At 70.0% G+C, this 55,609-nt stretch carries 47 protein-coding genes, 2 tRNA genes and 1 riboswitch (1 of these 50 only partly in view); of the genes, 30 read left to right on the plus strand and 19 right to left on the minus strand.

Features of this window, described 5'->3' with window-relative positions:
- The 3 genes from ACIA8L_RS27890 to ACIA8L_RS27900 all read left to right on the plus strand — a co-directional run.
- Positions 1-980, plus strand: partial view of an FAD-dependent monooxygenase gene (locus tag ACIA8L_RS27890; RefSeq protein ID WP_395909411.1) — the 3' portion only. Its footprint begins 238 nt before the window's first position; the window shows 980 of its 1,218 coding nt (coding positions 239-1,218); its start codon lies beyond the left edge, outside the window; the stop codon is at positions 978-980.
- A 59-nt stretch (positions 981-1,039) separates the two neighbouring features.
- Positions 1,040-2,611 (plus strand): diguanylate cyclase domain-containing protein, encoded by a 1,572-nt coding sequence (locus ACIA8L_RS27895; RefSeq protein ID WP_395909413.1) that lies wholly within the window; start codon positions 1,040-1,042, stop codon positions 2,609-2,611.
- 48 nt (positions 2,612-2,659) lie between these two features.
- Positions 2,660-2,812, plus strand: a riboswitch (cyclic di-AMP (ydaO/yuaA leader).
- 234 nt (positions 2,813-3,046) lie between these two features.
- Positions 3,047-3,721 carry a hypothetical protein gene (locus ACIA8L_RS27900; RefSeq protein WP_395909414.1) on the plus strand — a complete coding sequence of 225 codons (675 nt, stop codon included), beginning with the start codon at positions 3,047-3,049 and terminating at the stop codon, positions 3,719-3,721.
- Here the strand turns inward: ACIA8L_RS27900 and ACIA8L_RS27905 are convergent.
- From ACIA8L_RS27905 to ACIA8L_RS27920, 4 genes are all read right to left on the minus strand, one after another.
- The gene (locus ACIA8L_RS27905; RefSeq protein WP_395909415.1) at positions 3,714-4,526 is read right to left on the minus strand and encodes a hypothetical protein; all 813 of its coding nucleotides are present in this window, start codon (positions 4,524-4,526) and stop codon (positions 3,714-3,716) included. The two genes, ACIA8L_RS27900 and ACIA8L_RS27905, sit on opposite strands and share 8 nt — an antisense overlap.
- On the minus strand, positions 4,523-5,140 hold the full coding sequence (locus ACIA8L_RS27910) for a SigE family RNA polymerase sigma factor (protein ID WP_395909416.1): 618 nt from the start codon (positions 5,138-5,140) through the stop codon (positions 4,523-4,525). Before ACIA8L_RS27910 ends, ACIA8L_RS27905 begins: the two co-directional genes overlap by 4 nt.
- Before the next feature lie 323 nt (positions 5,141-5,463).
- Complete coding sequence (locus ACIA8L_RS27915; RefSeq protein ID WP_395909418.1) at positions 5,464-6,726, minus strand: polyprenyl synthetase family protein; 1,263 nt, start codon at positions 6,724-6,726, stop codon at positions 5,464-5,466.
- Between the two features lie 520 nt (positions 6,727-7,246).
- The gene (locus ACIA8L_RS27920) at positions 7,247-7,972 is read right to left on the minus strand and encodes a vancomycin high temperature exclusion protein (RefSeq protein WP_395909420.1); all 726 of its coding nucleotides are present in this window, start codon (positions 7,970-7,972) and stop codon (positions 7,247-7,249) included.
- Positions 7,973-8,072: 100 nt separating this feature from the next.
- On the opposite strand from ACIA8L_RS27920, the gene dnaG reads away from it, so the two are divergent.
- A complete protein-coding gene (dnaG, locus tag ACIA8L_RS27925; RefSeq protein WP_395909421.1) occupies positions 8,073-9,941 on the plus strand; it encodes a DNA primase in 1,869 nt (622 codons plus the stop codon).
- Positions 9,942-9,945: 4 nt separating this feature from the next.
- Complete coding sequence (locus ACIA8L_RS27930) at positions 9,946-10,485, plus strand: hypothetical protein (RefSeq protein WP_395909423.1); 540 nt, start codon at positions 9,946-9,948, stop codon at positions 10,483-10,485.
- Here the strand turns inward: ACIA8L_RS27930 and mptB are convergent.
- Positions 10,462-11,823 (minus strand): polyprenol phosphomannose-dependent alpha 1,6 mannosyltransferase MptB, encoded by a 1,362-nt coding sequence (mptB, locus tag ACIA8L_RS27935; RefSeq protein ID WP_395909425.1) that lies wholly within the window; start codon positions 11,821-11,823, stop codon positions 10,462-10,464. The two genes, ACIA8L_RS27930 and mptB, sit on opposite strands and share 24 nt — an antisense overlap.
- A 44-nt stretch (positions 11,824-11,867) precedes the next feature.
- On the opposite strand from mptB, the gene ACIA8L_RS27940 reads away from it, so the two are divergent.
- From ACIA8L_RS27940 to ACIA8L_RS27950, 3 genes are read left to right on the plus strand one after another with little or no spacing between them, the layout of a single operon-like run.
- On the plus strand, positions 11,868-12,797 hold the full coding sequence (locus tag ACIA8L_RS27940) for an ABC transporter ATP-binding protein (RefSeq protein ID WP_395909426.1): 930 nt from the start codon (positions 11,868-11,870) through the stop codon (positions 12,795-12,797).
- Positions 12,797-13,558, plus strand: a complete 762-nt coding sequence (locus tag ACIA8L_RS27945) for an ABC transporter permease (RefSeq protein ID WP_395909427.1) — start codon at positions 12,797-12,799, stop codon at positions 13,556-13,558. Before ACIA8L_RS27940 ends, ACIA8L_RS27945 begins: the two co-directional genes overlap by 1 nt.
- 3 nt (positions 13,559-13,561) lie before the next feature.
- Positions 13,562-14,371, plus strand: a complete 810-nt coding sequence (locus ACIA8L_RS27950) for an ABC transporter permease (protein ID WP_395909428.1) — start codon at positions 13,562-13,564, stop codon at positions 14,369-14,371.
- Positions 14,372-14,734: 363 nt separating this feature from the next.
- Here ACIA8L_RS27950 and ACIA8L_RS27955 read toward each other — a convergent pair whose 3' ends face one another.
- The gene (locus ACIA8L_RS27955) at positions 14,735-15,253 is read right to left on the minus strand and encodes a Uma2 family endonuclease (RefSeq protein ID WP_395909430.1); all 519 of its coding nucleotides are present in this window, start codon (positions 15,251-15,253) and stop codon (positions 14,735-14,737) included.
- Between the two features lie 599 nt (positions 15,254-15,852).
- On the opposite strand from ACIA8L_RS27955, the gene ACIA8L_RS27960 reads away from it, so the two are divergent.
- The 8 genes from ACIA8L_RS27960 (at position 15,853) to ACIA8L_RS27995 (ending at position 25,821) form a co-directional block, all read left to right on the plus strand.
- Positions 15,853-17,043: an ROK family transcriptional regulator gene (locus ACIA8L_RS27960; protein WP_395909431.1), complete on the plus strand. Its 1,191-nt coding sequence runs from the start codon at positions 15,853-15,855 to the stop codon at positions 17,041-17,043.
- Complete coding sequence (locus tag ACIA8L_RS27965) at positions 17,040-18,578, plus strand: sugar ABC transporter ATP-binding protein (protein WP_395909432.1); 1,539 nt, start codon at positions 17,040-17,042, stop codon at positions 18,576-18,578. The genes ACIA8L_RS27960 and ACIA8L_RS27965 overlap by 4 nt, the downstream gene beginning before the upstream one ends.
- The gene (locus ACIA8L_RS27970) at positions 18,575-19,618 is read left to right on the plus strand and encodes an ABC transporter permease (RefSeq protein WP_395909433.1); all 1,044 of its coding nucleotides are present in this window, start codon (positions 18,575-18,577) and stop codon (positions 19,616-19,618) included. The genes ACIA8L_RS27965 and ACIA8L_RS27970 overlap by 4 nt, the downstream gene beginning before the upstream one ends.
- An 82-nt stretch (positions 19,619-19,700) precedes the next feature.
- Positions 19,701-20,741, plus strand: a complete 1,041-nt coding sequence (locus ACIA8L_RS27975) for a substrate-binding domain-containing protein (protein WP_395909434.1) — start codon at positions 19,701-19,703, stop codon at positions 20,739-20,741.
- Between the two features lie 179 nt (positions 20,742-20,920).
- Entirely contained in the window at positions 20,921-22,057 is a 1,137-nt protein-coding gene (locus tag ACIA8L_RS27980) for a Gfo/Idh/MocA family protein (protein ID WP_395909720.1), read from the plus strand.
- A complete protein-coding gene (xylA, locus tag ACIA8L_RS27985) occupies positions 22,054-23,235 on the plus strand; it encodes a xylose isomerase (RefSeq protein ID WP_395909436.1) in 1,182 nt (393 codons plus the stop codon). The genes ACIA8L_RS27980 and xylA overlap by 4 nt, the downstream gene beginning before the upstream one ends.
- A gap of 197 nt (positions 23,236-23,432) precedes the next feature.
- Positions 23,433-24,569, plus strand: a complete 1,137-nt coding sequence (locus tag ACIA8L_RS27990; protein WP_395909438.1) for a ThuA domain-containing protein — start codon at positions 23,433-23,435, stop codon at positions 24,567-24,569.
- A 244-nt stretch (positions 24,570-24,813) separates the two neighbouring features.
- Entirely contained in the window at positions 24,814-25,821 is a 1,008-nt protein-coding gene (locus tag ACIA8L_RS27995) for a sugar phosphate isomerase/epimerase family protein (RefSeq protein ID WP_395909440.1), read from the plus strand.
- A gap of 77 nt (positions 25,822-25,898) precedes the next feature.
- Here ACIA8L_RS27995 and ACIA8L_RS28000 read toward each other — a convergent pair whose 3' ends face one another.
- Positions 25,899-26,225 carry a hypothetical protein gene (locus tag ACIA8L_RS28000; protein ID WP_395909441.1) on the minus strand — a complete coding sequence of 109 codons (327 nt, stop codon included), beginning with the start codon at positions 26,223-26,225 and terminating at the stop codon, positions 25,899-25,901.
- A gap of 221 nt (positions 26,226-26,446) precedes the next feature.
- On the opposite strand from ACIA8L_RS28000, the gene ACIA8L_RS28005 reads away from it, so the two are divergent.
- Together ACIA8L_RS28005 and ACIA8L_RS28010 are read left to right on the plus strand one after the other, a co-directional pair.
- A tRNA-Asn gene (locus ACIA8L_RS28005) sits at positions 26,447-26,519 on the plus strand.
- A gap of 91 nt (positions 26,520-26,610) precedes the next feature.
- A tRNA-Ile gene (locus ACIA8L_RS28010) sits at positions 26,611-26,684 on the plus strand.
- Positions 26,685-27,146: 462 nt separating this feature from the next.
- Here the strand turns inward: ACIA8L_RS28010 and ACIA8L_RS28015 are convergent.
- A complete protein-coding gene (locus tag ACIA8L_RS28015; protein WP_395909442.1) occupies positions 27,147-28,118 on the minus strand; it encodes a hypothetical protein in 972 nt (323 codons plus the stop codon).
- Here ACIA8L_RS28015 and ACIA8L_RS28020 point away from each other — a divergent pair.
- Positions 28,105-28,656: a hypothetical protein gene (locus ACIA8L_RS28020; RefSeq protein ID WP_395909443.1), complete on the plus strand. Its 552-nt coding sequence runs from the start codon at positions 28,105-28,107 to the stop codon at positions 28,654-28,656. The genes ACIA8L_RS28015 and ACIA8L_RS28020 overlap by 14 nt on opposite strands.
- 453 nt (positions 28,657-29,109) lie before the next feature.
- The gene (locus ACIA8L_RS28025) at positions 29,110-29,772 is read left to right on the plus strand and encodes a hypothetical protein (protein ID WP_395909444.1); all 663 of its coding nucleotides are present in this window, start codon (positions 29,110-29,112) and stop codon (positions 29,770-29,772) included.
- A 606-nt stretch (positions 29,773-30,378) separates the two neighbouring features.
- Here the strand turns inward: ACIA8L_RS28025 and ACIA8L_RS28030 are convergent.
- The gene (locus ACIA8L_RS28030; RefSeq protein ID WP_395909445.1) at positions 30,379-30,939 is read right to left on the minus strand and encodes a hypothetical protein; all 561 of its coding nucleotides are present in this window, start codon (positions 30,937-30,939) and stop codon (positions 30,379-30,381) included.
- 283 nt (positions 30,940-31,222) lie between these two features.
- Between ACIA8L_RS28030 and ACIA8L_RS28035 the strand changes: the two genes are divergently transcribed.
- Together ACIA8L_RS28035 and ACIA8L_RS28040 are read left to right on the plus strand one after the other, a co-directional pair.
- Positions 31,223-31,777 (plus strand): Uma2 family endonuclease, encoded by a 555-nt coding sequence (locus ACIA8L_RS28035; RefSeq protein ID WP_395909447.1) that lies wholly within the window; start codon positions 31,223-31,225, stop codon positions 31,775-31,777.
- A gap of 296 nt (positions 31,778-32,073) precedes the next feature.
- The gene (locus ACIA8L_RS28040; protein WP_395909448.1) at positions 32,074-32,397 is read left to right on the plus strand and encodes a hypothetical protein; all 324 of its coding nucleotides are present in this window, start codon (positions 32,074-32,076) and stop codon (positions 32,395-32,397) included.
- 2 nt (positions 32,398-32,399) lie between these two features.
- Here the strand turns inward: ACIA8L_RS28040 and ACIA8L_RS28045 are convergent, their stop codons facing one another.
- Entirely contained in the window at positions 32,400-33,092 is a 693-nt protein-coding gene (locus ACIA8L_RS28045) for a DUF4386 domain-containing protein (RefSeq protein ID WP_395909449.1), read from the minus strand.
- Between the two features lie 98 nt (positions 33,093-33,190).
- On the opposite strand from ACIA8L_RS28045, the gene ACIA8L_RS28050 reads away from it, so the two are divergent.
- Complete coding sequence (locus ACIA8L_RS28050; RefSeq protein ID WP_395909450.1) at positions 33,191-33,844, plus strand: TetR family transcriptional regulator; 654 nt, start codon at positions 33,191-33,193, stop codon at positions 33,842-33,844.
- 127 nt (positions 33,845-33,971) lie between these two features.
- Here ACIA8L_RS28050 and ACIA8L_RS28055 read toward each other — a convergent pair whose 3' ends face one another.
- The 4 genes from ACIA8L_RS28055 to ACIA8L_RS28070 form a co-directional block, all read right to left on the minus strand.
- Complete coding sequence (locus ACIA8L_RS28055; RefSeq protein WP_395909452.1) at positions 33,972-35,921, minus strand: hypothetical protein; 1,950 nt, start codon at positions 35,919-35,921, stop codon at positions 33,972-33,974.
- A 117-nt stretch (positions 35,922-36,038) separates the two neighbouring features.
- A complete protein-coding gene (locus ACIA8L_RS28060; protein WP_395909454.1) occupies positions 36,039-36,989 on the minus strand; it encodes an alpha/beta hydrolase in 951 nt (316 codons plus the stop codon).
- Positions 36,990-37,034: 45 nt separating this feature from the next.
- Positions 37,035-37,880, minus strand: a complete 846-nt coding sequence (locus tag ACIA8L_RS28065) for a helix-turn-helix domain-containing protein (protein WP_395909455.1) — start codon at positions 37,878-37,880, stop codon at positions 37,035-37,037.
- A gap of 9 nt (positions 37,881-37,889) precedes the next feature.
- Positions 37,890-40,694, minus strand: coding sequence for an AfsR/SARP family transcriptional regulator (locus ACIA8L_RS28070; protein ID WP_395909456.1), 2,805 nt, complete (start codon positions 40,692-40,694; stop codon positions 37,890-37,892).
- A gap of 246 nt (positions 40,695-40,940) precedes the next feature.
- Between ACIA8L_RS28070 and ACIA8L_RS28075 the strand changes: the two genes are divergently transcribed.
- Entirely contained in the window at positions 40,941-42,065 is a 1,125-nt protein-coding gene (locus ACIA8L_RS28075) for a hypothetical protein (RefSeq protein WP_395909458.1), read from the plus strand.
- Here the strand turns inward: ACIA8L_RS28075 and ACIA8L_RS28080 are convergent.
- From ACIA8L_RS28080 to ACIA8L_RS28090, 3 genes are all read right to left on the minus strand, one after another.
- Positions 42,048-44,141: an ATP-binding protein gene (locus tag ACIA8L_RS28080; protein WP_395909459.1), complete on the minus strand. Its 2,094-nt coding sequence runs from the start codon at positions 44,139-44,141 to the stop codon at positions 42,048-42,050. The genes ACIA8L_RS28075 and ACIA8L_RS28080 overlap by 18 nt on opposite strands.
- 2 nt (positions 44,142-44,143) lie before the next feature.
- Entirely contained in the window at positions 44,144-44,641 is a 498-nt protein-coding gene (locus ACIA8L_RS28085) for a hypothetical protein (protein WP_395909461.1), read from the minus strand.
- An 83-nt stretch (positions 44,642-44,724) separates the two neighbouring features.
- Positions 44,725-46,290, minus strand: coding sequence for an ADP-ribosyltransferase domain-containing protein (locus ACIA8L_RS28090; protein WP_395909462.1), 1,566 nt, complete (start codon positions 46,288-46,290; stop codon positions 44,725-44,727).
- 81 nt (positions 46,291-46,371) lie between these two features.
- Between ACIA8L_RS28090 and ACIA8L_RS28095 the strand changes: the two genes are divergently transcribed.
- Entirely contained in the window at positions 46,372-47,025 is a 654-nt protein-coding gene (locus ACIA8L_RS28095) for a macro domain-containing protein (RefSeq protein WP_395909463.1), read from the plus strand.
- A gap of 25 nt (positions 47,026-47,050) precedes the next feature.
- On the opposite strand, the gene ACIA8L_RS28100 is transcribed toward ACIA8L_RS28095, so the two are convergent.
- Positions 47,051-47,311, minus strand: coding sequence for a three-helix bundle dimerization domain-containing protein (locus ACIA8L_RS28100; protein ID WP_395909464.1), 261 nt, complete (start codon positions 47,309-47,311; stop codon positions 47,051-47,053).
- A gap of 106 nt (positions 47,312-47,417) precedes the next feature.
- Between ACIA8L_RS28100 and ACIA8L_RS28105 the strand changes: the two genes are divergently transcribed.
- From ACIA8L_RS28105 to ACIA8L_RS28120, 4 genes are all read left to right on the plus strand, one after another.
- Positions 47,418-47,777, plus strand: coding sequence for a PadR family transcriptional regulator (locus tag ACIA8L_RS28105; protein WP_395909465.1), 360 nt, complete (start codon positions 47,418-47,420; stop codon positions 47,775-47,777).
- A complete protein-coding gene (locus ACIA8L_RS28110) occupies positions 47,774-48,730 on the plus strand; it encodes a permease prefix domain 1-containing protein (protein ID WP_395909466.1) in 957 nt (318 codons plus the stop codon). The genes ACIA8L_RS28105 and ACIA8L_RS28110 overlap by 4 nt, the downstream gene beginning before the upstream one ends.
- Positions 48,731-48,848: 118 nt before the next feature.
- Positions 48,849-49,916, plus strand: coding sequence for an NAD(P)-dependent alcohol dehydrogenase (locus tag ACIA8L_RS28115; RefSeq protein ID WP_395909467.1), 1,068 nt, complete (start codon positions 48,849-48,851; stop codon positions 49,914-49,916).
- A gap of 494 nt (positions 49,917-50,410) precedes the next feature.
- The gene (locus ACIA8L_RS28120; protein WP_395909468.1) at positions 50,411-52,090 is read left to right on the plus strand and encodes a cellulose binding domain-containing protein; all 1,680 of its coding nucleotides are present in this window, start codon (positions 50,411-50,413) and stop codon (positions 52,088-52,090) included.
- A gap of 510 nt (positions 52,091-52,600) precedes the next feature.
- Here the strand turns inward: ACIA8L_RS28120 and ACIA8L_RS28125 are convergent.
- Positions 52,601-54,403, minus strand: a complete 1,803-nt coding sequence (locus ACIA8L_RS28125; protein WP_395909469.1) for a hypothetical protein — start codon at positions 54,401-54,403, stop codon at positions 52,601-52,603.
- A 177-nt stretch (positions 54,404-54,580) separates the two neighbouring features.
- On the opposite strand from ACIA8L_RS28125, the gene ACIA8L_RS28130 reads away from it, so the two are divergent.
- On the plus strand, positions 54,581-55,048 hold the full coding sequence (locus ACIA8L_RS28130) for an iron chaperone (protein WP_395909470.1): 468 nt from the start codon (positions 54,581-54,583) through the stop codon (positions 55,046-55,048).
- The last annotated feature ends 561 nt before the right edge of the window (positions 55,049-55,609 follow it).

Below are 55,609 nucleotides of genomic sequence, written 5' to 3' on the forward strand. Positions count from 1 at the left end.
AACGCATCGCCACGCTTCCGCGCGGCTTCGGCGTCCTGGACCCCTCGGATATCGAGATCATGAAGGGCGATTTTTCGGGGGTACTGCATGAGGCCGTGCCACCGGGCGTTGAGTGGATCTTCGGGGACACTGTGGCGGCGCTGGACCAGCGCGGCGAGCGGGTCGTGGTGCGGCTGGAGCGCGGCGGGGTGCGCGAGTTCGACTACGTCGCCGGCTGCGACGGCATCCACTCCCGCGTCCGCGCGCTGGCGTTCCCCGGCGAGCACCTCCATCATCTGGGCAGCAACACCGCCGTGTTCACGGCCCCGAACGAGTTCGGCGTGGAGCGGTGGCAGCTGATCCACACGATGCCGGGCCGGGTGATCAGCGTGAAGACGGACCGCGACTGTCAGGCGACACAGGCCTCGTCGGTACCGGCGCAGTCGGCCGGCGGCGGGTCTCGCGATGTGAAGGTGACGCTCCTGTATGGCGGGGGCATGCCGCCCCGCGACCGCGCCGAGCGGGTGCGGTCGGTCGAGGCCGCGTTCGCCGGGGCCGGGTGGGCCGGGCCGCGGCTGCTGGAGCGGTTGCGGGCCGCCCCCGATCTGTACGTCGCCCCGAACGCGCAGGTCCGCCTGCCGGGCTGGACCGCGGGGCGGGTCGCGCTGGTGGGTGACGCCGGCTACGCGCCGTCGTCGCTGACCGGGCAGGGAACGGGGATGGCCCTGGTCGGTGCGTACCTGCTCGCTCGGCACATCGTGGCCGGGGACGACTTGAGGGAGTACGACCGGGAATTGCACGAATTTGTGGAGGTCAATCAGCGGGCCGCGCTCGGTGCCGCCCGCGGCTTCGCGCCCAAAAGTGAACTCGCCGCCCGGATGATGAGCCTGAGCATCCGGTTGCTGCCGTACATGCCGGGCCGCAACCTCATGTTCGCGGCCATGACCAGCCAGGCCCGCAAGGCCGCGAATGCGTTGATCTTGCCATCGGCGATCTCGTGATCGGTATAGGGTTTACTTCTCATCCGGTTTGATGCGTCGATGTATGGGTGCAAGGTCAGATGGCGCGGAAGCATGAACGGGACGCGGCGATGGCCGCGATCCGCTCCGTGTATCGCATCACCGGCCGCATCAACACCGGCAGCACCGTTGCCGAGACGCTCCAGCTGATCGTGGACGCCGTGGTCGACGGGACCGGGTTCGGCGCCGCGGTGGTCAACTACCTGCACCGCGACGAAGGGTGCTACGAGGTGGTCACCGCCGCCGGGCCGGAGGAGGTCGCCGCCGCGCTGCTCGGCACCCGATACCCGGCCGCCGAGTTCGACGCCTACGTCGGGCGGTCGGAGGCGTGGGGGCAGCTGTGGTATCTCCCGGCCGAGCGGCACAGCTTCCACCTCCCCACCTGGGTGCCGGACGAGGTCCCGGCCGACGACGGGGTCGCCCCCGAGGAGCGGTGGGACCCGCTGGACTCCCTCTTCGCCCCGCTGCGCGCGCCCGGCGGCGAGCTCGTTGGCATCCTCGCGGTCGACCTGCCCGACGACGGGCGCCGGCCCGGGCCGCTGCAGCGCGAGCTGCTGGAGATGCTCGCCGCCCAGGCCGGCATCGCGATCGACAACGCCAACCTGGTCGAGGAGCTGCGGCGGGAGCGCCGGCACCTCGCGGCCAGCGAAGAGGCGTTCCGGCTGGCCTTCACCGGGGCCGGCACCGGCATGTGCACGCTCAGCCTCGACGGCTCCGGCCTGACCCGGATGACCCGCGTCAACCCCGCCCTCTGTGAGCTGCTCGGCCGGTCCGAGTCCGACCTGCTGCGGCTGCAGATCGCCGACCTGCTGCACCCCGACGACCTCGACCGGGCCCGGTTCGCGTTCGCGGCCGCGACGACCGGCAAGGGCACCCCGGTGCGCGACTACGAGATCCGCTGCGTGCGCGGCGACGGGGCGGAAATCTGGGTCGCGGCCACCCTGTCGCTGGTGGCCGGGCCGCCGCCGTTCGGCATCCTCCAGGTCCAGGACATCACCGGGCGTAAGGCCACCGAGGCCGACCTGGTCCGCCGGGCCTCCCGGGACCCGCTCACCGGCCTGGCCAACCGCGACGCGCTGGCCGCACCGCTGGCCGCCGCGATCCGCCGCGCCCAGGCCGCCCAGGGCGACAGCGTGCTGCTCTTCTGTGACCTCGACGACTTCAAGATGGTCAACGACACGCTCGGCCACGACGCCGGGGACGTCGTGCTCATCGAAGTGGCCAAACGGCTGTGCGGCCTGGTCCGTCCGGGCGACACGGTGGCCCGGCTGGGCGGCGATGAGTTCGTCCTGCTTGTCGCGGCGTCGTCGGTGACGTTGGGTGTGGCCTCGGTCGCGCCGCTGATCGACCGGATCGAGCACGCGGTCGCGGCGCCGATCGTGCACGACGGGCGCGTCCTGCGGGTCCGGGTCAGCGTCGGGGCAGCCGTGATCGATGCCACGGTCCACGACTCCGGTGCCGCGCTGCGGGTCGCCGATCGAGCGATGTACCAGGTGAAAGGCCACCGCCACAACCACCGGGTGACCGAACGGGTGACAGCGTACGGTGAGCGAACCGGTGCTGGGGGTGGTATCCCGTTGCTGCGGTTGGCCGAGGCCGAAACCGCTGGGTAGTGTCGGGTGGTCTGCTCCGGGCGACGCACTCCGATCCGCGGGGGCACCGGGCAGGCGCCGTCGAGTCGCGCCGCACACTTCGGCGTCGCGAGCCGGGGACCCATCGCAGTCCTTGGGGTGTATCCGTGACCGAGTCACGGTAGGGCGAATCCTCCCGTCCGAACCCGTCAGCTAACCCGGTAGGCGGCACCGGAAGGAGAACCGCATCGTGCTCTACGACGACTGTCGCCGTCACGCTCCCGGACGGGTGAGCGCCAGGACCTGATTCCTGGCCGTCCGCTCACCGCCGACCGCCGCTCGCTCCGCGCGATCCCTTACGCACCACGGGATCGTGCCGATGGCGGGCGCCCGCTCTCGTCCCGGAGACCTTTCTTGCCTCTCTTGACCCCGCTGCCGCGGCAGTTTCAGCCCCGGCACCGCCGTCCCGTGCAACCCGTGAGAACCGCGGCCGTGTCCGCCGTCGTCCTGTCCGCCACGCTGCTCGCCTCCGGCTCCGCCGGCAGCACCACCGCCACCGCGACCGCGGCCTCGGCGGCCGGCGCGCCGCCTTCGGTGACCGACTCGCTGCCGATGTACGAGCCGAAACACGCCGCCTACGACGTCGAAGCGAACGACGTCTTCGGCCTGGCCGTGCTGTCCATCGCGCCGGTCGAGGTCGCCGCGGCCCCGATCCTGCCGCGCCCCGTCGCCGGCCTCGACCAGACCCAGATGAACAACGCGGCCGCGATCGTCAAGCAGGGCCGGGCCCAGGGCATCCCCGAGAAGGGCCTGGTCGTCGCGGTCGCCACGGCTATGCAGGAGAGCGACCTGTACAACGTCGCCAGCCCGGCCGTGCCGTCCTCGCTCAAGCTCCCGCACGACGGCGTCTCGGCCGACCACGACTCGGTCGGGCTGTTTCAGCAGCGGGCCAGCCAGGGCTGGGGGAGCGTGCCCGAGCTCATGGACCCGGCGCACTCGGCGATGCTGTTCTACAGCGCCCTGTCCGAGGTCTCCGGCTGGCAGGGCATGAGCGTGACCGGCGCGGCCCAGGCGGTGCAGCGCTCGGCCTATCCCGGTGCCTACCAGAAGCACGCCGACCGGGCCGAGGCCGTCGTGGCCGCGCTCACCTGACCGGGTCGATGGTCCAGTCCTTCGGGTCGTCGAGCAGGTGGACGGTTCCCGGTGCTCGGCCGCCCGGGACGAGTGGGACGCGCAGCCCGGGGTCGTCGGCTGTCCCGGGCACATACGCGTGGTCGTTGAGCACCAGCACCCAGACGGTTCGCTGCTGGGCGGCGTCGTAGCTGTACTCGACGCCGACCAGCGCCAGGCCGGGCGTGACACCGGTGATGTAACCGGGCAGCGGGACGGGACGCTGGGCGTCGGTGTCGAGCTGCTCGGCGATGTGCTGCCAGAGGTTCTGGTTCGCGGCGGCGTCGCCGGGTGCTTTGCCGGCGATCGTGGCGTATGCGTCGGGGGCCCATGGCCATTGCTTCTCGTTGTGGCCCTGTGGAGGGAAGTCGGGTGCGTACAGGGAGATCGTGAAGTCGGTTGTTCCGTCCTGGCTGCGGTACCGCTGCGACTGCCGGGCCGCCCACAGCTGCGGATACGGGTCGGGCTGGACGCCTTCCGGCAGCCAGCCGGCCCTGAACCGCAGCACGAGCACCGGGTCGAACCCGCGCTCTTGCCCTTGCTCGGGCGCTTGCTGTCGGTGGGTTACGGCCGGCGTCGGTGGGTCCGCCGCGGAGACGTCCGGCTGTGCGCCCGGTTGGGCCAGCGCGAGCCCACCGGCCAGGACCAGCGCGGCCGCTAGTGCTTGCTGCGCGAACCTTCGCTGTCGCCGCCGCCGCCCGACGCTCACAACCGCACTCAGGTCGACGAGCGACTCCGGCGGCTCGTCGTCGGCCCGCATGAGACTGCGCAGGCTGTCCTCGTTCATCGCGACCTCGCAGTGGTCTCGTGTTTCGTGACGGTCTCGTGTTTCGTGACGGTCTCGTCTTTCGGAACGGTCTCGTCTTTCGTGACGGTCTCGTCTTTCGTGACGGTCTCGTCTTTCGGAACGGTCTCGTCGTCTTTGAGGAGCCGCCGCATCGCTGCGAGGGCGACCGAGGTCTGGCTCTTCACGGTCCCGGGCGCGCACCGCAACACCTGCGCGGTCTGCTCGACCGACATGTCATAAAAGAACCGCAGCACCAGTACCGCCCGCTGCCGCTCCGGCAACCGCGCGAGCGCCGCCTGCAGGTCAATCCCGGCGGCGACATTCGTCAGCGCCCGGTCCTCAACCCCCCGCTCCGGCACCTGATCGACCAGCCGCACCCGCCCCGACCAGGCGAGCCGCCGCTCGTCGACGAATCGATGCACGAGCACCGCCCGCACGTACGCATCGACGTTCCCGGCCCGCCGGACCCGCTTCCACCGCACGTACACATCGGTGAGCGCCCGCTGCACGATGTCGTCCCCGCGACTCCAGTCCCCGCACAGGAGAAACGCCGCCCGCCGCAGTCCCGGCAGCCGAGCCCGGACAAACTCGTGAAACTCGTCGTCCCCCGCCATGCCGCAGCCCTCCCCGCATCACCCCTTAGGCGTGCCGGGACCCCCATCCGGTTCGGGCCGTCGACGACTGCTTTGTCCCTTGCCGCAGCGCTTGCGGAGGTTGCGGTGGCGGCTCTGCTCGGCGCGCGGTGACGCGCGGCGGCTCGGGCTCCATTGCGGGGCGCGGGGTGGCGGAGGCACGGCGGGGCGGGTGCGGAGGTGCGGCGCGGCGGGTGGCGGTGGCGGGTGGCGGCTCGGGCTCCATCGCGGGGCGCGGGGTGGCGGAGGCGCGGCGGGGCGGGGCGGGTGCGGCGCGGCGGGTGGCGGTGCGGTGGCGGTGGCGGTTATCGGGGGGTGGCGGTGGCGCGGCGGGCGAGGGCGACGAGTTCGGCGACGGCGGCGGGGGAGGGGGAGGCCAGGTCGAGGGCCAGGAGGGCCTGGGAGAGCAGCTCGTCGGCCTGGCGGCGGCACCAGTCGAGGGCGCCGGACTGTTCGATGGTCTTGGCGGCGCGTTCGACGTCGGTGTCGCTGAGGCGGCCGTGGCCTGCGAACAGGGCGGTCAGCTCGTCGGCGCCGGCGGCTACCGCGGCGGCCACGGGGAGGGAGCGGCGACGGCGGCGGAGGTCGGCGCGGCCGCCTTCGCCCCAGATGCCGATGAGGTCCTCGGTGAACTGGACGGCCAGGCCCAGCCGGACCCCGAACAGCCGGAGGCGCTCCACCTGGGCCGGGTCGCCGCCGCCCGCGACCGCGCCGAGCGCGCAGGCGCAGCCGAACAGCGCGCCGGTCCGCTGCTCGACCATGGCCAGGCAGTCGCGGAGCAGGTCGGTGCGTTCCTCGCCGGCGGTACTTCCCCGGCGCAGTGCGAGCGAGGCGTGCTGGCCGTGCAGCAACTCTTGCACCGTGTCGCCCAGGATGCGCAGCATGGCCCGGTCCGGCCCGGCCTGTCCGGACCGCTGCCGCAAACCCGCGGCCCCACCCTTTGCGCGGCTGGGCAACATGCCGAACGCGTCGTCGGCCGTGGCTCGCCGCCCGGCTCGCGGTGTGCTGGAGCCGAGCGCGTCCGGGGTCGGTGCGCCGAGAGCGGTCGGCGTGGCCCTCGAGTCGCGGCTCGCGGATGCGTCCTCGTCCCCGGCGGCGGCTGAAGACAGCCCGGCGGTCTCGATGCCGGTGCCTGTGCGGGGGGTGGGGTGGGTGTGGGTGGGGTCGCCGGTGGCGATCACGTCGTACGCGAGGGCCAGCAGTGCCTCCCCGCCCAGCGACGCCGGCTCCGGCCCGACGACGCTCCAGGCGGTGCCGTCGGCGTGCTCCTCGACCAGGTCGCGGCGGATGGCTGACCAGTGGTGCATCAGCTCGACCGCGACCGCACCCGGCACGGCGTCGTGGGGGTCGCCTCCGACGGCGTCGGCACAGACCAGGGTCAGGGCGCTGCGGAGGGAGGCGGCGGGGACGTCGTCGCCGAGGTGCCAGCCGAGTTGCAGCTCGGCGACCGCGCGGGACGGCTCCGGCAGGCGGCCGATCGCGGTGCGCAGGGGCGGGTCGACCAGACGACCGGCCCAGCGCAGGACGTCATCCGTGGTCCGCAGCACGATGACCACAGCGGTTGCCACCACCCATCGTCATGTTCGCGGAATCAAGAGACGTGGTCCGAGATCGGGCCCGGCCGATCGCCGCGGCCCCGTGAACCTGGTCAAGTATGCCGGTGCGGCCGGGCGCGCATGCCGGAAACCGCAATGGACGGGCCGTGTGGCGAAGGCGTCAGTCGCCCGACCGGGGCGAGTCTCGCCAAAATCGGCGTGTCGCCCCCAGATTCTGCTCACGGTCACCTGCCCTCGGCGCTGCTTTTGAAGACGCCGAAGTCGGCCCGACGGTCAAAGCCGGATGCGGGAACAGGCCGGCGCGCGGGATCGAGCCAGCGCGCGCGGGATGACGTCGTCGCTGCGGGTCGTGTCCCGGAGAGAGCCGACGCCGGACCGAGCGGGCGCTGGACCGAGCGGGCGCTGGACCGAGCCGGCGTGCGAGTCGAGCCGGCGTGCCAGTCGGGCCAGTGTGCGGGTCGAGCCGGTGCGCGAGCGTGGGCCGGTGTGTCGGAGCGAGTCGGTGCGCGGCAGCGCGGCCGGGGCACGTCCACTATGGAGTGTGCGCGGCCACTGCCTGCTGGAGGGACGGGTCGGGTGGGGACTGGGCCGCGGGGGCGCGGTCGCTCGTGGCGTCCCACGCGGCTTTCCAGGCGGCGGCTACGTCTCTGAGCTGGTTCTTCCAGATTGTCACCGTGCGGCAGCCTTCGCAGCCGGATGGGACGCCCCAGGCGTCGACGTTCACACCGCGGCAGAGGGTGACGGCCCGATACAGGTGGAGGTCCTGGCTCACCAGCAACGCACGGCTCACGCCGTAGACGTCGTGGGCGCGCTTGCAGGTGTCGTACGTGTCGAGGCCATATGGGTCCATGACGACCCTGGACGGCTCCACGCCCTTGCGGGCCAGGTAGTCGCTCATGACTCGGACCTCGTTGCCGGAGCCGCCCTGCGCGTCGCCGGAGATGAGGAGAGCCTTCACTTTGCCGGTGGTCACCAGGGCCGCGGCCGTGTCCAGGCGGTTGCGCAGGAACGTCTTGGGTTCCTGGCCGCCGGGGGCGACCTCGGCGCCGAAGACGATCGCCACATCCGCCGCCGGGGCCTCGGCGACCGAGACCAGGCGGCCGGACGACACGGCTCGGACCCACACCGTCGGGGCGAGGACGATGGCGACGATCACAATGGTGGCGAGGAGCAGGCGGAGCAGGGTCCGGCGGCGACGGTACCAAGGAAGGGCCTTCGGGGGTTTTGGCTCTTCTCGCACGGCCGGTGGTGTGGACATGTCGCGAGGATCGCACGGCCCGGCAATGCTCGATGCCCCGCCGGGTCGTAGATTGTCGTAGCGCCGTGGTCCGGTTCGGGTGGGTCGGAGATGCGGCAGGATGTGTGGGGAGGTGTCGGTGGCCGGCAAGATCAAGGACGAGGACATCGCCCTGGTCCGGGAACGCACGTCGATCGAGGACGTGATCTCCGAGCACGTCACGCTGCGTTCGGCGGGCGGTGGCAACCTCAAGGGGCTGTGCCCGTTCCACGACGAGAAGACGGCCTCCTTCAACGTTTCTCCCGCCCGGAATGTCTACTTCTGCCACGGCTGCGGTGCCGGTGGTGACGCCATCAAGTTTCTGATGGACCACGATCACCTCACGTTCGTGGAGTCGGTCGAGCGGCTGGCGTCGAAGGCGGGGCTGCAGCTGCGCTACGTCGAGGCCGGCAGCGCCCCGGTGCGGCCCAGTGGCCAGAAGCACCGGCTGGTCGCCGCGCACGCCGAGGCGGCCCGGTTCTATCAGGAGCAGCTGGGGTCGCCGGGCGCGCGCAAGGCCCGCGAGTTTCTGGCCCAGCGCGGGTTCAGCAAGGAGGCGGCCGAGCGCTACGGGTGCGGGTTTGCCCCCGAGGGCTGGGACAACCTGGCGAAGCACCTGCGGCAGAAGGGCTTCTCGGCGGCCGAGCTCACCACCGCCGGCCTGTGCCGCGAGGGGCGCAGCGGCGGCCTGATCGACCGGTTTCGGCGACGGCTGCTGTGGCCGATCAAGGACATCTCGGGCGAAGTGATCGGCTTCGGCGCGCGCAAGCTCTTCGACGACGATGACGGGCCGAAGTACCTGAACACACCCGAGACACCGCTGTACAAGAAGTCGCACGTGCTGTATGGCATCGATCAGGCGAAACGCGAGATCGCGAAGCAGAGCCGGGTCGTGATCGTGGAGGGCTACACCGACGTCATGGCCTGTCACCTGGCCGGCGTCCCGGTGGCGGTGGCGACCTGCGGGACGTCGTTCGGCGGCGACCACATCTCGGTCCTGCGCCGGCTGCTGATGGACGCGGACGGCTATGGCGGCGAGATCATCTTCACGTTCGACGGTGACGCGGCCGGGCAGAAGGCGGCGCTGCGCGCGTTTGAGGACGATCAGCGTTTCGTCGCCCAGACGTTCATCGCGGTCGGCCCCGACGGCATGGACCCGTGTGAGCTGCGCCTGGCCAAGGGCGACGCCGCGGTGCGGGACCTGGTGGCCGACCGGCAGCCGCTGCTCGACTTCGCGCTGCGCTCGGTGATCCAGCGCTTCAACCTCGACACCGCCGAGGGCCGGGTCGGCGCGCTGAAGGCCACCGCGCCGCTCGTCGCCAAGATCAAGGACCGGACGCTGCGGCCTGAATATGCCCGCAAGCTCTCCGGCGACCTGGGCATGGAGCTGGAGCTGGTGCAGCGCACCGTCGCCTCGGCGGCCAAGGGGGTCGTCGATCCGATGCCGGTGCCGGCCCAGCGCCGCGTCCTGTCGCCGGACAGCGCGGAGGCCCTGGTCGAGCGGGAGGCGCTCAAGCTGGCCCTGCAGCTGCCGACCCTGGCCGGGCCGATGTTCGACGCGATCGGGCCGGAGATGTACACGCATCCGACCTACACCTCGCTGCGCACCGCGGTGCTCGAGGCCGGCGGCGCGTCGAGCGCGGCCGGCGGCGCGGTCTGGATCGAGCAGGTGCGCGAGGCCTGCCTGGACCTGACGGCCGGGGCGATGGTGGCCGAGCTGGCCGTCGAGCCGCTGCGCCTGGACGGGGACCCGGACCCGCGCTATGTCGAGGTGACGATCAACCGGTTGCAGCTCATGGCGTTGAACCGGACGATCGCCGAGCTGAAGTCGAAGCTGCAGCGGATCAACCCGGTGAGCAGCGCCGACGAGCATCTGCGGCTGTTCAGTGAGCTGGTGTCGCTGGAGGGCCACGCGCGGGCCCTGCGCGACCGTGGCGCGAGTCGGTGGTGACGTGATGGGACTGTTCAAGCGACGGCGGCTGCCGGCGGACCGGCGGCCGAAGCTGGCCCCGGACGAGCGGGTCGTGGCCTGGGCCGGCGCGACCGGCGACAACATCGTGGTCGCGACCAACCACGGCCTGTGGCTGCCGGGCGCCGACGAGCGGCTCGGGTGGCACGAGATCCACAAGGCGACGTGGTCGGGGCGGCAGCTGGCGATCATCGCGGCCCGGGAGGTGCCGGTCGTCGACGACGCGTATGCGGTGATGGAGGACCTCCCGCCGCTCATCGTCACGCTGCTCGATCCGGACCGGGTGCCCGAGCAGGTGCGGGTCCGGGTGAACAAGTCGATCGCGCACACTTCACATCACCCTCTCGAGGAGATCACTGGTTCGCGGGGCGGGGTCCGGGTCGTCGGCCGGCGGGTGCCCGGGGTGAACGGGTTGCGGTGGACGGTCCGGTATGACGAGGGTGTCGACCCGACGGTTTCGGGCGTGGTCGAGCACACCCGTGAGCTGGTCGACTGGGCGAAGTCAGGCGTCGGTACGGGTTCGTAGCTTCATTTCCGCCCGCCTCTTGCTGACGAGGCGGACGGCGACGGTTGTCACCAGCGCGACGTCCAGGAACGCGCCGGGGACCTTGGTTTTCGTGGCGAGGCCGAGACTGTCGGGCAGGGTCAGGAACGGCAGTGCTACCACTGCCACGTGGACGCCGGTGCGCAGCCGGCCGGTCAATGGGGTGCATGCGAGGACGGCGATGCCGGCCAGCGCATACCAGGCGTAGAACACCGGGCCCAGGACTGCTGTGGCGAGCATGGCCATGCCGGCCGCGGTCAGCACCGGGTTGATGATGTCGTCGGACTCGTGACGAGCAGGCCAGACCTTGCGCAGGGCCCGGATCCAGAGCCACAGCAGCAGGACTGCCAGTGCGGCAAAGCCTACGCCACGGGCGACGGCGACCGCGGTGCCGAATGCGCTGGGTAGTCCGAACAGTCGCAGAACGTAACCGGCAGCCATGCCGACGCCGCTGGGGATCGACAGCCACTGCACCAGCTGGGCGGTGGAGCCCAGCGCGCCGAGGAAGCCGAGACCGAGGCCGGTAGCCGCCGCGAGCAGGGCATACACCGCGGCGGCCGCGGCGGCGAACAGGAACGGCTCGCGGCGGCGGCGCAGCAGGAGCAGTACCAGAAAAGGGCCTGCCACAAGGGCTGTGACCTTGACTGCGGCGGCCAGTCCGATCGCTGCGCCGGCGCTTGTCGGTTTTTTGTGTACTGCGAATGCGAACGCGGCGATCACGAAGCCCGCGACGAGGATGTCGTTGTGCACGCCGGAGACGACATGGATGAGGACCAGCGGGCTCAGGGCCAGGGCCGCGTTGCGGTCGGTGAGGCGGTGCGCGGCGGCCACACAGAGGATAAGACCGAGGACGGCGGCCACGCGGAACAGGCCGACGGCGACGATGAGATGGCCGTGCGCGAGCCAGGCGATGCCGCCGGAGAGGGCGAACCAGAGCGGGCCGTAGGGCGTCGGTGTGTCGCGCCACAGTGGCGGCACGGACGAGAGCCAGGTGCAGGGCAGGTCGGCCGGGCCGTGTTCGTAGAGGTTCAGGCCGGCGTCGAAGAGCTGACCCTGGCAGGCGTACGCGTAGACGTCGAGCGCGCCCATGGGTGGCGCGATGAGCAGCGGCAGGCACCACAGCACTGCGGTGACGAGGAGTCCCTCGCGCTCATTCCGCAGCTGCCACCAGGCGTAACCTAAGGCAGACAGCGCCACGAACCACACGCAGACGCCGGTCACCCAGGCGGCATCGTGATGGTATGGCTTGCCGGCCAGGAAGCCGCTGACGGCCAGTAGCGTCGAGGCGGCCAGCCCGAGCCAGCGCGGGTTGAGGCGCATCGGGGCATCCTAAAACTGTCGTACCCCTCGGCTATGGTCGGGGCGTGACTGACAACGGGGCATTGATCGCAGCGACTGCGCTGGTCAAACGATTCGGTGAATTCACGGCCGTCGATGGCATTGACATCCGGGTGGCGCCCGGGGAGGCGTTCGGGTTCCTGGGGCCCAATGGGGCGGGCAAGTCCTCCACCATGCGCATGATCGGCTGCGTCTCCCGCCCGACCAGCGGGACCCTGCGCATCCTCGGCCTCGACGCGGCCCGCGACGGGCCGGCGATCCGGGCCCGGCTCGGCGTGTGCCCGCAGCTGGACACGCTCGACCCCGAGCTCACGGTGCTGGAAAACCTGGTGATCTACGCGCGCTACTTCGGCATCCCCCGCCGGGTGGCCCGTGAGCGCGCCCGCGAGCTGCTCGACTTCGTGCAGCTCGCCGACCGCGCCGACTCCAAGGTCGAGCCGCTGTCCGGCGGCATGAAGCGCCGCCTGACGATCGCCCGGGCCCTGGTCAACGAGCCCGACCTGGTGCTGCTCGACGAGCCGACGACCGGGCTCGACCCGCAGGCCCGGCACCTGGTGTGGGAGCGGCTGTTCCGGCTCAAACAGCGGGGCGTGACGCTGGTGCTGACCACGCACTACATGGATGAGGCCGAGCAGCTGTGCGACCGGCTCGTGGTGATGGACGGCGGCCGGATCGTGGCCGAGGGCTCGCCGCGCGAGCTCATCGAGCGGCACTCGACCCGCGAGGTGGTGGAGGTCCGCTTCGGCACCGATGACGTCGACATGGCCGGCAAGCTCGACGGGATCGGGGAGCGGGTGGAGGCGCTGCCGGACCGCGTGCTCGTCTATACCCAGGACGGCGACGACGCCCTCGCCGAGATCGCGGCCCGGGGCCTGGCGCCGTCGAGCACGCTGGTCCGACGGGGATCGCTGGAGGACGTGTTCCTGCAGCTGACCGGCCGGACGCTGGTGGAGTGATGGGCACGTTCGCGGCGCTCGAATACCACCTCGTGTCCTATCGGCGCACGTGGCGGTCCTCGGTGTTCAGCTCGTTCGCCCTCCCCGCCCTGTTCCTGGTCGCGATGGGGGTGACCGTCGGCGGCTACGTCGACGCGCGGCCGTCCGGGCTGGGCGCGCCCTACCTCGACTGGATCGGGCCGGGCCTGCTCGCCTCCACGGCCCTGCAGGTCGCGGTGGGCGACTCGACCTGGCCGGTGTTCTCGATGTTCAACTGGATACGCACCTACCACGCCATGCGCGTGACCCCGCTGAGCTCGGCCGCGATCCTGCGGGGGCACTTGCTGTTCCTCGGCCTGCGCGTCGCCCTGGCCACGTTCGCGTTCCTGCTGATGCTGCTGCCGTTCGGGGCGTTGCACTCGTGGTGGGCGCTGGCCACGTTCGCGCCGGCGATCCTGACCGGCCTGGCCTTCGCGGCACCGACGTTCGCGTTCGCCTCGGTGGTGCCGAGCGACGGCTACTTCGCGGTGCTGTTCCGGCTGCTGGTCGTGCCGATGTCGCTGTTCGCCGGGGTGTTCTTCCCGGTCGAGGGGCTGCCGGCGGCGGCCCGGGTGCTCGCCTATGCCTCCCCGCTGTGGCACGGCGTCGAGCTCTGCCGGGCGGCGACGCTTGGCACGGCGACAGCCTGGGGCGTGTGGGCGCACGTGGCGGTGCTGCTGGCGTATTTCGCGGTCGGCTACGTGCTGGCGGTGCGCGGTTTCACCCGACGGCTGGAGGACTGAGCCATGGTGACGACGACTCTCGCGTATCGGCGCATGGGGCGGGAGGCGCAGGGCACGCTGTCGGTGACGGCGCGCAACCTGGCGGCGGCCCGGCACGCGGCCTACTGGATGGTGCTGCTGTCGGGCTTCGCCGAGCCGCTGCTCTACCTGTTCTCGATCGGCGTCGGCGTCGGCAAGCTCATCGGCGACATCCCGGTCGCCGACGGCCGCCTGGTCAGCTACGCCCAGTTCGTGGCCCCGGCGACCCTGGCCGCCTCGGCTATGACCGGCGCCCTGGCCGAGACCATCATGAACTTCTACGGCAAATTGAAGTTCATGAAGCTCTACGACGCCACCCTGGCCACGCCGGTGACGCCGTTGCAGCTGGCCGGCGGCGAGTTGCTCTGGGCGATGCTGCGCGGCAGCTTCTACTCGGCCGCCTTCCTGGCCGTCATGGTCGCCCTGGACCTCACGACGCTCGGCTGGGCCCTGGCCGCGTTCCCGGCCGCGATGCTGGTGGGGTTCGCTTTCGGGGGACTGGGGATGGCTTTGTCGACGCTGCTGCGGTCGTGGCAGGACTTCGACTATGTGAACGTGGGGCAGTTCGCGCTGTTCCTGTTCAGCGGGACGTTCGCGCCGCCGGGGGACTATCCGCTCGTGGCTCGCGTGCTCATCGAGCTGACGCCGCTCTATCACGGGGTCGAGCTGGTGCGCGGGCTGTGCCTCGGGCTGCTGGGGTGGCCGCTGGTCTGGCATGCGGGATACCTGGCGGCGCTGGCGGCTGGGGGGCTGTGGCTGGCCAGCCGGCGGTTGGGGAGGCTGCTGCTGCACTGAGCCTCGCCAACTCCAGGCCACCTCTGTGGAGATGGCCCGTGCCACCTCTGTGAGGACGGCCGCCGTAGCGCTGGGCACGATGCAGCGCGACCTTTCGTTCCTGTCGCCGTAGGCGCCCAGCCCACGGGCCGGGCCACAGAATGGCGACCCCGACGGGCCCGCCGGCGACGCACGGATCGCGGCCGCTGATCGGGTGACCAGGCTACGGTCGTGCCCGCGCACTCGGGTGTTGCCATCGGCCGAGGTCGCGTTGTGCGGTGCCGGGCCCGCCGCGGCCGTGCGGTCGGGGGACGCCGGACGCGGGACGCGGGAAACGGAAAACGGGACGCGGGAAGCAGGAGGCGGAAGCAGGTGGTCGCCGGGCTAGTTCAGGACGGGCACGTCGCCGGAGAGTAGGGCATTCAGGGGGACCTTGCCGTACTCGACGTAGCGGCCGGCTTCGAGGCGGAACTGGATCACGACCTCGTCGGGCTCGACTCGCCAGAACAGGGGGATGCCGGCCTCCGCGTATTCGATCGGCTTGAGCCAGTGGTCCAGGCGCTCCGAACCCTTGGAGACGACTTCCACGGCCAGGGCAACTACGGTTCGGTCCAGCCACACCGTCTCGGCCGCGACGGGTCTGTTGGTGACGACCACGTCGGGGACTCTGCCGTTGCGGTTGTCGTCCGCGGTCCGTACGCCGCATGTCGCATTCACGCTGCCGACGTGGGTGTCGCGTAGCCACGTGGCCATGAGAAGACTGATCTCCTGGTGGCGCCACGGACTGGGCGCCATGACGATGAGATTGCCTTCGCTCAGCTCGAAGCGGTGGTCGCTGTCGGCTTCGGCCAGGCGAGTGACGTCTTCAAGGGTGTACGGCCCGGCGGGTAAGTTCCACAGCACCCCACCAGGTTAGGGCCACATCGTTCTACCGGGCAGGCCGGCGCCGTATGACGGGCTGGGCCGACGAGCGCAGCTGCAGGCGATGCCGCCGTGTATCGCCGGAATGACATGGACCGTGATGGATTGCCCCGGCCCGAGGATGCGAGGAGGCCGATAGCTCTGGGTCGGGCAGTCGTCGCACATGGTGGTGCCGGTGTCGGTCAAACCTCGCGCGTGGTGCTGCGCCCGAGCGGTGGACGGGCCGCCCTTCGTGGCTGGAAAGTCGTCATCATGCGATAACTCGGCGTGGTTGTGACTGGCCACCGCTATTGGGCCCGGACCTGCTGGCGGAGATCGGGAGGGGGTGTGGGTGGAGGCGAAGCCTCCCCCTCGCGCTTTTCGGGAAGTGCAGCCAAACTTCCGTTGGAATCAGCAAAAGTTTGGTAACGGGCGGCAGAAGGTCTAGACGGGGTGGCTTACAGGGGCCTAGAGTCCCTTCGCAACACGGGTGTAACGCGGGCCACACAGGTCGGCAACCCGGGGGCTTCTGGCGGTGTGGTGGTCTTGCCGCATGTCGCGGTGCGCCCAGGCAACTGCGACCCGACGAGGGGGTGCCTTCAATGAACACGGTCAGCGCCATCGACAATCCGGTTCAGTCGCGCCTGCTCCGGTTGTTGCGGGACACCGGGGCGCTGTCGCGGGCCGAGCTCGCGGACCGGCTCGAAGTGCCGCGGCCGCGGCTGCTGGCCGACCTCGACTCGCTCGTCGCGACCGGGCTCATCCGCGAAGCGGGGCCCGCGGCCAGCCGGGGCGGGCGGCGTTCGACGCTGGTGGAGCTGAACCCGGGGCTGCGGTTCGCCGCGGTCGACCTGGGGGCCAGCTCGATCGACGTCGAGATCACCGACGGGCGGCTCGAGCCCCTCGCCGCGTATGGGGAGCCGGCCGACATCCGGTCCGGGCCCAAAGTCATCCTGCAGCGGGTCAACGAGATCCTGCACAAGTTCCGCGTCGACGGCGCCTATGACCGGCTGCACGCGATCGGGATCGGGGTGCCGGGGCCGGTCAGTTTTCGCGACGGGGTGCCGGTGTCGCCGCCCATCATGCCGGGGTGGGACCGGTTCCCGGTGCGTGAGGTGCTGGGGCGGGAGCACAACTGCCCGGTGGTCGTCGACAACGACGTCAACATCATGAGCATCGGCGAGCGTTACGGCGGGGTCGCGCACTCGGTCGACAACCTGCTGTTCCTGAAGGTCGGCACCGGGATCGGGTGCGGCATCTACCTCAACGGTGAGGTGTACCGCGGCACCGACGGCTGCGCCGGGGACATCGGGCACATCCAGGTCGACTCGCACGGGCCGGTGTGCTCGTGCGGCAACGTCGGCTGCCTGGAGGCGCTGTTCGGCGGGGGTGCGCTGGCCCGGGACGCCACGGCGGCCGCGCGCAGCGGTGCGTCGCCGGCGCTCGCGGACCGGCTCTCCGCCAACGGGTCCGTGACCGCCAAGGATGTCGCCGACGGGGCGGCCGAGGGGGACGTGACCTGCATCCGGCTGATCCGCGACGGCGGGCGGCGGGTCGGCGGGACGCTCGCCGGGCTGGTCAGCTTCATCAACCCGTCGATGATCGTGATCGGCGGCGGGCTGGCCGGGCTCGGGCACATCCTGCTGGCCGAGATTCGCAGCGTGGTGTACCGGCGCTCGCTGCCCCTGGCGACCGGCAATCTGCCGGTCGTCCTGTCCGAGCTCGGCCCCCGCGCCGGCGTCGTCGGCGCCGCGGTGCTGGCCAGCGAACTCGCATATGGGCGGCCATCATGACGGACGACATCGTCCTGCGACTGACCGATGTGGTGAAGACCTTTCCGGGGGTACGCGCACTCGACGGCGTGCAGCTGGAAGTCAAGGAAGGCGAGGTGCACTGCCTGCTCGGGCAGAACGGCGCCGGCAAGTCGACGCTGATCAAGGTCCTGGCGGGGGCGCACACCCCGGACTCGGGCGAGATTCTGTGGCACGGTGAGCCGGTCGGCTTCGGCAGCCCGCAGGCGGCCATGAAGGCCGGGATCGCCACCATCTACCAGGAGCTCGACCTGGTCGACGGGCTCAGCGTCGCCGAGAACATGTACCTCGGCCACGAGCCCAGCAGCGGCGGGTTCGTCGCCCGCCGGGCCATGCGCAAGGGCGCCGCCGCGATCCTGGCCCGCCTCGGGCACCCGGAGATCCCGGTCGCCCGCGAGGTCGGCAAGCTGCCCGCGGCCGCGAAGCAGATCGTGAGCATGGGCCGGGCGCTGTCCCGGGAGGCGCGGCTGCTCATCATGGACGAGCCGAGCGCCGTGCTGGCCCACGACGAGGTGCAGAACCTCTTCCGGATCGTGCGCGGGCTCACCGCACAGGGCATCGCGGTCATCTACATCTCGCACCGCCTCGACGAGATCCGCGAGATCGGCGACCGGGTGACGGTGCTCAAGGACGGTCGCACGACGGCCGCCAACCTGGACGCCAAGACGACGCCCAACCGCGAGCTGGTGTCGCGGATGACCGGGCGCACCATCGAATACGTCTTCCCGCCGCGCCCGCCGTCGAAGACCGGCAGCCCCGTGATCCTGGACGTGCAGAATTTGACGCTGCCGGGCCGGTTCGCGGACGTCTCGTTGCGGGTCCACAGTGGAGAGATCGTCGGCATCACCGGGCTCGTCGGCTCGGGCCGCTCCGAGGTGCTCGAGTCCATTTACGGTGCTCGTCGGCCTTCCGGCGGTACCATCGAAATGCTTGGAAAGAAGCTTCGCCGGGGCAGTGTCAACGCGGCGGTGCGGGCCGGCATCGGGATGGCGCCCGAGGAGCGCAAGAGTCAGGCGCTGCTGCTCGGCGAGCCGATCTATCGCAACGTGACCCTGGCCGGCTTCACGCGCTTCGCCCGCGGTGGCTTCACCGACGCCGGGCGGGAACGCGCGGCCGCCGAGGAGATCACCCGCGGCCTGGACCTGCGCCCGGCCGACGTCCGCCGCCCGGTGCGCACGCTGTCCGGCGGCAACCAGCAGAAGGTCGTCGTCGGGCGCTGGCTGCTCGGCGGGACGAAGCTGCTGCTGCTCGACGAGCCGACCCGCGGTGTCGACGTGGGCGCCCGGGCCGAGCTTTACCAGGTCATCCGCAAACTCGCCGACGAGGGTGTCGGCGTGCTGCTCGTGTCGAGCGAGGTGCCCGAGGTCCTCGGCCTGGCCGACCGCGTGCTGGTCATGCGCGAGGGTCGGGTCGTGCGGGAGGCACCCGCCGGCGAACTCGACGAAGACACCGTTCTCGACCTGGTCATGGCCGGGTCGCTGCTGGAGGGCATCACCCCCGAAGGGACCGCCGTATGAGCACCGCCACGGAACCGGTGGACGTTCACGATCCGCCCCGCGCGGCCGCCCCGGGCTTCTGGCACCGGGAGGGCGCCGACAACACCAAGCGCAACCTGGCCCTGATCGGCGTGCTGCTCCTGCTGCTGGTCATCGGCGCGATCACGAAGCCGGAGATCTTCCTCGACGGCGAGCGGCTGTGGAGCAACGAGCTGACGGTACTGACACAGGCCTCCAGCATCGGCGTCCTCACGATCGGCATGACGTTCGTGATGATCAGCGGCGGCATCGACCTCTCGGTCGGCGCACTGCTGGCCCTGGCCAGCGTCTGGTGCACGACGGTGGCGACACAGAGCTACGGCGCGTTCAGCATGATCTTCGCGGCGCTGGCCGTCGGCGCGGGCGCGGGCCTGATCAACGGCGGGCTCATCGCCTACGGCCGGCTGGTGCCCTTCATCGCGACCCTGGCCATGATGCTGTCGGCCCGGGGCCTGGCGCAGAGCATCTCCGGCTCGCAGACCCAGATCAACCATGACGCCTTCATCAACGGGTTTGCGACGACAAAGCTTGCGGGGGTACCGGTAGTCGCCATCATTTTCCTCGTCGTCGTCGCGCTCGGCTGGGTCCTGCTCAACCGCACCACGTTCGGCCGGCGCACGGTCGCCATCGGCGGCAACGCTGAGGCCGCCCGCCTGGCCGGCATCAACGTGCGGCTCCACACCGTGCTGCTCTACGTCCTGTCCGGGCTCTGCTGCGGCATCGCCGCGCTGATCGTGGTCTCGCAGACGACCTCCGGCAGCAACACGCACGGCGACCTCTACGAGCTCGACGCGATCGCCGCCGCCATCATCGGCGGCACGGCACTGACCGGCGGCCGCGGCACCATCGTCGGCTCGCTGCTCGGCGTGCTCATCTTCACGCAGATCACCAACCTGTTCGTCATCAACAACCTGCAGCTCGACCTGCAGCGGATCATCAAGGGCGGCATCATCGTCGTCGCCGTGCTGATCCAGGCGTTCCCGGTCATCTCGATCTGGCGCCGAAGAAAAGTCACTTCCTGACGCTTCCTACAGCAGCTGTCGCCCACGCCGGGGCGACAGCGTGGATCCGCACACCCAAAAACACCCCAAATTGGAGGTCGCGATGAGCGACATGTCCCGCCGCCGACTGATGTTCGGCGGGGCCGCCCTCGGCGCCGGCGCGCTGCTGGCCGCCTGCACGTCGAACGACACGAAGGACAGCGCACCGCAGACCAACACCAAGGAGAACGCCGCCAGCGAGGCCCCCGGCAAGGCGGTCACCATCGGCTTCTCCGCCCCGGCCGCCGACCACGGCTGGATCGGCGCCATCACCAACAACGCCAAGGCGCAGGCGGCGAAGTTCTCCGACGTGACGCTCAAGGTCGTCGACGCCGGCAAGGACGCACCGGCCCAGATCGCGGCCCTGGAGACCCTGATCGCCAGCAAGCCGGACGCGATCGTGCTGCTCCCGCAGGACGGCGCCCAGCTCACCGCGGTCGGCAAGAAGGCCATGGACGCCGGCATCATCGTCATCAACCTCGACCGCGAGTTCTCCGACTCGGCCGCGTCGTTCAGCCTCATCAAGGGCGACAACTACGGCATGGGCGTGGCCGCCGGGCACTACGTCGGCGAGAAGCTCAAGGGCAAGACCGACGCCGTCATCGGTGAGATCCCCGGCATCGACGAGCTGCAGCTGACCAAGGACCGCTCGAAGGGCTTCGCCGACACGCTCAAGACCTACGGGCTGAGCGTCAAGCACCGCGTCGCGGCCGGCTTCACGGTCCAGACCGGTCAGTCCGCCGCGGCCAACCTGCTGCAGGCCGCGCCGAAGCTCGACGCGCTGTGGAACCACGACGACGACCAGGGCGTCGGCGTCCTCGCGGCCATCCAGCAGGCCGGCCGCAAGGAGTTCTTCATGGTCGGCGGGGCCGGTTCGCGCGACGCCATGGACCACATCAAGAGCGGCGACACGGTGCTGACCGCGACCGTGACGTACCCGCCGTCGATGGCCTCGTCGGCGATCATCCTGGCCCGGCTGGCCGCGCAGGGCAAGGGCATGGGCGACCTGGTCGAGCTGCAGGTGCCGAAGCTGATCGTGCTGCAGTCCGAGACGATCACGAAGGACAACGTCGACAAGTACCTGCCCCTCGGCTTCAAGTCCTGACCCACTGTGCTCAGCGACCGGCGACAGGCCTAGATCACCTTCACCGCCACCCAGCGCCGAACGCCGCGGCCTGCCGCGGCGCCTTCGCCGGCGGGCGAATGTTCAAGCGGCGCGCCTGTTGCCGGGCGCTCCCACCACGAAAGGAACCGCCAGTGTCCAGTCAGGAGCTGCGCGTCGGCATGGTCGGATACGCGTTCATGGGCGCCGCGCATTCCCAGGCGTGGCGCACCGTGAACCGGGTCTTCGACCTGCCGGCGCGGGCCAGCATGGTCGCCGTCTGCGGTCGCGACGAGGCCAAGGTGGCCGAGGCCGCGGCCCGGCTCGGCTGGGCCGAGGCGGTCACCGACTGGCGCGAGCTGATCGCCCGGGACGACATCGACGTCATCGACGTGTGTACCCCGGGCGACAGCCACGCCGAGATCGCGATCGCCGCGCTCGAGGCGGGCAAGCACGTGCTCTGCGAGAAGCCGCTCGCCAACACCGTCGAGGAGGCCCGGGCGATGGTCGCCGCGGCGGTCAAGGCCCGGACCGTGGGCGTGCGGTCGGCGTGCGGGTTCAACTACCGCCGCGTGCCGGCCGTCTCGCTGATGCGCAACCTGATCGCGGCCGGACGGATCGGCGCGATCCGCCACGTCCGCGCCGTCTACCTGCAGGACTGGATCGTCGACCCCAACTTCCCGCTGGTGTGGCGGCTACAGAAGGACAAGGCCGGCTCGGGTGCGCTCGGCGACATCGGAGCGCACATCATCGACCTGACCCAGTTCGTCACCGGCCAGCGCATCACCGGCGTGTCCGGGCTGACTGAAACGTTTATCAAGGAGCGTCCCCTGGTCGAAGCGTCGGCCGGGCTTTCCGCTTCGGCCGGGTCGGCCACGGGTGAGGTCACTGTCGACGACGCCGCGCTGTTCATCGCGCGGCTCGACGGGGGAGCGGTGGCCACATACGAGGCGACGCGCTTCGCCACCGGACGCAAGAACGGGCTGCGGGTCGAGGTCAACGGGGAGTACGGCAGCATCGCCTTTGATCTGGAGCGGCTGAACGAGCTGGAGTTCTACGACGCCACCCAGCCGGCGGCCGAGCAGGGCTGGAGCCGCATCCTGGTGACCGAGGGCGACCACCCGTACATGGGGGCGTGGTGGCCGCCGGGGCACATCATCGGCTACGAGCACAGCTTCACCCACGAAATGCGCGACTTCATCGAGGCGGTCGCGACGGGGGCCGATCCGACGCCGTCGTTCGAGGACGCGCTGCAGGTGCAGCTGGTGCTCGACGCGGTGGCCAGGTCGGACGCCTCTTGGGTGAGTGTGGCCCCATGAGCCACGACCCGTTCGTTCCGACTCCGGCCGACCGGTTCTCGTTCGGGCTGTGGACCGTGGGCTGGCAGGCCCAGGACGTCTTCGGCTCGGCGTCACGCGCGGCGCTCGACCCGGTCGAGACCGTGCACCGGCTGGCCGAGCTGGGGGCGTACGGCGTCAGCTTCCACGACGACGACCTGATCCCGTTCGGCAGCGACGAGGCCGCGCGGGACAAGGTCGTCGCCCGGTTCCGCGAGGCTCTGGACGACACCGGACTGGTCGTGTCAATGGCGACGACGAACCTGTTCGGGCATCCGGTCTTCAAGGACGGGGCATTTACCGCCAACGATCGGGCGGTGCGGCGGTACGCGTTGCAGAAAGTGTTGCGGAATATCGACCTCGCGGCTGAGCTGGGTGCTCCGACCTATGTGTTGTGGGGTGGCCGCGAGGGGGCCGAGTCCGGGGCCGGCAAGCAGATGCGAGCCGCCCTGGACCGGTACCGCGAGGCCATCAACGCCATCTGTGCCTATATCCGGCAGCAGGGGTACGACATCCGCCTGGCCATTGAACCCAAGCCCAACGAGCCGCGCGGTGACATTCTGCTGCCCACGATCGGGCATGCGCTCGCGCTCATCTCGACCCTCGACGAGCCGTCGCGGGTCGGGCTCAATCCCGAGGTCGGCCACGAGGAGATGGCCGGGCTGAACTTCGCGCACGGCATCGCGCAGGCGCTGTGGCACGGGAAGCTGTTCCACATCGACCTGAACGGTCAGCACGGGCCGCGCTTCGACCAGGACCTGCGCTTCGGCGCCGGCAATCTGCGCGGCGCGTTCTGGACGGTCGACACGCTGGAGAACAGCTCCGGCTATCCGACCGCCTACGCCGGGCCGCGCCATTTCGACTACAAACCGCCGCGCACGGAAGATGCCGAAGGCGTCTGGGGTACCGCGGCCGCCTGCATGCGCAATTACCTGATCCTGCGGGAGAAGGTCCGCGCGTTCCGCGACGACCCCGAGGTGTCCGCCGCCCTGGCGACCGCGCGGGTCGATGAGCTTTCGGTGCCGACGCTGCTGCCGGGGGAGACCCTGGAACAGCTGCGGGCCGAGCAGATCGACATCGAGGCGGTCGCCGCGCGTGGCATGGCGTTCGAGCGCCTCGACCAACTGGCCATGGAGCACCTTCTGGGGATTCGTGGCTGATTGACTTTCTGACGCCTCTCTTTGCGAGGGCCGGTCCGCGGTTGCGCCCCGCGGGCCGGGGTAATCGAGGCGTCGGAATGGCAGGACCGGGATCCCGGCCGGACGTCAGCCAGACGTCCGGCCCGGGAACCCTTTCGCAGTGCATGACAGCGCGGCGGCGCGCGCAGACCGTAACGAGTTGATCGTGAGGAACTGTCATGACCATCCGCTCGTGGCTCGCCGCCGCTACGGCAGGCCTGATCGTCGCCGGGACGCTCGTCGCCGCACCCGCCAGTGCCGCCGACGCTCCCTACAAAGTGCTGGTCTTCTCCAAGACGGCCGGTTTCCGCCACTCGTCCATCCCCAACGGCATTGCCGCCGTGCAGGCCCTGGGCGCCGCCAACAACTTCACCGTGACCTCCACCGAGGACGCCGCTGTGTTCACGGCCGCGGGTCTGTCGCAGTACCAAACCGTCGTTTTCATGTCGACGACCGGCGATGTGCTCAACGACGCGCAGCAGACGGCGTTCGAGGCGTACATCCGTGGGGGCGGCGGTTATGTCGGCGTGCACGCGGCCGCCGACACGGAGTACTCGTGGCCGTTCTACGGCACGCTGGTCGGGGCCTGGTTCTCGTCGCACCCGGCCATTCAAGCGGCGACGGTGAACGTCGAGGACCGCACACATCCGGCCACCGCGCACCTCGGGGCGACGTGGACGCGGACCGATGAGTGGTACAACTATCAGACGAATCCGCGCAGCTCAGCGCATGTGCTCGCGTCGCTGAACGAGTCGACCTACTCGGGCGGCACGATGAACGGCGACCACCCGATCACGTGGTGCAAGACGATCGACTCCGGACGCTCCTTCTACACCGGCTTCGGGCACACCGAGGAGAGCTACACCGACCCGGCCTTCCGGTCCCTGCTTCTCGGCGCCATCCGCTACACGGCCCGCCGAGTGGACGGGAACTGTTCGGTGGCCGCGGCGATGCAAGGTGAGTCGTTCGTCTCCACCGGCGGCGTGCAGATCGCGACGCATGCTCCCGCGGTCGGCGGCCGCACCGCCGGCTACATCGACAACGGCGACTGGGCTTCGTACACCGCCGATCTGACCTCGGTGCGCGGCGTCACCGTCCGCATCTCCTCGGCCGGCGCCGGGGGCACGATCGAGTTCCGGAGCGGGTCGACCACCGGCCGGCTGCTCGGGTCGGTCGCCGTCCCCAACACCGGGGGCTGGGAGACGTTCCGGACCGTCACCGCTTCGCTGGCGAGCGGGACGGGCCCGCTGTTCCTGGTGTTCCGGGGCAACGGCGGCTCGCTGTTCGACGTCGACGAGTTCACGCTGACCCGCTGAGCTCGTCGTCCTGAGCGGGGGAGGGGCCGCGACGCCGACCGGCTCCTCCCTCGGGACCCGCCCGCCCGGACGCTCCTGCGCGGCACCCCTGCCCGGCGACGCCGACGCTGGTCAGACCCGGTGCGGCGTTGTCTGGGCGGGCGGGGTACCTCTAGGATTGGGGTGTGGGGGCGCAACCCACTCGATTCTCGTTCCGTTCACAGGTTTCCCTCGCGCCTGGACCCTTCATCCGGAGGACAGCAGCATGGCGCGTCCAATCACGCTCTTCACCGGCCAGTGGGCCGACCTCCCGTTCGAGGAAGTCTGCCGGCTCGCGTCCGAATGGGGCTACGACGGCCTCGAGATCGCCTGCTGGGGCGACCACTTCGAGGTCGACAAGGCCCTCGCCGACGAGTCCTATGTGGACCGCAAGCGGGAGACGCTCGCGAAGTACAACCTGAACGTCTGGGCCATCTCCAACCACCTCGTCGGGCAGGCCGTCTGCGACCACCCCATCGACCAGCGGCACCAGGGCATCCTGCCGGCCCGGATCTGGGGCGGCGGCGCGCCCGAGGGCGTCCGGCAGCGCGCCGCCGACGAGATCAAGGACACCGCGCGGGCCGCCCGCAAGCTCGGCGTCGACGTGGTCATCGGCTTCACGGGATCGTCCATCTGGCACACATTGGCCATGTTCCCGCCGGTACCCCCAGAAATGATTGAAGCCGGCTATCAGGACTTCGCGGACCGCTGGAACCCGATCCTCGACGTGTTCGACGAGGTCGGTGTGCGGTTCGCGCACGAGGTGCACCCGAGCGAGATCGCCTACGACTACTGGACCACGAAGCGCACGCTGGAGGCGATCGGCCACCGCGAGGCGTTCGGCCTCAACTGGGACCCGTCACACTTCGTGTGGCAGGAGCTCGACCCGGTCAACTTCATCTTCGACTTCGCCGACCGGATCTACCACGTCGACTGCAAGGACGCCAAGGTCCGCACCGGCGACGGCCGCCGCGGCCGGCTCGCCTCCCACCTGCCGTGGGCCGACCTGCGCCGCGGCTGGGACTTCGTCTCCACCGGCCACGGCGACGTGCCGTGGGAGGACTGCTTCCGGGCGCTGAACGCGATCGGCTACAAGGGCCCGCTGTCGATCGAATGGGAGGACGCCGGCATGGACCGCCTCGTCGGCGCGCCCGAAGCCCTGAAGTTCGTCCGCGGCCTGGCCTTCGACGCGCCTACGGCCGCCTTCGACGCGGCGTTCTCGTCTTCGTCGTGATGCTGTGAAAGGCCGGCCCCGAACGGGGCCGGCCTTTCATGCTTCGGGCATCATTTTTTACGCTTTTGGGCGTTTTGTCAGAAGCTCGTCCCGGACGAAGGCGTGCTCGAGGTCGCGTAGTCCCGCTCGATCTCAGGCGTGCTCGACGTCTTGTTCAGGAACCGCTGCCCGACCTCGGTCTCCGCGAGCCGGCTGTTGGCCAGCTTGTCGGTGACCTTGGTCTTGCCTTCGCTGTAGAGCCGCGTCGCCTGCTCCTGGACAACCCCGGCCGCTTCCTGGACCGTCGGGCTCTCCTTGATCTTCAGAGCAGTGGCCTTGAGCTCCTCATACTTCTCCCGACCAGCCCGGGACCCGAGCACAAAGCCCGCGGCCAGACCGCCGAGGAACAGTAGCTTGCCGCGCATGGCGACGACCTCCTTCTCAGCGGCGCTAGGTATCAGTCCAGAAGTGCGCCGCCTGTGTTGTCATACCCGCTCATCGTCGTCCCGACACATGGATCTTGCCCCGTTTGCCCCGCCACGGCACCCGAACGTGGATACCCGGTGGCGAAGACCCCCGGGTTCGTGCTGTACTCTTTCCCGGTCGCCCTCGAACGGTTTGATCCGGTTCGGAGGGCGATGAACGATCCCGCGTAGCTCAATTGGCAGAGCAGCCGGCTGTTAACCGGCAGGTTATAGGTTCGAGTCCTATCGCGGGAGCATTCAAGGCCTCTTCGGAGGCCTTTTTTTCACGTCCACGCCCGTCGCGGGCGGCATTGGACTTGCGCGGCTCGGTAAGCTTGCGACGCTCGGGGCGGTAGCTCAGCAGGTTAGAGCTGGGGACTCATAATCCCTTGGTCGCGGGTTCGAGTCCCGCCCGCCCCACTGTGACATTGCGCCGTTGGCGCGGCGGGGGAGGCTTCGCCTCCACCCGCACCCCCTCACGATCCACGCCACGGGCGCCAGGCCCCAAGGGGCTGAGCTCAGCTTTGGGGCTGTCGCTCGACGCGGGCCCCTCCGGCGAAGACGTGTCTCTTCGGGCCTCTAGTGCGATCGTCTCCTGTTTGGGGTGTCTTACCCCATTCGCCGGTTGTCGAATCGTCGAGGGTGCGCGACTCGAATGCCGAGATGCGGCGGTCGACGGCGACGGTCTCGGTATCAGGTGGCGGCCTCCTGTCGTGAGCCAACCGCTGGACGTTACTCAGCGAGCATCGTGGCGGATCGCTTGAAGGGAGTAGGAGCCTCCCTTGCGCTCGCGCTCCGCCGTGGTGGGCTCGGGTCGCTCAGTGCGGGCTCGCGGCGGCGCCTGGGTCGATCTGGGCGGGCTCGCGGCGGCGCCTGGGTCGCTCAGTGCGGGCTCGCGGCGGCGCCTGGGTCGATCTGGGCGATCAAGTCGGCGACGAAGTCCGCAGCGTGGCGGGCTGCCCGGGACTGGTGGTCGTCCGTCTTCTGTATGCCCCAGTCGGAGATGCCCTTGACGAGGATCCAGTCGCACTTGGCCTGCTCGGCGGCCGCGTAGAGACCGGCTGCTTCCATTTCGCCCGCGACCGCTTCTTCGTTCAGGGCTTGCAGTCTTGCGCGTTCTTCCCGGCTGTTCACCAGCGTGTTCAGCGAAAGCATGTGGCCGAAGTGGACTTTCGGTATGCGGTGCCGCCCGAGCGTGCGGGCGTGGCTGAGCAGATTGCTTGTTGCCTCCGTGCGCGGCCCGCGATTGATTTCGTATTGCGAACCGTCGGGGCGGGTGGTCAGCTTCCGGTGATCGACAGCGCACAGCTGAGTGGCGACAACGACGTCACCCAGCCGCTGATCTCCGCCATCGAGGTCGTGGGCGTTGAGCCCGTAACAGACTCCGGTGAGCACCAGGAACGCCGGATCGAGATGCTTGATCAAATTGTCGACTGTCCAGGGCATCGAACCTGCGCCGACCGTGCCTTGCTCACTTTGCGCGAGAACGATTCTTGCCCCACCGTGTGTTCCGAGCAGGGTCACGGCCTTCGCGCCGGCCTTGCCCGGCTTGGGTATCAACCCGGGTGCTCGCGCGGCGAAGGCCTCCTCTACGGCCCCGCACTCGGTCTCGTTGACGACCACGATCGCCACCGTCGGCCCGGATGCCATCCGCTCGACAGCCTTGTACATGAGATCCCTTCGTGCCCGCTGGTATCGGATACGCCATTTCAGGGTCATGACGACGGATACCGCCATGACCGGCACGAGAATCGTGACGAGCACCCCGATGATCTGGGACGGCGCCGTCGCCGGTGATGGAAACTGGAAGTAGATGTGTCTGGCGATCCACGCCAGCGCCTTGACGAAGGTCACCGGCCGGGATCCACAGTCCCTCGGCCGAACAAGCCTGACGCTCGAACGAGGCCACGACCAGGGCCGACACACCCAGCGCGGCGAGCGTGGCGAGAAGGATGAGCCGGATGCCACTCAACGGCCGGACGGCATCATGGTCAGGTCGTTCAAAATGCTTCGTGGCGCCGATGACGAACCAGCCGGTGCGTGGAACCGACTCAAGGGATGGCAGCTCGCCGGCCAGTGTCCGGACATCAGCGCCGGTGAAGTTCTCGGCTCGCACACCTACGTACCCCGAGCCGAACGCCGGATCATCCGGCATGAAGGTCTCGGTCAACTTCCGCGCCCGCTGGGACGCCTCCGTGCAGAGCCTATCGACGTTATCGGGGACGACCGCGTGGAAGAACGTGATCGTCCAGTGATGACCACGCACTTCATTGCCGAAGATGTCGTCGTCGGACATGTCCGCCCTCGTGGATCGGAAGAGCGACCAGATGAGCCGCGCCACCCCGACGACCATGTCAGCGGCGACAAGCCCGACTCCTCCCACGATCAGTAACAACGCAATCCATGCGGCTTTCGAGGAGATAAGGGCAAGCGGGACCGCAATGATCAAGCCGATCGCGGCCGGCCCGAAGGGCACGATGACTTGCCAAGTCCGAGCCAGCCATCCGAGCGCCCGCACACGTCTGGGCAGCCACTTCATCGCCCTGTTCCAGTCGGCCCGGCGGGCAATCGGCGGCTCGATAACGGCAAATGCCTCGGCCGATCCCCATACCAGGCGCCCTTCCCTGTCCGCCAGGTACAGGAGGTGCGGAAGCGGTGGCAGTGCACGAAACATCCCGAGACCGCGGCGACGGAAAGCAGCCCGGGCCTGGCGTGTCTCTCGCGTTCGTGGCAGGCCGGCGACCAGAGAGCGAAATTCCCGATAGGTCAGGCCTGACGTTGCTCCAGGCGGAAGTCCCTCTTGCACAGTCGTCGAGAATAGAGGAACAAGAGAGGCGGGTGCCCGGTGGAATTCGTGTGGGGAGTGCTCAGTTCGCTGGCCGCAAGCCTTCTGGTAGCCGGAATCGCGTGGCTCGCGTCGAAAAGACTCAGGCAGAGAATGATCACTTGGCTCGCTCGGCTGAACGGCACCGGAGTCACCCACACGTATCCCAGGCAGTCCGAGGCGAACGCGGTGCTAGCCGCGGATCTTCGCCAAGCCAAATGGGTCCGCGTCTTCGCCAGCCGCGGCAACGAGTTGACTCGCGACAGCTTCGTGCACCTGTGGAACCGCCGCGCCGGCACGGTACCAGTCGAAATCCTGCTTCCCAATGCGCTCAGTGCCCCCGACTCCTGGTTGGTTCAGCGTGAACAGGAGGTGGGCGAGCACGACCTCGCCTTTCGGACGGGTCTCCTCGGCCGCCAGGTCCAGGCCAATCTGGACTACCTCCGCGCGCACGTCGGGGGCCGGCCGGAGGTCGAGGTCAGGCTTTACGATTTCCCGCACCTTGCCCGCGTGATCGCCACCGACCGCGTCGCATACCTGACCACGTACTCCGCCCGCGAGCACGGCCGCAACTCGCCATGCGTCGTCTTCCAGAATCCGAGCCCGATGTACGACTTCTGTCTTCGAATCTTCGATCTGGCCTGGTCCCGGGCGAGTGCGGCCGATCTCGCGCAGGACTCGTGACCCTCGAGTTGCTGTGGTGTTCGGGGCCTGGTTTCTGATCGTCCGGCCGATGCTGTTCGCTGCCGGCACCCGGCCGCTACCGTAGCCAACATCACCGGGCACGCCGGCCTGGCCCGCGTGGGCATCGTCTTGGAGCTGAGGGTTGTGCTCACCCAGGCGATGGGCCGCCGTATGGTTCTATCGACTGCGGTGGACTTTCGCAACGGCCGCTTGGTGCGTCAGGCCGGCGTAGCGACCACTGGCTGCGCTGACGCTGCCAGCTCACCGGCTCCCACGCTCACAGCGCTGCGCCCTGGTCCAGGCAGACGTGGTTTGCTGGTGGTTGGCCGGGCCGAGTTCACCTTTCCCACGTCGATGAACTCGACGGTGTGATGCGGTCCCACTCGTGCCAGCACCTTATGCAATCTTAGGTCCGTGTCTGATGTGCTGGTCGCGACGGAGGCGGGCGGAACGCACGCGTTATCAGCCCTCCGGCGTCGTTTTCACCGGCGACGGTGCGTCATCCGCTCCAGGTGGCGTACGTCAGTCAATGTAGATCGAGTTGGACGCAGCACACTTCACAACTCCCACGCCCGGCGGCGAGTGCGTCGGCGGTTGGCACCCAGGTCAGGTCGCCCCGAGTCCCGCCGCGTCGTTCGACCTGCCGCCAGCCTCATGGAGAGCTCGGCAGCCTTCGCTGAGGTGGAAGACGGCGCCGCCTGACGTGATCGCAACGCGGGCCGGGAAGCCGGTCGGCCGGGGTCGACATCGCCAACATTGGTCGAGGATGAGGTCATGGACGCATCGAGTGTCGGAGTGCCGGATGACGCTGAGCATTCCTTGCCGCGCTAAAACTTTCGCTCGTGCGATCATCGGGGTCGATCCCTCGGCGGCGACTGAAACCCACTCCACCCGGTGGGGCTGCGAAGCCGTGTTGAGGCGTTGCTGGAAGGCGGTATCGACGAGATCAGTCGACGCTGTAGTGCTCGCGGCGTGCAGTCGCACGGCAACGGGTCTGGTCAACCGTTCGAGCGCCTCGATCGCCGCCGTTCCGACCATCAGACGGACCGTCGTCGGCGCGGACTCGCCGCCGTGAAGCTCCCTCTCATGGGTGCCGTAGCGGAGCACTGCTCCCCATCCGCCCGCACCGGGTATGCCGTCACACACCCCGGCAAGGTAGGCGTCCACGGCCTGTTCCCGAGTTGGGCCAGTCAATGAGTCCCTCCTTGCCGGTCGATCCTTCGAACGGGCTCCTCCTCGCAATACATCGTATTTGACGAATGTCCGACAAGAGGTGGCGCGCAAGCGGTGGGCGCGCATCGACACGTTGGCAGCGCCCGGCTGCATGCGGCGTCGCTGCGCCGTCAGTGCTCGCGTCGAGGCAGACTGAGTACCGGCTGCGAGTCACGGGTGCCGTGGCTGGCTCTCGCGGCGTGCGTTGGGAGTCTTGCTGGTTGGTAAGCTTGGGTCCATGACTCAGCCCGCGCTCGCGTACCGATGGAGCCAGAGCGAGTTCGTTCGTGCCTGGGAAGCCAGGGCTTTCGACCACCGGGTGGAACTCGTCGAGGGAGAGATCTGGCCAGTGGTGATCGGATCTTGGCATGGTGACACGGTTGGCCAGGTGCTGGCATTGCTGCCCCGGACCGGGGTTCGGGTGACAACGGCGACGCTGCCTACCGGGGGTTCGTTGCCCGATCCTGACTGCTGGGTGCGACGGGCCGATGCGGAGCCGGTCGGGACCATCGGATCGAGGCTGTCGGTGTGGGGCCCATCCGATGTGTTGTTGGTTGTCGAGGTAGCTGACGAGACCACGATTCAGGACCTGAACGTCAAGGCCAGGCTGTATGGCCAGGCCGGCTATGCCGTCTACTGGGTGATCACTCAGGAGGCGATCTACGAACACACTGGACCCATCGCGACGGGCTATCGAACCCGAGTCGAGTACCTTCACGGTGAACGTATCTCCGTCCCATACGCCGGCGTCGAGCTCGCCGTTGACGACCTGATCGCTTCGGATGCCGTTTGAGCGCGCGGTATGCTCTCCAACCGGTGACGCCTCCTTAAGGATCGTTAGGTAGTCCCACTCTGCCGGCGATACCGTCGCGCGGCGATGCCTGCAATAGGTCAGCCAGCAACCATGATCGACCGGTTCGCATTGTGCATCGTCCGCTCCACCATCACAGTGACCTGTATGTTCGCGCCGAGCATGTGATGCAGTGCGCGAACCGTGAGCCGCCCGGTCGCGCGCCGCGCCGATCGAAGGTCGGTCTGTGCCGATCCCGGCTTCATCCATCGGGGCTTGTTGGTATTCGGTGTGCAGCGATGTCCGTCTTTGTCGGGAGCACCGGGCGGGACGCCTTCGACGCCAACGAGGCGGGTGCGCGGCGGGCCGTGCTCGTCGCTGATGGCTACGTCGACCTCGACGCCGGGAAGTTCGATGCGCTCATCGTCGAAGGCGTCGAGTATGGGGCGGCCGGGGTGGCGTTGACGGTCGCCGTGCCGTATCGGCCGGCTGCGGGCTCGGGGCGGCGTTCCGGGCCGGCGTCGACTCTCACCCCGAGGCGGCCGTGGTCTGGGATGAGCACCTCGACGATTCGATCTGATCCGGCGGCGGAAAGCGGGCAAGGAGCTAAGGCCGGCGTCTAGCTTCAGCTCTGGGCGGGCAGGTCGGCTGGGTGGGGGGTGGCCGGCTGGCGGGCGCCGCGGATCAGGAGGTAGCCGATCATCCAGAACTCCGCGATGCTCGCCGGTGCGGCCAGGAGGGTGGTCGCCAGGTCGGCGGTGGGGAGCAGGAATGTCACGAACGCCGCGATGACGTAGCCGCAGCCGCCGGCTATCAGGAGGCGGCCCAGTGTCTGGGGCATCCAGCCTGAGCGCAGTACACACAGGCCCATCGGCATCAGCCACAGACCGAAGAACAGGTTGCCGGCCGCCCAGCAGTTGGCGCTGAGCAGGTACAGCGTCTGCACTCCGGCGGCGGCGTCGCCCACGTGCTGCTGGGCGACGTCGGCCGCGGTGGCCAGGGCGGCCGTGCTGCCCAGGATGGCCACGGCGTTGACCAGGCCGAACGCGGCGATGCCGGCGGCGGCTACCGGGTCGGTGGTGCGGAACAGGCGGTAGGACCAGGCCGCGGTCAGGGCCTGGGTGAGGACCACGCCGAGTTCCAGGGCGATGCCGGCTCGGGCCAGGAGGTCGTGTTCGGCCAGGTTGGCCAGCGTCGCGGCCGGGTCGCCGTCGGCGAACAGGATCGGGCGGATGGTCAGGAAACCCAGTGCGCCGGTGATGGCCAGGCCCAGGTACAGCAGGCCGGTCTGGCGGGCGGTGCGAGTCAGCGTCTGCACAGTACCAACACCCCTTGGTTTTCGGCCTTACAACGTAAGGTGCCTTACACTGTAAGGCGTGTAGGGTCGGCGCGCAAGGACGGCAGAACGGGACTGGTGTGCGGGAACGGGAACCACTCAGCCGCGAGCGGGTGCTGGTCGTGGCGGTCGGGCTGGCTGACGCCGACGGCATCGCGAAGCTGACCATGCGCCGGCTCGCGGCCGAGCTCGGTGTCGAGGCGATGTCGCTGTATTACCACCTGCCGGGCAAGACCGGCCTGCTCGACGGGCTGCTGGAGACCGTGCTCGCCGAGGTCGTGGCCGCGACTCGGGCCGTGCCGCTCGCCGGCGACTGGCGGGTGACGCTGCGCGGATGGTTTCTCGCCGCCCGCGAGGTCATGCTGCGCCATCCGTGGGCGCCGGGGCTGCTCGGGCCGGGGCGGGCGATCCCGCCGAGTGTGTTCGCGTACTACGAGCTGATCCTGGCCAGCCTCATCGAGGCCGGTTTCTCCTACCGCATCGCGCACCGGGCCTTGCACGCGTTCGGGAGCATGCCGCTCGGGTTCGTGCAGGAGACCTTCGGGCCGGCCGCCGACGGCGACCTGGACGAGCAGCAGCTGGCGGCGATGGCGGAGACAATGCCGCATGTGGCCGCCATGGTCGCCGCCGAGCTGCACGATGCCGCGGACCCGACACTGGGCTGGTGCGACAGCGGGGTCGAGTTCGCGTTCACGCTCGACCTGCTGTTCGACAGTTTGGAACGGTACCGGTAGCGACATAAGGCCGGCATAAGCAAAAGTCCTAACGCCCGCCTTATGCGCCCCGGCGTTTGATGAGCCCATGAACGTGGCGCTGGGCGCTGGTGGTGCACATCCCCACCAGCGCCCGAAGGAGATGCGGTCAGGCGATCCAGTACGAGTACAGGTCGCCGCCGTCGACGGTGAAGCGGAGCTTGACCTGCTGGCCGGCCAGGCTGGACAGGGACGCGCCGCTCGCCCACGTCACCGCCGCGTCCAGCTGGTCGCCGGTGATGGGGTTGGACGTCGCGACCACGGTGCCGGAGGAGTTCAGGAGCTCGACCTTCACCGTGCCGCCGGCGAAGACGTCGGTGTTGAGGTGCAGAGTGCTGCCTGTGTAGGTGATCGCCTTCGTCGTGACGGTGCCGGGGTCGTCGCCGGCGTTGCGGAGGGAGACGAAGCCGTCGCGGCGCCAGGTGGCCTGGTTGATTTTGGCGGTCTGGGTGGGGCCGCCGCCGTGGTCGACGTTGAAGCCGCCGTAGTACACCGAGACCGTGGTCGCGGTGGTCTGCATGGTGCTGGAGGTGAAGATCATCGAGTCGTCCCAGGCGCCCTGGTCGCCGAGGGGGAGGATCGGGTCGCGGGCCGGGCGGGACCAGCGCAGCAGGTTCTGGTCGCGGGAGGTGGCCAGCTGGGGGACGATCGGGCCGCTGCCGGCGTTGTTGGCACCACTGTCGATGATGGTGAACATCCAGGGCATCGCGAGGTAGACGCCCTCATACGGGTACACCGGCATGCCGTAGACCTGTGCCTCCAGGCCGCCCGTGCCGCGCGCCGCTTCGTCGTCGCGGTAGTCGCCCTCCACCGCCATCCGCGGTGTCGTCCAGGTCAGGAAGTCGGTGCTGGTCGAGACCCAGGCCATGCGGTCGTTGGTGCCGGGCGACGCGGAGATGTCGACGGTGCGCTGCTTGGTGGTGGCGATGAAGCGGCCGTGCGCGGCGTCGAGGGCCACGTTGGACACGTCGCCATACGGCAGGACCGGGGTGGTGCCGTACTGCGTCCAGACGATGCCGTCCGGCGAGAAGAACGCGTAGTAGCCGAGGGTCGCGTGGGTGGCGTCGGCGGCGATGAAGGTGAGCATCTTGTACCGCCGGCCGGCGTCGGTGGCGGCGGCGTCGTAGATGACGGTGCCGCCCTTGTCGCCGACGATGTTGTTCGCGGTCGAGCCCTGATAGTCGTACTGCCCCAGGTTGGGCTTGGTCCACGTGATGCCGTCGGTGCTCGTGGCGTAGCACAGCAGGTAGGCCAGCGTCGCGTTGTAGCACGTGTACCACATCTTGTAGGCCGCTCCAGGGCTGCCGGTGATGACCGAGCCGTAGATGTAGTCGCTGCTCTCCCACGGCTTGTCCGGGACGATGACCGGCGTCGCCCGCTTCACCGCGGGGTGGACCTTGCGCCCGACGTTGACGGCCGACTCGATGCGGTAGTCGTCGGTGAACAGTTCGCGGGTGGTGCCCAGTGCCGCGGTGTAGGCCGGCGCGGCGGCCACGAGGGAGGCCTCGTCGACATAGGTGACGCCCTGCACATTGGTACCGCTGTAGATGAGCACGGCCGCGTGGACGGTCCCGGCGGGCGCGGTCAGTGTCACCGACGCCTGCTGCCACGAGGTGCTGAACGCCGGCGTGGTCTGGGCGACGCCGATCCGGGTGTTGGTGGCGTCGTAGAACTCCAGGTAGAGCGAGGCCTCGGTGCCGGACGCGCCTTTGAACCAGGCCTTGGCGGTGTAGCTCACGTCGGCGTAGGCGCTGACGTAGTGCCGGATGTAGATGTTGTCGGCGGCGGTGGCGTCGGTGACCCGCAGCGCCTCCCAGCCGCCGTGCCGGTTGGCCTCGGTGCTAATGAGGATCGCGTCGTTGGCGCCGGTCTTCGTCATCGTCCAGCCGACCGGGTGCAGCGCCTGGTCGCCGACGTCGAACGACGGGTTGGCGAGCAGGTTGCCGTCGACGGCCACGGCCGGGTCGGGCAGCGGGCCGCCGGCGGCGGGGGAGCTGCCCAGCGGGATCAGGGTCAGGGCGATGAGCCCGGCCGCGGCGAGCACGATCGAACGTTTCACGCGGTTCTCCAAACACTCGTTGGAGCGGTTGCGATCACCTCACGTGAAACTTCGTTCCATGTCAATACATCCATCGATGCCGTTGTCGCGCACTCGGGCCCGGCCCCGGATACCGGCTCAGTGAAGGCGACCGCGCAGAAAGTCGAGGATCTCCCGGCGCGCGGTGCGGGCCGCCGGGACGAGGCCGGGCGTGCTCAGAAACGCGTGGGTCGCCCGCGGATAGCAGCTCAGCCGGGCCTCGACGCCGGCTTCGCGGAGCCGCTCGGCGTATCGACGGCCGTGGTCGGCCACCGGGTCCAGCGCGGCCGTGACGATCAGCGCCGGTGGCAGCCCGGCGAGGTCCGCGAACTTCAGCGGCGACACGGTGTGTGGGTCCAGCGCCGGCGGCAGGCTGAGCTTGCGGGCGGCCCGCAGCCGCGGCAGGGGCAGAGTCGGGTTGTCGGCGTGCTCGGCGACCGACGCGTAGTCGGCCCACGTCTCGGTCCAGTCGGTGGCCGGATAGTTCAGCACCTGCGCGCGCAGTGGCGGCCCTTCCGCGCGGGCGCGCAGAGCGACGAGCGCGGCGATCATGCCGCCGGCGCTTTCGCCCACGACCGCGACGGCTCCCGGGTCGATGCCCCAACCGGCCGCGTCCGCGACGATGGCGGTGAGGGTCTCGGAGCCGTCATCGACAGGCAGAGGCAGCGGGTGTACTGGCGCGAGCCGGTACTCCACCGCGACGACCACGGCCGGCAGGCCGGCCGCGAGGCGACTGTTGAGCCAGTCGTTCTGCACGGCCGTGCCGCCGATGAACCCGCCACCGTGGAACGACACGACCAGCGGCAGGTCAGGTGCGAAACGCTTCGGCCGGTGTACTCGCAGCGGCAGACGCCGCCCGGTGAGCTCGATCGGCACCGTCGCGATGCGGGCGCGCCGGTCCGCAAACCCGGTGACGATCCGCCCGGCCCGGGACGCCGCGGCCCGGTTGGCCCGGTCCCGCGCGGCGATCACCTGCTCGTGGGTCATGGCCTCCCAGTCGTGGCCGTCCCGGAGGATGCGGGTGCCCAGCGGGGCTCTGCCTCGGTTCATAGCGGCCAGCATCGCCAGGCCGACGCCGGCTGTATTGGAGAAAAGTTAGTACGCGGTGGGCCAGGCGATGTCGTCGACGGCCAGCCACGGCGCGGTCGCCAGGGCCGACGGTGTCATCCCGGCGAACGCCATGACGTCGCGGCACAGGTGCGACTGGTCGGCGAAGCCGTCCTCGGCGGCCACCCGCGCGGCGTTGTGCCCGGCGGCCAGCCGGTGCGCGATGTGGTCGAACCGGACCAGCGTGGCGGCCCGCTTCGGGGTGAGCCCGACCTGCGCCCGGAACCGCGACCACAGCCGCTGCCGGCTCCAGGCCACCTCGCCGGCCAGACCCTCGACCCGGACCTGCCCGCGGCTCGTCACCATCCGCGTCCAGGCGTGCGCGACCTCCGGGTCCATCCCGCGCTCCGGCTCCCACCGCCGCGCGAGCACATCGTCCATGACCGCGAACCGCTCGTCCCACGACCCGGCGTCCCGCAGCCGCCGCCGGACGATCCCGGCGTCCGGCCCCCACAGCTCGTCCAGCCCGACCACGGCCGCCCCGGGCCCGTCGGCCCCACCCGGCACCCCGAGCACCGCGTGTGCCGCCACGGGCGAGAGCCGCACCTGCAGCACTTCGACGTCCTGGCCGTACCCCCGGAGCCGTCCCGGCCCCATCCCGAGCACGACACTGCGCCCGCGCCGCCGCAGACCACGGGCGTCATCGACGAGCAGCGCGTCACCGAAGTCGAAGAACACGGTGACCGCCGGGTAGGGGATCATCCGCAGGTCGATCGGCGCCGCCGCCGTGCTGCGGAACCCGGCCATGCCGACCCCCGCCACCCGGCCCGGCCGCGCCGGCACGGCGACGTCCACCACCGCGCCGGCGACCCGGACGAGCTCGTCGCTGCGCACGGTCCCATGCTACGAGCCGATCCGCTCGAGCCGGGCCTGTGCCTCGGTCCGGCGCTGGTCGTCGGCCAGGTCCGCGCTCAGCGCCGCGGCCCGTTCGGCGGCGTCCCGGGCCAGCCGTATCCGGCCGAGGCGGCGGTGGATGTCGGCCATGGTGATGAGCGCGTCGCAGAGCCCGGGGTCATCGTGGGTGTCGCGGTGAATGGCGACGGCCCGCTCGCCGTGGCCCAGGGCCCGATCGGGGCGGTCCAGCTCCAGGTACACGACGGCGAGGGCGCGGTGGGTGGTGCCCTGACCGGGCCGGGAGCCGGTGCGCTCACGCAGTTCGAGCACGGCCCGGTAGTGGGTGGCCGCCTCGGCCGGCTCGCCCAGCCGGCGCAGCGCGTCGCCGAGGCGGTGCAGGGCGGCGGCCTCGCCCATCGGGTTGCCGAGGTCCCGGCACACCCGGGCCACGTCCCGGTGGACGCGGGCCGCCCCGGCCGCGTCGCCCTGGGCCAGGTGGATGGCGGCGAGGTTGTGCAGGCACATCTGCTCGTCCTCGGCCAGGCCGAGCCGGCGGGCCAGCTCCAGGGCCTGCTCGAAGCTCGCGGTGGCCCGGTCGTGGTCGTGCCGGGCGAAGTACGCGGCGCCGATGTTGTTCAGGGTGCCGAGCCGGGCGTCCGGGTGCCGGTCGCGTTCGGCGGCGGCCAGCGCGGACTGCAGCAACGGCAGCAGCTCGTCCTGGCGGCCGCGGCGCCAGGCCTGCTCCACGAGGAGTTCGGGCAGCTGCCAGGCGTGCCGGTCGAAGCCGTGCCGCCCGGCCCACAGTCCGGCCGCGGCCAGGTTCTCGCGCTCGGCCTCGCACCAGGCCATGGCCTCGGTGTCGGTGGCGAACACCCGGGGGCGGACCGCCTTCGCGACCGGGAGGTCCGGCACCGGATCGCGGTCGGGGGCCAGGACCTGGACCGCGTTGACGCCGCTCAGGAGCAGCCAGTCCAGGAGCCGGCGGAGAGCGTCGGCCACACCGACCTCGGTCGCACGGTCGGCGGCGAAGCGGCGGAGCAGGTCGTGCACGCGATACCGGCGCGCCGTGTCGTGGTTGATCAGGCACATCTTGGCCAGGACGTCCAGCAGGGCCTCGGCCGTCGCGACGCCGGTGCCGAGCATGGCGGCCGATGCCTCCGGGCTGATGCTGGTGCCGGGGTACACGCCGAGCAGCCGGAAGAGGTGGGCCGCACCCGGCGGCAGCGCCTGATAGGACCAGGCGAACACGGTGCGCAGGCTGTCCTCACCGTCGGCGTCGAGCAGCCGGGCGGTGAGCTCGTCGACCAGGTCGGTCACGGCGGCGCGGGGGCGCTCGGCGACGTGCTCGCCGATGATGCGCAGTGCGAGGGGAAGTCCTGCGGCCAGCCGGGCCAGAGCGCCGACCGCGTCCGGTTCGCGGCCCGCGCGGCCCGCGCCGATGGCCCGGGTGAGCAGGTCGGTGGAGTCGGCGTCGGGCAGCGGCGGGACGGTGATGCTGCGGACACCCTCGTGCACGTTCAGGCCGCGCAGCCGGGCCCGGCTGGTGATGACCGTCAGGCACTCCTCGGCGCTGGGGATCAGCGGGCGGGCCTGGCCGGAGTCGCGGACGTTGTCGAGTACGACGAGCATCCGGCGGCCGGTGAGCAGCTGGTTGAACCGGTTCCGGCGCCGTTGCAGACCTACCGGCATCTCGTCGGCGGGCACCTCGAGGGCCTCGAGGAACCGGCCGAGCGCGTCCTCGGGGTCGATCGGCGCGCCCGGGCCGTAGGCGTTCGCGTCCAGGTAGAGCTGGCCGTCCGGGAACCGGTGCCGCTGCCGGTGTGCCCAGTGGACGGCCAGCGTGGTCTTGCCGACGCCGGGCATGCCGCTCAGCGCGACCACGCCGCTGCCGTCCGGGCCGACCAGTGCGTCGACGTCGGCCAGCAGCGAGCGCCGGCCGGTGAAGTCGCTGACGTCCTTGGGCAGCTGTGCGGGCGGCGCGGCTGCGGCCGCGACCGGGCTTGCGGCCGAAGCCGGGGTTGGGGCCGAGGCCGAGGCCGGCGTCGCGGCCGAGGCTGGTGCTGGTGCTGGTGCTGGTGCTGGGGCTGGGGCTGGGGCTGGCGCCCGGATGATAACGGCCGGATCGGCTCGCATCAGGCGGCGGAACCGGCGCCGGAACTCGTGCAGGTAGTGGCGGGCCTCCGCGTCGCGCCCGGCCGCGCACAGCGCGTCGACCCACAGCTGGGCCAGCGTCTCGTCGGGGTCGCCGGCGCCCATGAGCGGCTCGAGCTCGGCGAGGGCGCGGTGGTGCCGGCCGAGCCGCAGCTGATTCGTCACCAGCAGCTTGCGGGCGTCGAGCAGGGCGCCGGTCATGGACTCGCGGAGGTGCTCGGCCGCGGCCGTGTGCAGGTCGGCCAGTGGCTCGTCGCGCCAGAGGAGCACGGCGTCGCCGAGCAGGCCGGCCGCGGCCTGGAAGTCCCGCTGCTCGGCGGCGGTGCGGCCACCGGCCACCAGCCGCTTGAACCGATGGAAGTCGACCAGGTCCGGCTCGATGTCGAGCCGATACGCGCCCGTGCCGGGCGAGCGCATCAACGCGTCGTCGAGGCCGGCTCGGTGCAGGGCGGCACGAATTCGGCTGGCCAGCGCGTACATATTCGACCGGCGGTCCGACGGGCCCGGCCCGGACCACAGGAATTCGGCAATCGTGTCGGCCCGAACGTTTTTCCCGGCGTAATAGAGCAGCACGGCGAGCATGCCGCGTTGCTTCGCGGCGCCGAGTGGAATGCGTTGTCCGTCGGCTTCCAGAGCCGTCGGCCCCAGGATCGTGAAGTCCATGATGCCGCCCCCCAAATCGCCTTTCAGTGTGTTCCGGGCGAGGTCCGGGGCCAAGGCCGTGTGCAGATAGACGCAGATCTGACACCGCACTGTCCAGCCGATTGCAAGCTCGTGCCAATGCACCCGGCAAAGCGCACGTGCACGCTTCCCCTGTCGCGAAGTTCATCGAGGGGGGCGTTCGGAATGCTGCTGAGTATTGATGATGACGTATGGAGTACCCGAGCCGGTTGTCGCACCGTACTCGTCGTGGTCCACACGCTGGCAACGTGTCACCGGCTGCTCGACATTGTGAGTCACGTAGAATGTGATTCACGCATTCAAGTTGTTTTCACGGTCGCGCCCGACGTATTCAACCACGCCGTCGCGCCGGTTCTGGCCGAGCTCGGCGCGGCCGTGCTGCCGTGGGACCAGGCGACCCGGCAGCGGTTCGACCTCGCCGTCGCCGCGGCGTACGGCGGGCTGCACGAACTGCGCGCACCGGTGGTCGTCATGGCGCACGGGGCCGGTCGGGGGAAGCGGTCCCGGCCCCGGCAGGTGGGCGGGGCGGCCCTCGTCGAGCCGGTCGTCTACGGCCTCGACAGTGCCCGGCTCACGCGGGACGGCCGGGTCGTGGCGTCGGCGCTGATCCTGGCCCACGAGCAGGAGCGGGCGGTGCTGCGCCGGCAGTGCCCGGAGGCGCTCGGCGTCGCGGTGCTGGCCGGCGATCCGTGCTTCGACCGGCTGGTGGCGAGCGGGCCGCAGCGGGCGCGGTACCGCAGCGGCATGGGTCTCGGGGATGACCATCGACTGGTCGTGGTCAGCTCCACCTGGGGGCGGGACGGGGTTTTCGGCGGCGCGCCGGATCTGCTCCCGCGGCTGCTCGACCAGCTGCCGGGCGGCTTCCGGGTGGCGGCCATGCTGCACCCGGCGGTCTGGGGCGCGCACGGCCGCCGCCAGGTGTCGGCCTGGCTGCGCGACTGCCGGGGCGCCGGCCTGCTGGTGCTGGACCCCCTCGCCGAGTGGCGCTCGCTCATCATCGCCAGCGACCTGGTTGTCGGCGATCACGGGTCGGTGCCGGTGTACGCCGCGGCGATCGGGCGGCCGCTGCTGTACGTCGGCGGCCGCCGGGCGCTGACCGCACCCGGCTCGGCGCAGGCCCTCGTCGCCGCGGCGGCCGCGCGTCTGCACCCGGACCGGCCGCTGCTGCCGCAGGTCCGGGCGGCCCGCCCGGTCGACGCGCCGGCCGTCGCGGCGGCGCTGACGTCCCGGCCCGGGCAGGCGGGCGCGCAGATCCGCCGCACCATGTACCGGCTGCTGGGCCTCGCGGTGCCGGGCCGCCATCGCCGCCCCGAGCCCGTTGCGCCGCCGCGGTTCCTAGGACCGGACGCTTGAGGCTTCGGCCGCGACCTCGGCGGCGCGGGGCGACCCGGAGGCGGTGAACAGTTCGATCGCGGAGTGGTAGTGCCGCCGGGCCGCTTCCGGGTCGCCGCGGCGGCGCGCGATGGCCCCGAGCAGGGTCCGTGCCTCCGCTTCCTCGTGGCTCGAGCCGAGGTCGTGCATCCCGTGCGCGGCCTCGGTCGCGGCCTTCTCCGCGCCGGCGAGGTCGCCGGTGGCGAGCAGTGCCCCGGCGATCCCGGCCGTCGCCCGGACGCCGTTGTACGGATCGAGCTCGCCCAGCCCCTCGAACAGCGCCCGCGCCTCCCGCAGCGGCGGCAGCGCCTCCGCCGCCCGCCCGGCCCGGGACAGCGCCGTGCCGAGCGTGGTCAGCGCCAGCCCGACGGCCCGCGGTTCGCCGAGGCGCCGGCTTCCGTCAAGGACTTCCCGCAGCAGGTGTACAGCATGATCGAGGCGGTTCGCGGCCAGGTGCGCGGCGGCCAGTGCCTCCTGCGCGTCCAGCCGGCCCCGCGCGTCCCCGGCGGTGTCGAAGAGGCGGATCGCGGCGTCCAGGTCGGCGGCGGCCGTGGCCGTGTCGCCGAGCCGCGTGTGTACCCGCCCGACCCGGGTGAGCATGATCGCCTCCGCCCAGGGGTCGCCCCAGGCCCGCGCGGCCGCGACCCCGCGCCGATGGATCTCGAGGCGCTCCCGCAGCGGCGGTTTCACGAGCAACAGCAGCGGCCACAGTACGTCGCAGAGGGCCCACGCCAGCTCGAAGTGCGCGAGGTCGAAGGCGACCGGGCCGGCCGTCACCAGATTGGCGCCCTCCCGCTCCAGCCAGGCCAGGGCCGCGGGGCGGGAATGCAGCCGGGGGAGGCCCACGGGTTCGGTGATGGCCGTGTACGCGGGCCGCCGCCGGTAGGGCGTCAGCACCTCGTCGGCCCGCCGCGCCGCCGCGTGGTACCACTCGAGCTGCGACAGCCGTGCGATCCGTTGCTCCTCCGCGCCGGTTTGCGCACGAGCATGCAGTACCACCAAATCCAGGTATTTAAAGCGTTCTTCGGCGGTTTCTTGGAGCAGGTTGGCCTGGAGCAGCCGCTCGATCGCCGGCGCGGCCGATGTGGGGTCGATCGCGGCGGCGACGGCGCGGACGATGCCGGGGCCGAACTCCGGGCCGGGGTGGAAGGCGAGCCGCCGGTACAGCGCGGCCGTGTTCGCGTCCAGATGCCGGTAGGAGACGTCGAACGCGGCCCGTACAGTGTGGTCGCCGGGGCCGCCGAAGCCGGCCAGCCGGGTGGTCTCGTCGGCGAGCTCGTCGGCGACGCCGCGGATCGACAGTTTCGGGCGGGTGACGAGCCGGGCCGCGGCCACGCACAGCGCGAGCGGGAGCCCGCCGCAGAGTTCGGCCAGCCGCTCGGCCTGGTGCCGTTCCCGCTCGACGCGCGCCGGGCCGGCGGTCCGGGCGAGGAGCGCCACCGAGTCCTCGGTCGGCAGGGGCTCGACGTCGATGAGGCGGGCGCCGTCGGGGATGAGCTCCGGCAGCCGCTGGCGGCTGGTGACGAGGACGACGCTGGTCGCGGACGCGGGGAGCAGCGGCCGGAGCTGCGCTGCGGACAGCGCGTTGTCGAGGAGCACCAGGATGGCCCGGTCGGCGGTGAGGGTCCGGTAGAGCGCGGCCCGCTCGGCCGCGGTGGCCGGCAACGCGGCGTTGGCGACGCCGAGGCCGCGCAGGAACGCCGCGAGCGCGTCGTTGCCGTCGACGGGTTCGTTGCCGCCGAACCCTTCGAGGTCGAGGTGGAGCTGGCCGCCGGGGTACCGGTCACGGATATGGTGGGCCCAGTGCAGCGCCAGCGCGGTCTTGCCGACGCCGCCGGGGCCGGTGAGGACGACGAGGGTCCGGCCGGTGCCGTCGAGCAGCAGTCCGTCGAGTTCGGCGAGCAGGCCGGTGCGACCGGTGAACGTGGCGGTGGGGGCGGGCAGCTGCCGCGGTACCGTCGCCGGGTTTGCGGGCTGATGGATGTGGACGTCGCGGATCGTGCCCGCTTGCACCGCGGGCCCGTGGATGCTGCCGGAGAGGTCGTTGGTGGGGGACACGGTCAGAAGGTGAGGTCGCCGTGGATGTCCCTGGCCTGGACGACCTTGTCGGCGGTACCGCTGAAGCTGTTGTGCACGGCCGCTTCGCCCATGGTGAGCTCGGTCTGGACGGCGTGCCACTGGTCGCGCACGAGCCCGGCGAACCGGGGGTCGTCGGCGAGGGCGCGGCTGAGCTGCTCGGCGAGGGCGTTCTGCCGGTTGTGGCCGCCGCTTTGGGCGGTGGCTTGGCTGTTGCCGGCGCGCGCGGTGGCTTGGCTGTCGGCGGTTTGGGCGGCGGCTTCGTTGCGTGCGTCCGCTTCGGGTGCTTCGCCTTCGCGGCGGCCACGTTGGAGCTGGTCACGTATGGTCCGGGCGAGTGCGGCCAGAGCCGTGTCGCCTTCGCCGGCCACGGTCGCACCGCCTCGGCCGGCGATGGCGGCGGCAATGGCAACGGCGAGTTCGCTCGGCATCGCAGCCTCCTGTAACGACATCGCGACCGTGTGTACGCGAATGTACGTCAATGGAGCCCACGCTATCGGGCGAAATGTCCACGCATCACCGCGCGCCCATCCACCATGTGCACGAAGGTGCAAACCGCGCCGTTTTACTGAACCTGGTCCTGCTCCTCCAGCTCCGTCAGCTTCACGGTGCACAGGCCGCCCCGCTCGGCCTTGACGTCGGTCACTGTCAGTTGCGTGCCCGGCGTCAGGATGTATTCCTCCTCGCCGGTGAAGGCCGAGAAGCTGCGGATGCCTACCGCCCGCAGCGGGACGACCTCGAAGAGCGTTCGTTTGCCGCTGCCGCCCATGAACGCCTTCGCCACGCCGACGTCGGAGGTGCAGGACGACACGCCCCACCACGTGACCGTCTGGCCCAGCGGGTACTGCCGGCGCAGGTCCATCCGCACGCCCCGCCACAGTGGCTCGCGGCGGGCGGGCAGACGTGAAACGGCGGAGAAGAGCAGTCGGAGGTACGGCAGGTACGGCGACATGCGACTGCGGTCCGGGCTGCGCAGGGTGGCGTTGATCTGCCGATAGAACGCGGACTCGCAGGTATACAGGTAGAGCGCGGCGACCTCGTCGGCCGACAGTGCGGACGAGGCCACCTTCTCGCCGAACCGCTGCGACGCCTCCACATGCCAGTCCAGGCCGCTCAGGACGGCCGCGGCCGGGGCGATCGCGGTGCGGAAGTCGGTGAGCGGGGTGGTGAACACGCCGGTGATCGCGGGGAGCGCCAGGCCCTCGTCCTTGACGCTCTCCAGCCGCTCCAGGTAGAGCTTGTGCAGCTCCATCGTCGAGTTGATGAACGCACCCATGCGGGTGGCCGCCTCGTCCTGGGACGTGTTCCAGCCCTTGCTCGGCAGCCAGTCGATCTCGTCGGCGCCGAGGGAGCGCAGGGCTTCGTTGACCGTCGCGAAGTGCTCGTTGTCGCAGAAGATGTCGCCCTGCGCGGCCGGGTTCGGGTGGTCGATGTGGCGGACCTCGACGTCCGGGTACTTCTTCTGCAGCCGCACCACCAGGCTCTTCAGGGTCCGGGCGTGCGCGCCCCACCAGGCGAAGACAACGCCGCGGTCCTCGTCGGACTCGGCCTGCTGCTTGGCCTTCAGGATCTCCTCGACCAGCCGCTCGACGACCGGGCGCCAGAAGCCGGTGTGCTGGTCGGTGCCGAGGCTGCCGTCGGCGCTGGCGGTCAGCGACGCGTTGAGCAGCAGCACGCCCTGCGTGAGCATCGACGAGAACCACTCGGGCGGCGGCACCGTGTCCTGCGCCTTGAGCAGCGCGCGGATCTCGCTGATCGGCGTCTTCTTCGGGATCTGGTACTTCCACATGGCCGCGGCCTTGATGATGCACCGGATGCTCACGACCCGCCCGAACTGGCTGTCCGCCCAGTCGTGGAACGTGTTGTCGAACATCGCGATGCCGGTCGCGCTCTCGGGGCGGGGATACGGGTTCTGCCCGAAGACGACGACTTTCCACTTGTGCGGCGGGTTGGGCTTGAGCGCCTGGAACGTCAGCTCCCGCACCGGCACGATCTGCGGGTCGCGGCCGGGGCCGATGAACTGCGGCGCGCTGTGCTGCGCCTCGATGACCGGCTTCAGCAGCGGCAGCCACGGCTCGCCGCCGCCGGCGAACAGTGCGGCCAGGCCGAGCGGGTCCTCGGTGTCGCTCAATGTACCCTCCCCCAAAGTTCCACTGTGGACATCGCGCACCGTACCGGGTGCGTTCAACCCGATCGAAAGTGGAGGGACACCATGACTGTTCGTGTCGTTTTGTGCGACGTGAACGCGAAGGTCGTGCAGGCGTTGATGTCGGCGTTCGCGGACGAGCGTGACGTCGAGATCACGAAGGGTTCGATCCTCAACCAGCGGGTCGACGCCTGGGTGACGCCGACGAACTCGCACGGTGTCATGAGCGGCGGGGTCGACGCGGCGATCCTCGGGCAGCTCGGGCCCGGGATTCAGCTGCGGGTGCACAGGGCGATCCGGGACGGGTTCGGTGCGGCGCTGCCGATCGGGGCCGCGGTGTGCGTGCCGTCCGGTGCGGCGAACCCGAAGTTCCTGATCTCGACGCCGACCATGCACGCGCAGGCCGAGAACGTGCGGCACACGCTGAATGTCGCGCTCGCGTGTGCGGCGGCGTTTCAGGCCGTACACATGCAGAACGAACGCGCACCGGGCAGCATCACGTCGGTGGCGCTCGTGGGGATGGGCGCGGCGACCGGCAAGGTGCCGCCGCAGGTGTGCGCGAACCTGATGTGGGCCGGCTACACGCTGTTCGGTGAGAGCACGTTCGACGACTACGCCGAGCTGCGGCAGACCGTCACCGAGCAGCTCGGCGACATCGAAACGCGACCGGCGAGTGAGCGGGTGCGCATCACCCCGCCGGCCGCGCGGCGTCGTCGTTGAGCGTGACCGGCAATAGGGGATCGCTTTAGGAAACGTCGTCGCTCAGCACGGGTTCGTGCATCGCGTACCCGCGTTCGCGCAGCTGCTCCACGACGCGGGGCCGGGTGAGTGACAGGACGTGTGTCTCCACCTCGGCCTCGCGGAGCAGGTCCGCGTAGGTGTCGTTGACCAACCGCTCGACTTCCGCCGGCGGAGCGTCCGGGAACCGCTCCTGGATGATGTCCCGCTCCCGCCGCAGCGCCGTCTCGATGTCGCCGAGATGGGCGACTCCGTCATGCTCGGACATGTTCGGCACCTCCTCAACGGATCGTGTGCCCGGTCCGCTCACAACCGAAACTGACCCAATGATGTGTCCGTTGCTATAGTGTGCGACACACACTATAGTGAGATGCATGCCCGACGATGAACTGCTCTCGGCGCACCTCCAGGAGCTGCGGCGCGGCACGGTTGTGCTCGCGTGCCTGCTGATCCTCGACCGGCCCAACTACGGCTACGCGCTGCTCGACCAGCTGGAGCGCAGCGGGTTCGCCGTCGATGCCAACACGCTGTATCCGCTCCTGCGCCGGCTCGAGAAGCAGGGCCTGCTCACCAGCGACTGGAACACCGAGGAGTCCCGGCCCCGGAAGTTCTACCGGACCAGCGAACAGGGCGCGGCCCTCGCCGAAGCGCTGCGCACGGACTGGGGCCAGCTCGACGGCGCGTTCCGCGCGTTGACCGACAACACGACCGTCCCGAAAGGCGGCGAGTCATGACCATCGCGACCACCACCCTCACCGATCGCTACGTCGAGGCCACCCTGCGCCGCCTGCCCGCGCGGCAGCGACCCGACATCGAACAGGAACTGCGCGCCTCGATCGCCGACGCCATCGAGGACCGCGTCGAAACCGGCACCGAGTCCGCCGAAGCCGAGCGGGCGGTGCTCACCGACCTCGGCGACCCGGCCCGGCTGGCCGCGGGCTACGCCGACCGGCCGCTCCAGCTCATCGGCCCCGCCGTGTTCCTGGACTACACGCGCCTGCTCACGACCCTGCTCGCCGTCGTCGTGCCCGCGGTGGCCGGCTTCACCGGGCTCATGCGCACGCTGTCCAGCGACAGCACGGCGACGGACGTCATCGGGGCCACGCTCGGAGCCGCGATCAACACGGCAGTACACGTGGCGTTCTGGACAACACTCGTCTTCGTCCTGCTGGAGCGGACCGGGACGCGCGCCGCCCTGACCCGGGCCTGGACCCCGGCCGCGCTGCCGGAGCAGCCGAGCCGGCGCACGCGCTACGCCGAGCTGACCGCCGAAACCCTCCTGCTCGTGCTGATCTCGACGTTCATCCTGTTGTCCCCGGGCCTCAGCCCGCTACAGGACGCCGACGGGGAGCCGATCGCGATCTTCGCGCCGTGGCTTTGGCAGACCGGGATGGTGTACCTCTTCATCGCCCTCGGCATCGCGAACCTCGCCGTGTCCTTCGCGAAGTACTACATCCGCTGGAGCGTGCCCCGCGCGCTCGCCGGAGCCCTGGTCAACGTCGGCGGCGCCCTCGTGCTCGTCTGGCTGGCGGCCGGCGACCACATCATCAACCCCGCGTTCGCGGACGCCGCCGGCTGGGGCCCGGACGTGGTCCGCTGGATCAACTACGGCGTCGTCATCGCGGGTGCGTTGTCGGTTGTCAGCGCGGTGCTGGAAAGCCTGAACCTGGCGAGGAGGCGGTCGTGAAGGCGGTTGTGCAGGAGCGATGTGGGGACGGGCGCGTGCGGTGGTCCGCTGACCACGACGTTGTCGTCGTCTGTGCGCTGCCTGTCGGGGAGCGCTTCAACTTCGCGAGGGGGCGGTCGTGAAGGCGGTTGTACAGGAGCGGTACGGCGACGCGAGCGTGCTGCGGTTCACCGACGTCGAACGGCCCGTGCCGAAGGCGGGCGAGGTGCTGGTGAAGGTGCACGCGGCCGCGTTCAACCACGGTGATCGGGTCGACCTGCACGGTGAGCCGCGCATCGCCCGCCTGCAGCTCGGTGTGCGCCGCCCGAAGGTGCCCATCCCCGGCCGGGCGATCGCCGGCACGGTCGAGCTGGCCGGCCCCGGCGTGACGGCGTGGGCACCGGGCGACGCGGTGCTGGCCGAGACAACCAAGCGCGGCTTCGCCGAGTACATCGCCGTGCCGGCCGACACGCTCGCCGCCAAGCCGGCGGGGATCACCTTCGAGCAGGCGGCGACACTGCCGGTGTCGGGTACGACCGCGCTGCAGGCCGTGCGCCTGGTCAACGCCGACGAAAATCAACGCGACCGGTCGGCGCATGCTGATCAACCCGTTGACGCCAATCAACCCACTGGCATGACAATCAACCACGTCGACGAAAATCAACCCATCAAACCAGTAGTCAACGTGCTCATCAACGGAGCGTCGGGCGGCGTCGGCACGTTCGCGGTGCAGTTGGCCAAGCTGGCGGGCGCGGCGGTCACCGCCGTGTGCAGCCCACGCAACGCCGCCCGCGCCCGCGCGCTCGGCGCCGAACGGGTCGTCGACTACACGCGGGAAGACTTCACCAAGGGCACCGAACGCTACGACGCCGTAATCGACCTGGCCGGCGGCTACACGGTCGGCGGCATGCTAGGTGTCCTGACCGAGCGCGGCGTCTTCATCGGATCGAACGGCACCGGCGGCCGCGTCCTCGGCCCGCTACCCCGCCTGGTCACGATCATGACCCGGTCCGCGCTCCACCGCGGGCGGGTGAAGGTCGTGCTGAACCAGCCGAACCCGGCCGCCTTGACCACCTTGGCCGCGATGGTGGCCGACGGCCGACTGGTACCGGAGATCGAGCGGGTCTGGTCACTCAACGAAACCGCCGCCGCTCTGCACGCCCTCGAAACCGAACACGCCCGCGGCAAAATCGTGCTCACCGTCTGAGCAACACCGCCAACCACCGCCCACCGTTGCCCGCTCCGTCCGTGCACGTTCCGCCCGCGCCGACTCTGCCCGTGCACGTTCCGCCCGCGCCCGTTCCATTCGCGCATGCACGTCCGTGTGCATGTTCGATCCGCGCAGGTCTCATTCGCGCATGCACGTCCGTGCGTACGGTCGATCCGCGCAAGTCCCATTCGCGCATGCACCTCCGTGTGCATGTTCGATCCGCGCAGGTCTCATTCGCGCATGCACGTCCGTGTGCATGTTCGATCCGCGCAGGTCTGATTCGCGCATGCACGTCCGTGTGCATGTTCGATCCGCGCAGGTCTGATTCGCGCATGCTTCATTCGCCCGCGATGCAAGTTCCACGGCCTGGACCGGGTGCGGCCTGCGCGGGGCGGTGGGCGCCTTGACAGGGTTCGAAACGTTGCCCGAATCTCAGCGCAATATTTACATCCGGCCCGCCCCAACCGGACCCATCCGGAAGGAGAGCCCTGGTGAAGATCAGCTCGGGCCGCCCCGCGGCCCGTCTGACGCTCGTCGGCCTCGCGGTCGCGGCCCTGATCACGGGCGCGGGAGCACTGGTCGTGCACACCACCGCCGCCAGCGCCGCCAGTGCCGGTGTCGAGGACGAGGGCGCGAACTGCGCGGTGCCCGCCCTGCCCGACGCCGGCTCGCTGCCCACCAACGCCAAGCTGCCCGATCCCTTCAAGAAGCTCGACGGCTCCCGCATCACCAGCAAGTCCGACTGGACCTGCCAGCGTGAGTTGATCAAGAAGCTTTCGGAAAAGTTCGTGTACGGCGAGAAACCCGCAAAGCCCCAGACCGTCACCGGTACCGTGTCCCGCACCTCGATCACCGTGAACGTCTCGAACGCCGGCAAGAGTTCCAGCTTCTCCGCCAGCGTCGACGCGCCCAGTGGCAACGGGCCGTTCCCCGCGGTGGTCGTGCTCGGCGGGTTCGGAGCGGACACGGCCGCCATCAAGGCCGCGGGCGCCGCGGTCATCAACTACGACCCCTACGCGGTGGGCAAGGAAGGCACGCCGCGCAACAACAAACAGGGCGCGTTCTACAGCATCTACGGCGCGAACAGTCCGACCGGCCTGCTCATGGCCTGGGCGTGGGGCGTCAGCCGGATCATCGACGTACTCGAGCAGTCCGGCGGCACGATTCTGCGCGGCGACGCGACCGGTGTGACCGGGTGTTCGCGGTTCGGCAAGGGCGCGTTCGTCATCGGCGCGTTCGATCAGCGCATCCAGCTGACGATGCCGATCGAGTCCGGCAGCGCCGGGGTGCCGATCTTCCGCGGCATCCCGGGCGAGGGCGCGCAGAGTCTGAGCAGCGCGTACGGCGAGCAGCCGTGGCTCGGCGACGCGTTCGGCTCGTTCACGAGCAGCCCGACCCGGCTACCGGTGGACACGCACGAAATGGTGGCCATGGTCGCACCGCGCGGCCTGTTCATCATGGACAACCCGCACATCGTCAACCTCGGCCCGAAGTCGGCGAGCGTGGCCGCGCTCGGCGGCGCGGAAGTGTACAAAGCGCTCGGCGCCGGCGACAACATCACCTACTGGTCGGACATCCAGAACGGCACGCACTGCGCGAATCGGCCCGAGTGGAGCGCGCCGCTGCAACAGAACATTCAGAAGTACCTGACGAAGACCGGGAACTCGCCCGGCTCCTTCCACATCTCGAGCAAGGCCGCGGGCAACCTGGCCGAGTGGCGCGACTGGACAACGCCAACGTTGAGCGGCAGCACGTCCAGCCCGTCACCGTCAACGTCGCCGTCACAATCAACATCCCCGTCAACGTCGCCATCACAATCAACGTCCCCGTCGACATCACCGTCAAGGTCGACGAGTCCGTCCGCTTCGAACATTCCAGGCGGCGGGTGTACTGCGTCCGCGTCCATCAACCAATGGAACGGCGGGTTCGTGGCCACGATCCGCGTCACCGCGGGAGCGTCCGCGATCAGTGGCTGGACGGTCGCGAGCACGCTACCGTCCGGCGCGACGATCACGAGTGCGTGGAACGCCAACCGCAGCGGCAACAGCGGCGCGGTGCAGTTCACGAACGTGCAATACAACGGCACAGTCCCGGCTGGTCAATGGACCGAGTTCGGCTTCCAGGGCACGGGCACCGGCACCGGCCTGACCGCCACCTGCACAGCGCGCTGACAGACAGAGGGCGGGCCGAGTCAACCCCGGCCCGCCCCTTTGCCACAGTCCGCACCGCGACACAACCGCAGCCCACCGCGACGCAGCCGTCGTGCAAACCGCGACGGAGCTGATGCGCACCACGACGCAGCCGCGGTTCATCGCAGTGCACGGCGATGCAGCCAGCGTGCAAACCGCGACCGAGCCGCGATGGTGCAGCCGCTGTGCATAACCGTGACCGAGCCGCGATGGTGCAGCCGTCGTGCAAACCGCGACGGAGCTGATGCGCACCACGACGCAGCCGCGGTCCATCGCAGTGCACAGCGATGCAGCCAGCGTGCAAACCGCGACCGAGCCGCGATGGTGCAGCCGCTGTGCATAACCGCGACCAAGCCGCGACGGGCCGCCGTGCGCCGCAGTGCGCGACAGTGCAGCCGTCGTGCAAACCGCGACCAAGCCGTCGTGCACCGCAGTGCAGCCGCCGTGCAGAGCGTGACGTAACCGCGATGCGCTGCGGTGGAGATGTGGGAGTCAGTTCACCGTGACCGAGAAGTTGTGGTACCAGGACGTGGTGCCGTCGGCGTAGTGGATGCCGACCCAGAAGTAGGTCCAGCCGGTCTGGGTCGGCGTCCAGTGGATGCGGCCCTTGCCGTCGGCGTCGAGCGGGACGAGCACGTGTTCGCTGTCCTGCGTGGTGAAGTACTCCACGCTCTGCGCGCCGTTGGCATTGAACGGCACGACCGTGAACACGCCCGCCTGGCCGATGCCGCCGCCGGAGCCGTCGATCGGGTAGACGCCGTCGGAGTCGACGGACGGGTCGTCGAGGGCGTAGAAGTACGACGTCACCGTGTAGTACTCGGTGCCGCTGTCGTCCAGGCCGGTCCACGTGAGCTCGTGCTGGCCCGGCCGCAGCGCCGGCAGCGGCGCGTCGACGATGCCGTCGGCGCCGAAGGTGGCGGTGCGGACCTCGCCGTCGGCCGAGTAGCGCACCTTGGTCAGCCCGCTGCCGGCCTGGCTGGTGAAGTGCATCGTGACGATGATTCCGGACGAGGCCGGGTCGGGGGCCTGGGCGACGGACCACGCCGAGATCGAAACGTCCCGGACGTTCATCTGGTACTGCTTCTCGGCCGAATTGCCGGCCCGGTCATACGCGATCACGGTCAGCGTCTGCGGACCGACACCGAACGGACGGTACTTGAACGTGGCCGTCCCGTCGGCCTTCGCGGCCACGTAGGTCAGCCCGAACCGGCCGCCGTAGCGGTAGCCGACGACGTCGGTGGAGCCGTTGGGGCCGACCACGAAGGTGCCCTCGAGCGCCGGGCCGCCGGTCGGGGCCGGCGGGTTCTCCGGGAACTCCACAGAGGACACGGCGGGAACGTTCGGGGCCGTACGGTCCACGACGAACGCGCAGTCGTCGCTCCACGGCGAGTAGGCCCGCTGGTCAAACGTGCGAGCGTGCCACGCGTAGGCGCCCTCGGGCAGCGTGCCGGCCGGGATGGTGCCGACGCCGAAGATGCCGTCGCCGCCACTGCTGTAGGAAGTCTGCACGGCCGTCTTGGCCGCCGGGTTCGCGACCGGCCAAAACTCCATGTCGCTGCGCAGCGAATCGCCGGGGTTGGTGTCCGGGTCGGTCACGTCGGCGTAGGCGGAGAAGTTCTCGTTCGCATACTTCGGGCCGGCACTGCACGGCACGTCACCGTCGTAGCGCGTCTTCACCGGCTTGTTCGGCGGCTTGTTCGTGAGCTCGACCTGCAGGTCGAAGTCGTTCTGCGCCAGCCACTGCCCGAACGCCGGCTTGCTCTCGTTGCCGTCCGGCACCGCGACCTCGACCCACAGCCGGGCCGACTTGACGGCGAGCGCCTTGTTCAGCCCGGTGGTCAGGTCGAAGGTGGCCTGCAGGTAGCAGCCCGAGCCCGCGAACACCGGCTTGACGGCCGAGCCGGCGGCCTTCGGCGGCTTCTGCCAGGTGTTGGTCGCGGTGAACTCGTTCGTCGGCTGCGCGTACAGCGACTTCGGCTTCGTGCAGTCGGATGAGCGATCGATCAGCACGAGGTGCGCGGACTTGAGCCGGGCCCGCTGAACGCTGTAGATGTCGAACCCGAAGTACACCCGCGTCTTGTGCACCTTCTGATCGATGAACGTGTTCGTGCCGACGGGCAGGTCACCATCGGGATAGAAGGTGGTGGTCGTCGGCGTCGTCGCGTCGGTGTACGCGATGAACGACGGCGTGAGGTTGATGTGCGGCTCGGCGGCGGTGGCCGGAGCGGCGACCACGACCACGGCGGCGGCCGTGAGTGTCGTGGTGAGCAGCGCCGCCCGCAGGATTCTGCGCACGGAACATCCCTTCCAAACGGATAGCGGGGGATGAAACGGCTGCGAGCGTAGCGACCGCCGACTCGGTGCGCTGACCCGTCCTTCGATCAGTTTTCAAGAAGCGAGGCCGGCGGGGGTACTTCTAGCATGGGAAACGTCCCGATCTTCGTAGGTTTCGCCAGTAAGGGGATTTCTGCCATGGCACCGAAAAAGCGCACCGGTTCCGCGTCGGCCTCCACCCCGGCCTTCAACGCGGAGGAGCGCGCCGCGATGCAGGAGCATGTCGCCGAGGTCCGCGCGTCCGCGCGCCGCGGTTCGAAGGCGGACAAGGCGGCCGAAGACCTGCAGGCGATGCTCGACAAGATCGCCGAGATGGAGCCGGCCGACCGTGCGACGGCCGAACGCATTCACGCCCTCGTCACGGAAGCCGCCCCGGACCTGACGGCGAAGCTCTGGTACGGCATGCCGGCCTATTACAAAGGCACGAAATCCATCTGCTTCTTCCAGCCGGCGACGAAGTTCAAAACGCGCTATTCGACCCTCGGCTTCAACCAGGACGCGGCCTTGGACGACGGCGACCTGTGGCCCGTCGCCTACGCCGTCAACAAGCTGACCAAGGACGTCGAAGCCCGCATCACCACCCTGGTCAAGCAGGCCGCAAGCTGAACGAGCCCGCATGGCTTGACCTAGTGGCCACTAGGCCCTAATCTAGCTCCACAAGGCGAAGCACCCGAACAAGCCAAACGGCGGCCACCCGAATTGGAGTCGGAGGACCGCCGCGGCCAAGCTACAGGGAGGGGCCCTATAGCCATATCTTCCAAAGTACTGAACACAGTGCAGCGGTCGCAATGACTAAAGACGGCAACACTGACGCCTTCCCTCCGTTGGGCTATCACCTGTGTACGGATAGTGACGTTCGTCAACTTCGTCACGAATATACCGTCGTGCACATGCCGAAAACGCGCACCCTCGGCCGTCCGCCGCCACAGCTGCGCGACCGGGCGCAGGCTGCCGCAACGACGGCAAAATTTGTCAACCAACGCAGGCGCCGAGCATGCCCCCGCTTGCCCCCGCATGCGTCGGCCGGCAGCGGTCGCGAGGACGGCAAGCCGCGAAGCGCGCACGGTCACTCGCGAAGCGCGCACGGTCACTCGCGAAGCGCGCACGGTCACTCGCGAAGCGCGCACGGTCACTCGCGAAGCGCGCACGGTCACTCGCGAAGCGCGC

It is taken from the genome of Dactylosporangium sp. NPDC051541, from assembly GCF_044454505.1.
In the GTDB taxonomy this organism is placed as follows: domain Bacteria; phylum Actinomycetota; class Actinomycetes; order Mycobacteriales; family Micromonosporaceae; genus Dactylosporangium.

What these genes read in the sequence shown, in the direction of transcription:
- ACIA8L_RS28095 (WP_395909463.1), top strand. Translation starts at nt 46,372, where the DNA reads ATGACTGTTCGTGTCGTTTTGTGCGACGTGAACGCGAAGGTCGTGCAG.
- mptB (WP_395909425.1), bottom strand. Translation starts at nt 11,823, where the DNA reads ATGCGCCTCAACCCGCGCTGGCTCGGGCTGGCCGCCTCGACGCTACTG.
- ACIA8L_RS27930 (WP_395909423.1), top strand. Translation starts at nt 9,946, where the DNA reads ATGGGACTGTTCAAGCGACGGCGGCTGCCGGCGGACCGGCGGCCGAAG.
- ACIA8L_RS27960 (WP_395909431.1), top strand. Translation starts at nt 15,853, where the DNA reads ATGAACACGGTCAGCGCCATCGACAATCCGGTTCAGTCGCGCCTGCTC.
- xylA (WP_395909436.1), top strand. Translation starts at nt 22,054, where the DNA reads ATGAGCCACGACCCGTTCGTTCCGACTCCGGCCGACCGGTTCTCGTTC.
- ACIA8L_RS28100 (WP_395909464.1), bottom strand. Translation starts at nt 47,311, where the DNA reads ATGTCCGAGCATGACGGAGTCGCCCATCTCGGCGACATCGAGACGGCG.
- ACIA8L_RS27920 (WP_395909420.1), bottom strand. Translation starts at nt 7,972, where the DNA reads ATGTCCACACCACCGGCCGTGCGAGAAGAGCCAAAACCCCCGAAGGCC.
- dnaG (WP_395909421.1), top strand. Translation starts at nt 8,073, where the DNA reads ATGTGTGGGGAGGTGTCGGTGGCCGGCAAGATCAAGGACGAGGACATC.
- ACIA8L_RS27910 (WP_395909416.1), bottom strand. Translation starts at nt 5,140, where the DNA reads ATGGCGGGGGACGACGAGTTTCACGAGTTTGTCCGGGCTCGGCTGCCG.
- ACIA8L_RS27990 (WP_395909438.1), top strand. Translation starts at nt 23,433, where the DNA reads ATGACCATCCGCTCGTGGCTCGCCGCCGCTACGGCAGGCCTGATCGTC.
- ACIA8L_RS27980 (WP_395909720.1), top strand. Translation starts at nt 20,921, where the DNA reads ATGGTCGGATACGCGTTCATGGGCGCCGCGCATTCCCAGGCGTGGCGC.
- ACIA8L_RS27905 (WP_395909415.1), bottom strand. Translation starts at nt 4,526, where the DNA reads ATGAACGAGGACAGCCTGCGCAGTCTCATGCGGGCCGACGACGAGCCG.
- ACIA8L_RS27995 (WP_395909440.1), top strand. Translation starts at nt 24,814, where the DNA reads ATGGCGCGTCCAATCACGCTCTTCACCGGCCAGTGGGCCGACCTCCCG.
- ACIA8L_RS28110 (WP_395909466.1), top strand. Translation starts at nt 47,774, where the DNA reads ATGACCATCGCGACCACCACCCTCACCGATCGCTACGTCGAGGCCACC.
- ACIA8L_RS27970 (WP_395909433.1), top strand. Translation starts at nt 18,575, where the DNA reads ATGAGCACCGCCACGGAACCGGTGGACGTTCACGATCCGCCCCGCGCG.
- ACIA8L_RS28070 (WP_395909456.1), bottom strand. Translation starts at nt 40,694, where the DNA reads ATGGACTTCACGATCCTGGGGCCGACGGCTCTGGAAGCCGACGGACAA.
- ACIA8L_RS27945 (WP_395909427.1), top strand. Translation starts at nt 12,797, where the DNA reads ATGGGCACGTTCGCGGCGCTCGAATACCACCTCGTGTCCTATCGGCGC.
- ACIA8L_RS27895 (WP_395909413.1), top strand. Translation starts at nt 1,040, where the DNA reads ATGGCGCGGAAGCATGAACGGGACGCGGCGATGGCCGCGATCCGCTCC.
- ACIA8L_RS28040 (WP_395909448.1), top strand. Translation starts at nt 32,074, where the DNA reads ATGTCCGTCTTTGTCGGGAGCACCGGGCGGGACGCCTTCGACGCCAAC.
- ACIA8L_RS28000 (WP_395909441.1), bottom strand. Translation starts at nt 26,225, where the DNA reads ATGCGCGGCAAGCTACTGTTCCTCGGCGGTCTGGCCGCGGGCTTTGTG.
- ACIA8L_RS27975 (WP_395909434.1), top strand. Translation starts at nt 19,701, where the DNA reads ATGAGCGACATGTCCCGCCGCCGACTGATGTTCGGCGGGGCCGCCCTC.
- ACIA8L_RS28130 (WP_395909470.1), top strand. Translation starts at nt 54,581, where the DNA reads ATGGCACCGAAAAAGCGCACCGGTTCCGCGTCGGCCTCCACCCCGGCC.
- ACIA8L_RS28035 (WP_395909447.1), top strand. Translation starts at nt 31,223, where the DNA reads ATGACTCAGCCCGCGCTCGCGTACCGATGGAGCCAGAGCGAGTTCGTT.
- ACIA8L_RS27965 (WP_395909432.1), top strand. Translation starts at nt 17,040, where the DNA reads ATGACGGACGACATCGTCCTGCGACTGACCGATGTGGTGAAGACCTTT.
- ACIA8L_RS28105 (WP_395909465.1), top strand. Translation starts at nt 47,418, where the DNA reads ATGCCCGACGATGAACTGCTCTCGGCGCACCTCCAGGAGCTGCGGCGC.
- ACIA8L_RS27950 (WP_395909428.1), top strand. Translation starts at nt 13,562, where the DNA reads ATGGTGACGACGACTCTCGCGTATCGGCGCATGGGGCGGGAGGCGCAG.
- ACIA8L_RS28060 (WP_395909454.1), bottom strand. Translation starts at nt 36,989, where the DNA reads ATGAACCGAGGCAGAGCCCCGCTGGGCACCCGCATCCTCCGGGACGGC.